Here is a 57671-nt window from a genome sequence, read left to right on the forward strand (position 1 = left end):
ACTGGCGCGGAGCTACATTTCCTGAACCCCTTTACTCGCCGTTACTTTAGAGAATACCAAGAAGAAAAACAAAAAGAACAAACAGATGTAAAGTTCAAATACAGTGCCATTGGCAGTGGTGGTGGGATTAGACGATTTCTGAATCAGTCCGTTGACTTCGGAGCGAGCAATGTGATTCCAACTCCTGTAGAGAGAAACTCCATGAAACGGGGTTTGTTGATGGTACCAACGGCTGGGGGGTCTTTGGCTGTCGTTTATAATCTTCAAGGAATAACCACCGATGTTAAGCTATCCCGAGACACTCTCGGTAAAATTTTTTCAGGTCAGATTTCTAATTGGAAGCAGGTTAACTCCCGCCTGCCAAACCGGAAAATCCAAGTAGTTGTCCACTCAGGCAGTAGCGGCACTAGCTTTATTTTTACTAAATATTTGAACGAAATTACTAATGGCAGAATCCGAGCAAGTAAAAGACCTAATTGGGGCTTTAAGGTCTTCTCTAGTGTTCCGGGAAATGCAGCAGTAGCTAGCGAAGTTAGGCGAATTGACGGTGCCATTGGCTATGTACCGGCGAGTTATGCTAAACAGCTTAACCTACCGATGGCCAGGCTGGAAAACCGAGCTGGTCGCTACGTCAAGCCTACCGTTGATCAAGCCAATAAAGCCCTAGGCAATGTGCAGTTCAATGAGGACTTCACCATCGAAAATATAGATGACCCAGAACAGGGTTATCCAATTGTAGGTATAACTTGGCTGTTTCTCTACGAAAAGTATCCTAAACCAGAACTAGCCCAAGGGGTTAAAGACCTGATAAATTGGATTCTGACTGAGGGTCAAGACTTGAACGAAGATCTACAGTACACTCGGATACCCGAAGATGTTGCTAATCGAGCCATCGAAGCTGTGAATAACAACATCAGGGTTGTTCCATAGAAGGACAAAAGTCAAAAGTACTTTGGTATCGGTGTATCGCTGTTATCGGTGTGGTATAGCCTTCGAGCTTTTATAGCACTACGCATTAAGGTGTTTGACATAGATAAAAGCTGAAAAGCTCTTGTAGTTAACTTTTGCCTTTTGCCTCTTGCCAATGCCATTGCGCGTAGCGCTATACCTTTTATTTTTGTTGTGTGAGGAGAGTTGTGAAAAAATTTTGCGGTGGATTACCACTGACACCGATAGTACTTGGTGTCCATTTGGTAACCATTACCCCCGCTATGGCTGATAGCGAACCAGAAACCTTGACTGCCATAGACCCTAAACCATCACCAGATAGGTCAGATCTTAATCCCAGACCGAAATATATAGCGCGAGAGTACTTAAAAACTCCCCCAAAAACTCCTCAGTTAACCGACCAATTCCACGATGAACTGGAGTTTAAGACTACTACGTCTATTCCTAATTATGGGATATCGACAGCTAGCTTGACTAGTCTGGAGTCACCGCCAGACCTAGAGATGGCAGACACTGTGAGTAATCCGTCTATGGGTCAGGTAGCACCGATTTCTAAACTATTAGACATGCCATCTACCCAGACTAACTCCAATAGTCTAGATAATAGTCCAGATAATAGTTTAGATATATCCCAAAACTTAGGTGTGACAGACCCGTTGAGTAATGGACCAATGGAGCGGGTAACACCAGTTTATGAACTGTCTGATGTCCAACCTACGGATTGGGCTTACGAAGCACTACAGTCTTTGTTGAAGCGCTATAGATGCCTGACTGGTTACGAGGATGACACCTATCGCGGTAACCGTGCCCTGACTCGCTACGAGTTTGCTTTTGGCTTGAATTTTTGCCTAAATCGGGTGAATGCCATGATTATTGGTAAAACAGCCAACTTGGTAACCGAAGCTGATTTAGCAGCAATGCAAAGGCTACAAGAAGAGTTCAGTGGTGAATTAGCTACTGTACAGGCTCGGGTCGATAACTTGGAAGGGCGAGTGACTTTCCTAGAAGACCATCAGTTCTCGACTACTACTATATTGCGTGGGAGTGTAGATATTGCTCTAGCTACTGGCTTTGGCGGGAAAAAAGCAGTTCCTTCTGGTCAAAGCCCAACAGAAGATTTTGATGATACTAATACTCTGTTGGGAGGCCGGGCAATTCTCAACTTCGACACCAGTTTCACCGGTCGAGACCTTTTGCGCACTAGACTTCGGGCAGGGAATACCAGTAATTTTAGCACTGGTTTCACCGGTACAGCCATGACCAAGTTTGGTTTTGCCACTAATACCGGCAATGATGTTAAATTAAACCAGCTGTTCTATCGGTTTCCCCTAGGTAATAAAGGTCTGGTATCTATAGCAGCAGCAGGTCAGGGAGCAACTGCTTTGATTCCCGCCCTCAATCCAGCATTTTCCATTTCCAGTTTTGGATTCAATAATTACATCTACGACTTGGGTTTTGGTGCTGGTGCTGGAATCTACTATCAATTCAATGACCTGATTGCTACTGGAGCAGCCTATTACACTGGTTCTGCCTCTAATTCAGACTTTGGACTGTTCAATGGTGCCTTTGGTGCTTTGGCTCAGGTGACCCTTACTCCCTCTGATCGTTTTGGTATGGCCTTGACCTATGTCCGGTACTACTCTCCTCAAACAGCCAATACTGCATCGTTTCTCGGTAGCCAATTCGCTCAATCTCCCTTTGGCTCAAATACAGCAACCTCATCAAATAGCTTAGGTGTATCGACTAGCTATCGATTTAGCGATCGCTTTACCCTAGGCGGTTGGCTTGGTTATAGCAATGCGATCGCAGAATCCTCAAGCATTAACAATAACAATGGTTTCGATGTGTCAAGCGGATCAGAAGCAGATATTTGGAGCTGGGCAGTTACCGCCGCTTTCCCAGACATCGGAAAACTAGGCAGCCAGTTGAATCTCATTGTTGGCATGCCTCCAAGACTAGCTAGTAATGATGTTGCTGGTCGTCGCGATCGCGATGTATCATACCATCTTGAACTGTCTTATCGCTACCCACTGACTGATAGAATCTTTATCACTCCTGGTGTTTTGGTGATTATCGATCCAGAACACAATGATGAAAATGACACCATTGGGGTTGGACTGCTCCGAACCCAGTTTAATTTCTAGAGCATTGGTTGATTATTATTCGATGACAAAGCTTGAGGGTTAATGGTTTATGCTCAAAACCCTAGCACTGACAATGATTAGAGCATCATAGTAAATGGGATTTACCTACGGTCACGCTACGCGATGCTCGGTACGAGCCGCTACGCGAACCCATGAGCCAGCCATCAAACTATCTTGGACTATCATGGTGTTGGAGCAAGCCATAGAAGTTGACAAAATGACCAAAAATATTGGGTTTCAAGCCCCGCCCTTTTAGGGCGGCTTTAAAAAGATTTTATGTTTGAATTAAGGATGGGCGTTAATTCAAGAATGTGATATCCTTGAATTAAGGAGGCAAGTAAAGTGTTCAATCTAACCTACGAGTTCAAATTAAAACCTACCGCTAAGCAAGTATCTTTGTTTGAAAACTGGCTTGAACAGTGTCGCAAAGTCTATAACTATGCACTAGCAGAAAGGAAGGATTGGTATAAATCTCGTAGTTGTCAGGTTAATGCTTGCTCTGTTCGTAGTGAATACATCATTCCAGCAGAGCAAACCCGTCCTACTTATGCCAGTCAATGCCGTGGGTTAACCGCTGCCAGAAAAGCTATTGAAGAGCTTAGAGCTGTTCAAGTTCATGTCTTACAACAAACGCTCAAAAGGCTAGAAAAAGCTTTTGTTAGTATGTGGGAACAAGGTCATGGCTTTCCTCGCTTTAAGAAGCAGGGACAAATGCGATCTTTTGTTTTTCCACAACTAGGAGTCAAACCAGTTGAATCTGGAAAAATTAAATTGCCCAAAATTGGCTGGGTAAAGATGCGGCAATCACGGGAAATACCTTCTGATGCTGTAGTTAAACAAGCCAGAGTGGTCAGACGTGCTACTGGCTGGTATGTGATGTTGACTTTGCAATGGGATGTTGATGTTCCTCAGATTATGCCTCATGGGGAACCCTTGGGCATTGATGTGGGAATTTCACATTTTGCTGCTGTTAGTAACGGGAGGTTATTTCCTAATCCACGTCCTTTCAAGGGTCTCGAACGCAAGCTTAAATTGCTGCAAAAGAGGGTAAGCAGAAAGCGTAAAGGAAGTAGCAACCGTTGTAAGGCACAAGCAAAAGTCAGCAAGCTACACGAACGAATCGTTAACATTAGAAAAAATTATTACTGGAAATTAGCTCATAATCTTTGCGATTGGGCTGGGATGATCTTTGTTGAAGATCTAAATCTCAAAGGATTGGCTAAGGGAATGCTAGGAAAGCACTGTCTAGATGCGGGATGGGGACAGTTTTTTAAGATATTAGAGCAGTGTTGCGCCCATCGTGGTGTCTATTTTCAAAAAGTAGATTCTAAAAAGACTAGCCAAATTTGTCCCAATTGTTTAACTGAAACTGGCAAAAAGACCTTAGCTGAGCGCATACATCATTGCGAACATTGTGGCTACACAACCGACAGAGATGTGGCAGCTGCTCAAATAATCGCTATACGCGGACTTGCAGCCGTGGGGCACACGGTCAAGATGCTTTCTGAGGGCAAGTTCATTGGAATCCCTGGGAAGAAAGAATCCTCGTCCTTGTAGGACGGGGAGTGTCAACAGCATAACCAAGACCGAAGCAGTATCGCCAACTGCAACCGATAGTATGGATTGGGAGCCCCCCATGCCACCAACGGATTTAATCTTTGATGATGGAGAACCTTTGGAGAGTGACCGCCACCGCATAGCCATGAACGCCCTCATCCGTTCACTGCGCGTTGCTTTAGCTGACCGAGACGATTACTTTGTTGGGGGCAATATGTTTGTTTACTTCAGTAGTGAACAAGCACGAAACCAGGACTTTCGCGGGCCAGATTTCTTTGTAGTCTTGAATGTAGACGGTAGCCGAGAACGTCTTGGCTGGGTAGTATGGGAAGAACAGGGTCGCTACCCAGATGTGATCATCGAGCTGATGTCCCCCTCCACAAAGCAAGTTGATACAGGTAAAAAGAAGAGCATCTACTGCCAGACCTTCCGCACTCCAAATTATTTTGTCTACCAACCCTTTGACCCAGATTCATTGCAAGGATGGTATTTAGATATAGACAATGGCTACCAGGAGCTAACCCCAAATGAACAAGGGTGGCTATGGTGTCAGCCCTTAGGCTTGTGGTTGGGACAATGGTCTGGAACCATTGAGGAAACCTCAGCAGTATGGCTGCGCTTTTATGACCGGGATGGGAATCTAGTTCCCTTACCAGAAGAAGCAGCTGAGCAACGAGCTGAAGTAGCTGAACAACGAGCTGAAAAATTAGCAGAACGACTGCGACAGGCAGGGATTGACCCAGATTAAATTTAAGGTGAATGGCCATAAAAAGTGCTGAGTGCATCAGTGCAAAGCAGACTGAGTAACTGTTATAAACTAGGGGTTTTTCCGAATCACCTTTTATAATTTTATCTTTTTACCCTTTTCCAAAATAACTAATGACTACTATTAATTCAAACCCCAAAATTCGTATTGAACATCTGATTAAAATTTATGGAGAGAAACCCCAAGCTGCCCTCAAACTGTTTCGCCAAGGTGGGAGTAGGGATTCTATCTTAGAAAAAACCGGTCAAGTCTTAGGCATTGCCGATGTCTCTCTGACCGTTAATAAAGGAGAATTGTTCGTGGTAATGGGGTTATCCGGTTCCGGGAAATCCACCCTAGCTCGCTGTATTAACCGCTTAATTAATCCCACCAGCGGCAATATCTATATCGATGATGAAGACATTGCCCATGTTGATGAGAAGCGGATGCGAGAGATTCGCCAGAGCAAGGTATCAATGGTGTTTCAGCGATTTGGATTATTTCCCCACAAAACAGTTGCAGAAAATGTCGGGTATGGTCTCAAGGTTCGGGGGATAGATCAAGCCAAACGCCGCAAAAAAGCTCTGGAAACCTTAGAAGTGGTAGGTTTATCCCAATGGGCCGATTATTTACCTTCTTCTCTGAGTGGTGGGATGCGTCAACGGGTGGGTTTAGCCCGCGCCTTAGCCACAGATGCCGAGATTTTACTTATGGATGAGGCATTCAGCGCCCTCGACCCCCTGATTCGGCGGGACATGCAGGATGAATTACTGCGACTTCAGACAGAACTGCACAAAACCATTGTATTTATCAGCCATGATATTCAAGAAGCCCTCAAGATGGGCGATCACATAGCGGTGATGAAAGACGGTTATATTGTCCAAATTGGCACACCAGAAGAACTGATTAACCAACCAGCTGACGACTACATCCGTGCATTCATCCAAGATGTTAACCGCGCCCAAGTCCTAAAAACTGGGTCAATTGCTCGTCAAACCCCTGCCTTAGTTCTTAAAGAAAACTCTGCTAGAGCTGGACTGGAACAAATGATAGACCATCACCTCCAACAAATCTATGTTGTCGATGAACACAGCAAACCTGTTGGAATTGTCAAGAAACAATGGCTCGAAGCAGTCCTCCAAAAAGGAAGCGAAGACATTACTGAAGTGATGGAAACGGACTTCCCCACAGTCAACCCTTCAACCCACCTAGAAGATATATTTCACCTCTACCGAGACGGACTTCCTGTTGCTGTAGTCGATACTGACGGTACATTCAAAGGAATGGTCGAACAGTCTGATCTTATCGCTAGTATTGGCAAACCTCAAAAGCTTGTCCAAGACAACAGCTGATAGCACCTCAAGTAGCGTGGCCTTTGGCCTTTAGCTGATAGCTGATAGCTGAATGCTTAAAAACGAAATATCTAGATAAATTGACAATCTATACTAGAAGAGTGTTGCTTTGAATAGTATTGTGTTCAATTATTTAATTCTATCCCTTAATAATATCGCAACAAGCCAAGTCGGTCTAGATATTATCTTGAATCCCTTTGAGCTTTATACCTTACCCCTTGACGAGTGGATTACCGCAGTAGTTAATTTCCTAGTTGACAACTTCCGTCCCTTTTTTCAAGCAATTAGCTTGCCCATTACCTGGACTCTGGAAGGGATACAATCGCTGTTCCTATCCATTCCTCCCCTAATTTTTCTGATTATTCTGGCTTTGATAGTATGGCAAATTGCTGGGGGAAAAATTGCTATTTATAGCCTTTTTGCCTTGACCTTGATTGGTTTTTTTGGAGCTTGGGAACAAGCAATGACTACCCTGGCGCTAGTGGTAACAGCCGTAGTCTTTTGCGTGCTCATTGGCATTTCCCTTGGCATTGCCTGTGCTAGTAGCGATCGCGTCGAGAAATTCCTGCGACCCCTGCTTGATGCCATGCAAACCCTCCCGTCATTCGTCTATCTTGTCCCAGTGGTAATGCTGTTTGGCATTGGTGCAGTCCCTGGAGTAATCGCTACTTTAGTCTTTGCTGTTCCCCCCTTGATTCGCCTGACCAACCTAGGCATCCGACAAGTATCTACAGAAGTTGTCGAAGCTGCGATCGCATTTGGCTCAACCCCAAGACAAATGCTTTGGGAAGTGCAAATTCCCCTAGCAATGCCAACTATCCTAGCTGGAGTCAACCAAGCGATCCTATTAGCACTATCGATGTCGGTAGTGACTTCTATGATTGGTGTCGGGGGATTGGGACAGATGGTCTTACAAGGTCTCGGTCGGGTGAATGTCGGACTGGCTGCTGTGGGAGGATTAAGCATCGTTCTGATTGCGGTGATGCTCGACCGGATCACTCAAGTGGTGAGTCAAGGCAACAACCAAATCCCTTGGCTAGAGCGAGGACCCATTGGTTTTGTGCGTTTGAGGTTAACCAGTAAACCACGGACTGGGACTACTACTGTTGCTGCAATGGTTTTAGTGGCATTGCTTGTGGGTTTCATCAGCTCGCAACAAATTCCCCAAGCTACAACCGAATTAACCTCATCAGAAATAGCCCTACCTGGGAAAGGGGTGAAAGTACGCTCTACCTATGGTTATCTAGCCGATTCACAATTCATGACACACATCGTTAACACGGCTCTGGAAAAGCTCGGTTACGAGATTGAAAAACCCAAACAACTCCAGCCAACTACCAGCCACATCGCTTTGGGTAATAACGACCTCGATTTTACCGCTAACCACTGGGAAAAGTTGCACACAGAATTCTTTGAAAAAAATGGTGGCGACAAGAAATTAGAGCGAGTTGGGGTTATTGTTTCTGATCTGTTGCAAGGGTATCAGATTGATAAAAAAACTGCTGAAAAATACAAGATCACCAATTTAGAGCAACTCAAAGACCCTAAAATTGCCAAACTCTTTGACTCCGATGGAGATGGTAAGGCAAATTTAGCCGGTTGTATTCCCGGTTGGGGATGTGAGTTAGTTATTGAGCATCACTTAGATGCTTATGGGCTCAGGGATACTGTCGAACACGACCAAGGAGAATATAGCGTCCTAATTGCGAATAGCATTGCTCGCTACAAACAAGGAAAACCAGTCCTATACTACACTTGGACTCCTCTGTGGCTGGCTACGGTATTAAAACCAGGTGAGGATGTGGTTTGGCTAGAAGTTGCCCAAACCAATCTACCAGAAGCCCAGAAAGGGTTGACAGAAAAACATACTTCAATCGATGGTAAAAATCTCGGATTCGCGGTGGATCAGATCCGCTTTGTGGCAAACAAAAAATTCCTAGCAACTAACCCAGCAGCCAGAGACTTGTTTGAGCGATTTAAGATGCCGATTGAGGAGCTTAATGCTGAAAGCTTACGGGCCAAAAAGGGGGAAGATAGCCCAGCAGATATCCGTCGCCATAGCCAAGAATGGATTAAAAAGAATCAAAAGTTGTTTGATAGCTGGCTTGAAGAAGCTAGAAAAGTTGGAGAAACTTCTGGAATTTGAGGTTTCCTATAATTTACGAGAACATTAATATTGTCAAGGTTGAGTAATTGGTATTTGGTAAAGGGGAATTGGTATTTGTGATTAATCCCGACCTTTTACCCTTTACCCTTTACCCTTTACCTGCAAGTATCTTGGGTCAACTACCAGACACTCACCTATCGGTTACATCCCCTTGAACGATCCGTTGCCCCATCTTCCAACTATCACAACTAATAACAGATTGCTATATTCCCAAATTATCCGGATTAACCTGATCTACCCAGTAAAAAGAAAGTGGTAGATGCACCCTGGTAAAGTCCTAGAGATAAACTCTGGGGCTTTTTTTATTTAGATACCGTATCCCACTGCTGATTATCGACTGGAACAACATCTGGCAAAGACCGACCGATCCAATACAGCCACCCTAAACCAGCAACTCCCAATGCGATCGCAACTAAACTGACCACTTGAGCAATGCGTAATGGACCGAGCATCAGACTATCCATCCGCAATGCCTCAATCCAGAAGCGACCAGTACTATAGGCGACCATATAAACTAGAGCCATCGTCCCTACCTTCAGATGGGGTTTGCGGCGTAAATCCCGAAAGAACAGAGTCATCAGTAACCCAAAGACCAATAAGTTCCACACAGACTCATACAGAAAAGTCGGATGGAAATAGTCAAAATTATTAAAGCTTAGGGGACGCTGTCCTAGTGGAATATACAATTTCCAAGGCAAATCCGTGGGAGCCCCAAAGGCTTCGGAATTAAAGAAATTACCCCAACGTCCGATGGCTTGACCTAATATCAGGGAAGGAACTACTAGATCAACTAACAGCCAGACAGACAGTTTATTGAGGCGGGCAAAAATTATTGCAGCTAAGATACCACCCAAGATAGCGCCATGAATGGCAATCCCACCATTCCAAATCGCAATAATTTGGTCTGGACGCTGGGCGTATTGTTTCCACTGAAACAAGACATAGTAAAGTCTGGCTCCAGGAATCGCAGAAATCACCAGCCAGATAGCCAAGTCGCCCAACAAATCTGGGTTAACGTTACGACTCTTGGCTAGGTATTGGGAAAGGCTAACTCCAATTAACACTGCTGAGGCAATCAATAGTCCGTACCAGCGGATTGTTAGGGGTCCGAGTTCAACGATGATTGGCCCAGGAGAAGTAAATTGGAACCCTAGGGTTAGAGCAGAGATTGCTTGCAGCATTGATTTATCCATAGGCAGCAAACCACAAGTTTCATTGTAGTCCCCTAGAGCATCGGTTAAGGTAAGCATTCAGCTATCAGCGTGTCGCGTATCAGCTAATGGGCTACGGGAACGCTACTGTTCGCGCAGGGTTCCCGTAGCGCCTTCAGGGGTGATGAGATGATGAGATGATGGGGTGATCAGGTTATAGAAATATCCTGATCAAGTGCTTGGTCTAGGTCTTGGTAATTTTGTCAACTTCTATTACTTGACCAACTCTCTACCATTCCCTAATCTGGAATGCGATGGTGCCAACCAAAGGCTTGGATCAGCTTCTCCCATAACTGCTATGAGAGATTATAAATGGACTATATAGCTGTCAAAGTTTTGCGCTGTAAAGAAATTCCTGTAACAGCCTTGATTATGGCAAGTCACTTGTCCATATAAAAACCTTGACCTTCGGTCACGCTTTGCGAACAACCAAATCACCTTGGCCTTTCGGCCAGGCTACGGGAACAACCTACCCAACCAGGGACACCAAAGGCGAACAACCAAATCACCTTCAACCCAAGATGAATTCCGAACAACTAGAATTAACTATAGGCTGGCTTTACCCTACCCTAATGAGTACCTACGGTGATCGTGGTAATGTCATCTGCTTACAACAACGAACCCAGTGGCGAGGCATTAGAGTCAATCTAATCCCCCTGGATCAGCAAACCCCTGCTGAGCAATTCTATAAAGTGGATATCTTCATGGGTGGTGGTGCTCAAGATAGACAGCAAGAAATTGTTATGCGAGACTTACAAGGTAGCAAAGCCAATGCCCTACAAGAAAAAATTGAAGCAGGTGTACCGGGAGTATTTACCTGTGGCTCACCTCAATTGCTAGGTAACTACTATGAACCCGCTCTAGGTAAGCGGATTCAGGGATTAGGGTTGCTGGATTTGGTCAGCAAGCATCCTGGCGTAGATGCTCGCCGTTGCATTGGTAATGTGGTATTTGAGATTACTGCATCACCCCTAGCCCAAGACTTAAAGGCTATGCTGGGGAAAAATCCAGTAGTGATTGGCTTTGAAAATCACGGTGGTCGTACCTATTTAGGTAATGTCGAACCCCTAGCTCAAGTGGTCAAAGGATATGGTAACAATGGGGAAGATGGCACAGAAGGAGCATTTTATCGAAATGCGATCGCAACCTACTCCCACGGTCCGCTGTTACCGAAAAACCCCTTTCTTGCTGATTGGCTGATCCAAACTGCCCTCAAGCAAAAGTATGATATACCAGTGTCCTTAGAACCACTGGATGATACCTTAGCAACCAAGGCAAGGGTGGCGATGTTTAAACGTCTTGCCCTGACTAACCTGAGTTGACTAGGACTAGTAGCAAGAAGTCGTGACTCTTACGGCTAATCGGTAATCGGTAATAGTAGAAATGTTTACCAATTACTAATCATCCACAGTCCCGACTTGAGTGGATAGCCCCTCAATGCCTCGTAAACGAATAAACTATTAACTATACCCCCTCCCAAGCACTTGAGCGAGGGATGAGGTTCTTTGACGGCGGTTAAAACCGCTGGTTTCGTAGTTCCTCCGCGCTTTAAAAAGCGGTGCGACCCCGGCGAGGTTCCCTCGCCATGGGAACGCGCACCAAGACAGACGCGGTTTCCCTACCCCGTAAAGTCAGATGACTGGAAAAGTAATCGATAGCAGTGCCACTGGAATTCTCATTCTAATCATCCCCTTCGCATTGGTGATGGTTCTGTTGCTAAAGGCATGGCCGATCGTACTGGCAATGCTAATCTTGATTATCATCATCAGGCTTTGGCAGCAATATCAATGGCAGAAGTGGACTCGGAAAGTTAATCCCTTCTTCAATCAACTGATTAAAGATAACCAAGGCTGTCTGACACCCATGGATTTGTCGATCAAGGCGGATATTTCTGGAACTGCAGCCAAACAGTATTTAGACAAAAAGGCAGAGGAGTTTGGAGCTCAGAGTAAAACCTATGATGACATTGGCACTGTTTATTACTTTCTGACTGCTAGCGCTCTCGGTAGTATCTTTGATCAGAGTGAACCCTCCTTCGACCCTGAAAGTGAATCCTCCTTCGAGCCTGAGAGTGAATCCAACACCAGTCAAGCAACCCCGTCTTTGGAACTACAGCTCCAACAAGATGAGTTCTCTAGCAATGACATCCCAAAACTGCAAGAAAATCCACGATCACAAGAATCTGTTGCCTCTAAACTAGCTGCCTTGACTGCTGACGCTTCAGGTGATCAAAAAAACCGGGTCAAAAAGAAGCAGGATAAGAAAGTTTATCAACCTCTGATCCAAGCCGAATTAGCCAAGCGACTGAATGTTCATGCCAGCACAGTTGGTAAACGTAAATCTGATGCCGACTTTTCACAATGGAGTCAAAGTAAAGATCCAGACGGAATTGCCTGGGAATATTCATCACAGAGAAAGGAGTTTTTGCCAATTGTGAACAATTAGGAAAATCTCGATAATTAGTTTGTTATTTGTCATATGTACCGAATAACTAATGACTAATCAGCCAGCTGGCCACAATGATAAGTATTCAACGGTAAATTATATCATACTAGCAATGATATAATACTACCTAAGGTTATAAAAAGCTAGGAACTAGGAAATGGAATGAGCAAGTTCTGGCTGGGTTGGGTAATTAAACCTGTCCAGAGCATCCCATTTATTCAACAGTTGGGATTTTAGTTGTTCAAATTTGAGCTTTAGTATGCGTCTGCTGACTATGGGTTGAGCTATAGGTTGTGAGGTTTGACCAGTATTAGCCGACTCTTGTAACATTTGGCATTGTTGGGGTTTAAGCGTTACGGTCATTACCTGGTTACAGCGTTGTGGTTCTTCAGTGGAAAACAAAAGTAGTCGATAGAAGCCTTTATCTGCTAAGCAACGAGTAATGGTCTGAACTTTCGAGGTTTTCAAGTCTAGATAACAAGGGAGTAACCGAGAGTCCTGTGCTTTAGACTGAAGTACAGTAACCCATAGTAGCATCGGATGAGGCGAATTGATGAAGACAAATTGACTGTGGGGCTTGCTGAATAGATAATACTGAATTTCTTCTGGAGATAACATCAAGCATAAGGTGGCAAAATTTCCCAAGCTGCTTGGTAAAATTGCTGGAAATATAATTTTGCTAATTGGTTTATCCTGGGGCCAGGATTGCTGTAGACACACTTGTAACATTTTAACTCCTGATTATCTATTTATAGTCTAATAAACCTATGAATAGCATCATTGAAAACTTCCTAAGCTGAAGGCAGAATCAATGAAATATTCCCCGCTAACCGTTGATGCTGTTAATTGGTTAAACTTGACATGCCATAAGGTTTCAGGTAAACTATCTACGCTCCCTAAGAATGATAGTGATGAAATATTCAACGGGTAAGTAGATTGTTGAGCGACTACTTCCTTAACCCCATCCTTATAATTCTGGAAAAACTTATTATTTATCAGGGTTCCAGAGATAAAATTTTCAGTCATTGGGGGAATCCCATTGACAAACATCAGGCAGGTAGTGAGAGCAGCTGCTTCGATAAAGGTTCTCCAATAACGATGGTTCATAAGTATAGTTAAGTTGATTGAGATATAGAAATAAGGCTTACTAGGATCCCAATTCAGTAATCAATGGCGGTCGTTATCCTAGGGTTATTCATGGTTCACAGTCCTCTTCACCGAACGCCTAAAGTGTACGAAAAATTACTGAATTGATGCTATAGTTTAAGGATGAAGTTTGGATGTTTGCGATTGCGTTTTTGTTGTGTTTGAGTTGATGTATACCAATCACTCACCAGAAATGGAAGAGGGTGAAAAGGGAAAAGGCTTGCAGGCAAAATCGATATCTTCTTGCCTGACGTTTAACATCATCTTTTGTCCGAGAACAACCAACGGTCGGACTGGGAGAGTGGGATAGAATAAAATATATAGCAGTCGCCAGGGCAGTTAGGACATGACAAAAGTCTCACACCCTTTGTAAGCGATGCAGAGGTGCGACCCGTGGCGAATTTAATTCGCCAACGGAAAGCGCACCATTACGGTCTTGGGGGTTTCCCCCACTCGCTATTGCATCAAGAAGCGCAAGAGTTTGACTTCTGACAAATGACTTCTGACAAATGACTTCTGACTTCTGCTATAGCAATCCGATTTGAGTTGTGAAACACCAGAAGAGGGGGAGAGGGGTCTGAGACCGGAAGTGGAGGAAGAGAAGTAAGAATCTCACCATGGGTTCTTTTTCACAAATGATTGAGGATTTCTATATACTTCTGACCCCATCACCTGATCACGTCATCACCCCATCACCCCATCACCCCATCACCCCCTCTGATCAAAAATTTCCCATTGTGATCCGTTCGTTGTGGCTCTTGACCTATTTTTCGGGAAATCTATAGGTGAGTGTCGAAAGATTTTTCAGTAAATTAAGCTTGAGCTATGGCAAAGCGATCTCTCCAGGCATCTCCAGACGGCATCAGAAAAGCCAAACAGGCTTTTGAACGCAAGGGATGGACACAAGAATATTTTGCGGGTGAAATCGGCATAGAAACTCGCCAACCGATTTGGAAGTTTTTTGCCGGTAAACCCGTTGACCGCCGCGTTTTTAGCGAAATCTGCTTTCATCTGGATTTGGAGATGGAAGAGATTGTCGCTATACCAGAAGATGCTCAGATAGATGCAGAACAGAAAGCAGCTGAGGACAAAAGTAGAGTTGATGCCATCGTCACCAAAGTGCGATCGCACTACCATGACAAAATTCAAAATCAGTGTGGCACTCTGCGCCTATTAGATATTGCTCGACCGGTGAGTTTAGATCACATCTACGTAGATGTGAATATTCTCGAAGAAATCACTAGTCAACGATGGTTGGAAATTGAGGATTTGCAAGGCTTCCCACCGGAGGAATTTGACCGCTTGGGTATAGGCAAAGTGCGCCGGGAAAGCATACCAGGAGTGCAAGCGGTAGAACGCTATCCTAAAATGATGGTGCTAGGTAAACCTGGCTCTGGGAAAACCACCTTTTTGCAATATCTGGCTATTCAGTGCAATCAAGGAAATTTTCAATCGGATCGGGTTCCGATTTTGATTCGATTGAAAAACTTTGCCGAGGATGCTATGATCGAATGTAGTTTCAGCCTATTTAACTACATTAATCAAGAGTTCCAAAGTTGTGGTATTTCAGAACAAGATATTGAAACTATCCTCAGCTATGGCAGAGGCTTGATCTTAATGGATGGCTTGGATGAAGTCCCGGAAACTGCCAGTAATCAAGTTATTCAACAAATCCGCAAGATTTCAGAAAAGTATTACAAAAATCAGCTGATCATCACATGTCGTATTGCAGCTCAACAGTATCGATTTCGGGGATTTACTGAGGTTGAGATTGCTGACTTCAAACCAGCACAAATTCAACACTTTGCTAAAAAGTGGTTTGTGGCGATAGCAAGGAATGACCCAGAATCAGGTTTGGAGAAAGCATCTCTGTTTATCGAGCAGATGAAGCTGCCAGAAAATCAGCAAATTAGAGAACTAGCAACAACACCAGTCTTGCTGAATCTAGCCTGTCTGGTGTTTCAAACCAAAGCTGACTTTCCTGTTAAACGCTCTGATCTTTACCAGCAAGGACTAGACTTACTACTGATTCGCTGGGATGAAGCCCGGGGTGTTAAGCGAGATGATATTTATCGTAATTTATCCTTGCCCCACAAGCTAGAATTACTTTCTCAATTAGCAGTTATCACCTTTGAGCAAGGGGAGTATTTCTTTGAAGAAATTCGGCTGCAACAATTAATTGCTGATTATTTACGGAAATTACCAGCAACTCAAAGCAACCAGGCAGCTTTAGAATTAGATAGCTTAGCAGTACTCAAATCTATCGAGGTGCAGCATGGACTATTGGTAGAGCGGGCACGACGAATTTACTCATTCTCTCATCTGACATTTCAAGAGTATTTTACCGCCAGAGCGATTGTGATCGGCAATGGGATGTCTTTGTTACAGCTAGTCGAACACCTACAGGAGAAACGTTGGCGGGAAGTATTTTTACTCACAGCACAAATGTTGCCAGATGCTGATCAGCTATTGTTGCTGATCAAGCAACAGGTTAATCGGTTAGTCTGTGCAGAAATGGTGTTTGACTCAGTCAAACAGACACCAGGCGTTATGGCTTTAGATGATACCTTGAGCAAGTTCTTGAACTGGATCGAGATCAAATCCCTCGACATCGATACTCCCTACAAGCCAGCAGCAGTGCGTGCCTTTTACATGACCCTTGCCCTTCCTCCTAACCATCCTCTTTCCCGGAATCAAGCCTTAGCTTTGGCTATTGATCACAGACTAGGAGGGGAGTTGGGTAGTGAACTTGCCCTAGATTTAGCTTTAGATCATGCTTTAGCTGTTGCCCAAGCTATGACACCAGAACTAGTTTACGACCGACTCAGTGCTCTTTACCTTGCCCTTGACTTGAATCACCTGACTGGGATTGAGTCTATAGGAGACTATCTAGAGAAGCTTAAAAATCAGCTACCTGACCTAGATGATGACGACCGAGATAGTATTCAACAATGGTGGCAAAGTCATGGTCCGGAATGGTTATCACAATTAAGGGCTTTGATGATTGAGCATCGTAATATGGGTCACCAATGGGATTTGAGCAAGACATCCCAAGATTGGTTAGAGCAGTATAGTCGTGCTAATCACTTGCTAGTAGAGTGCCTCAATAGTAATTGTCAGCTGAGTCTGACGGTGCGCAAAGAAATAGAAGATACGTTGTTTTTGCCGCTGTGCCACTCGTAATTGATCCCTCACGGTCGATGTTGACCTGAAGGGGTGAAAAGTAGCTTCTCACCCCTTCACCCTTTAACCTACCGTAAACCGAATCGCCTTGGGCGAACAACCTTGGCCTTGGCCTTGGCCAAAAGGCCACGCTACGCGAACAAGCCCTAACCCTTAAACCGTTTTGACCCGTGCTACGGTGAGAATGTCGTAAGGCTTACTTACCTAAATGGAGCAATAAGGCTCACACCATAACGCTAGTTTGGTGTTGGGACGGGGCTTTCAAGGTGCTGAACTAAATTCCGCACACAGCCCCTCATGAATTGCGACCCACAAAAAAAAGAATCCAGAACTTTTGGTGATCCGCATTTGTTTGTTGTAAAATAGGCTGATGATAGTCAGAGAAGCCAAGCTTTTAAACGGGTCTAAGGCACAATACCAAGCAATAGACTCAGCCATAAGAACTGCTCAATTCATTAGAAACAAAGCAGTTAGATTATGGCGCGACGAGCCGGATGTAAATAAGGCTCGTCTGTCTGAGCTGTGTAAAGAACTGGCACGCGCATATCCTTTTGCCAAAAAGTTGAACTCAATGGCGCGTCAGGCATCGGCACAGAGGGCTTGGAATTCAATCTCTAGCTTCTATCGTCGCTGTAGAGAGGGATCCAAAAAGAAAGGTTATCCTCAGTTCAAAAAGCATTCTCGCAACGGCTTTGCCGACGCTGCGCGAACAGTTGAGTATAAAACTACGGGCTGGAAGCTATCAGAGGATTGTTTAACGATTAATTTCACCGATGGTTTTCAAGCAGGTACGTTCTCTCTATTCTGTAATCATGAAACCAGAGAGGACTTATTTAGGCTAAAAATTAATCGGGTGAGAGTGGTTAGACGAGCTGATGGTTATTATGCTCAATTCTGTTTTGATGTTAATCGTAAAGAAGCGGGAAACTATACAGGGAACTTTGTAGGCATTGATTTGGGATTGAAGTATTTCTACAAAGACCAAAACGACAATGGTGCAATATATCCTAAGTATTTAAGAAGAGCACAGAAGCGAATTAAGAAACTACAGCGACGGTTGTCCAGAAAGTTTGTTAAGGGTAAGAAACCTCAATCCAACAACTACCACAAAGCCAGAATTAGACTCGGTAAGGCACATTTGAAGGTTCAAAGACAGCGTAAAGACGAAGTCTTCGCAGCTCTCGGAGCTTGCATCCGAGAGAACGAAGACTGGGCGGTGAAGCTCGCTCGGTGCGTAGTCCACTCTAATGATGTGGTTGTCTACGTTGGCGCTAGCCTGCCGACGCTAGGAGGCATAGACCTAAAGATACAAAACATGGTCAAGAATCATCATCTGGCTCAGTCTATTTCTGATGCTTCGTGGTATCAATTCACTCAATGGTTAGATTATTTTGGCAAGGTTTGGGACAAGACAGTGATTGCTGTTGCCCCTAACTATACCTCCCAAGATTGTTCAAATTGTGGTCATCGAGTGAAGAAATCACTCAGCACTCGAACTCATCAATGCCCTAAATGCAGGGAGCATCCCATTTTTGCCCATAACACTTTCAATTATGTTTTTAAACCCTAGTACTCTCGTTAGTTTGAGCCATGGATTTGCCAAATTGGGATGCTCCCTAAATGCAAGACAGAAATATGTCGGGATACGAATGCGGCATTAAATATTTTAAACAAAGGTATGAACATTCTAGGTGTTGAGTGCAATAACAACAGTACCCTAGGGCATAGGGGATCTGCCGGGGAACCGGGAACGCTTGAGGAGAGTTCGACCGCTGTTGATGAAGAGAAATCTAATTCAATAAGTTGTCTCGATGAATCAAGAATCACTGTCTGTGAGAATCCCGCCCTGTAATCTTTGATTCAGCGCCGGGAGTATGTCAATATTGTTGATCGCTTTTTTATGCCTTTTCCCAGATCTAGTGGTCTTTTGCTCCATCCGACATCCCTACCCAGTCCCTTTGGTATTGGTGACTTAGGTTTACAGGCTTATCAATTCATTGACTTTTTGGCACAAAGCGCCCAGCAATACTGGCAAATCTTGCCCCTTGGTCCGATTGGGTATGGTAACTCTCCCTATGGCTCTTACTCAGCCATGGCAGGCAATCCCCTGCTCATTAGCCCAGAACAATTGCAAAAGCAGGGACTGCTCAAGGATGAAGACTTTGCCAATCTACCAGAGTTTCCCCTCGACTCAGTGGATTATAATCAGGTAATTCAAACCAAGATGCCCCTGTTATACCAAGCTTGCGATCGCTTCCGTGCCAACGCCTCACCCCAACAGCACCATAAATTTACAGAATTTTGTCAAGCAAAAGCCAGCTGGTTGGAAGACTATGCTTTATTTATGGCTGTTCGTGATGTGTTTGACCAGAGTAGCTGGCATACTTGGGAACGAGACATTGCTATGGCTCAACCCAAAGCAGTTGAGTATTGGCGGCAGAAATTGCAAGATGAAATTTATTTCTACAAATACCTACAGTTTGAGTTTTTCTGCCAGTGGTCAGCTCTCACACAGTACGCCAACCATCACCAGATCCAGATTATTGGTGATATTCCAATTTATGTGGCTCACGATAGTGCTGATGTCTGGGCTCATCGGGAAATCTTTGCCATTGATCACGAAACTGGCGAACCCACACTCATGGCTGGGGTGCCTCCGGACTATTTCAGTGCCACAGGTCAGTTGTGGGGTAATCCAGTTTATAACTGGGAACAGTTACAGGCAGATAACTTCCGATGGTGGATACAACGCTTCCAAACCATCTTGGAGTATGTAGACATTGTGCGGATTGACCATTTCCGGGGATTTGAGGCCTACTGGCAAGTCAAGCAAGGAGAAACAACTGCCATCACTGGAGAATGGGTTAAGGCACCAGGAAAAGAATTTTTTGAAGTACTCCAAGACAAGTTGGGCAATTTGCCAATTATTGCGGAAGATTTAGGGATCATCACTTCAGAAGTAGAAGCATTACGCTCACGCTTCCAGTTTCCTGGTATGAAAATTTTACAGTTTGCCTTTAGTGGGGGATCAAGTAACCCTTACTTACCCTTTAACTATATCCAAAACTGTGTGGTTTACACCGGCACCCATGATAATGACACAACAGTGGGTTGGTTTAAAAAACTCTCTGCTGAAGATAAGCAGATTATAATTAATTACTCCGGACCAGTCAGCCAAGAAGGCATCCATTGGGATTTAATCCGATTAGCGCTCAGTAGTATTGCCAACCAAGCAATTATTCCTGTGCAAGATATTTTAGGTCTGGACACAGATGCTCGAATGAATTTTCCGAGTACCGTGGAAGGTAACTGGCAATGGCGCTATCAACCGAATGCGTTGAGTGAAGAATTGGCTAATCGCCTCAAAATCCTCACTCACACTTACGGTCGCGCTCCCAGTTCTGACTAGCAAGCCTAGTTATATTGTATTGGAATAGTTTGAACAATTAATCCTATTAAGTTCATTATTGGTTGTTTATTTTTTGACAAAAATGTTAATTATTAGTTGACAATCTTCAACTCACAATCCTACACAATTCTAGTCTATACAAGGGATTAACTGGACTTTATATAAGTTAAGTGCTATAGCATTTGAATTTGATATGTTCAAATTTAATTGATTAACAAAGGTAACAGGTAACATTAGGAAAGAGAGCCGACAATTGTTTCGTGTTATGGTAAATCAGCATTGGTTTTCATGAATCTATTTTTAATTTTAAATGCTATAGGTTGCGATTTTTTTATTAAAATCTATAGGTTTTTGCCCCCAATTATATGCTTTTTTAATGTTTAAGATTGATGAATTTAATGCTTTTCCCCTAGAAAGCTTGACTACTGGAGAGAGGGTCTAGGTTTAGCGGCAAAGGTTAATGCTTGTACTGCACCAGGAGCCCCCATCTGCTTTGCCTGTTGGTTATTGAACTCAACGATTACATTGCCAGCATCCCCAGCTTTAACAAATAGTTTTTCGTTAGCAACCCAAGTCTTCTGGGTTCCTTCTTCTAGGATGCCTTCATATTTTTTCTTGCCATCTGCCACGATCAGAAGCCAAGATCTACCTTTGAGAGTGATATCCACCTGAACTGGCTTATGTGGACTGGACGGTATCTTGGTTAAGGCTAACTGCGCTTGCGAGTTAGTTTGATCTAAATTACCGGGTGTCGGTAATGATTGAGCTGGAGACAAGTTTGGTTCCTTATCAGTTATTTGTGGCTTAGAAGGGTTGATTAGGACAGATAAGCCACTCACCGAACCAATAACCAAGCCAATGTAGAACAAATAAAGATGAAACGGTCGCAGTTGAGGAATCCAACTGTTACCCCACGAAAGTGTTGACCTTTGTACAGTTACCCCAGTGGGAAAAGCCTTGGCAAACTCGTCTCCATCTAAGCCTAGTGCATCCGCAAAGTGCTTGATAAACCCTTGAACATACACAGCTTCTGGTAATTGGTCTAGCTTGCCTTGCTCTATTGCCCTCAAAAATCGTGCATTAATTCGGGTGCAAGTGGCAATTTCCCCAATGCTTTTAGACTGTTGAGTGCGTAACTGGCACAGGTATGAACCCATTTCTGCCAGCTTCTTCTGTTGTTGTTCCTGCAACGGGACTTTGTTTTCATTCATACACGGTACTCCTCGACATCTGCTGGCATTTTTACTGAACAATGGTGGATTTACTGGTAAGAAAACTCACCTCTACATCATTCAAGGCACGGTAGTCACCACAAGGAAGAATTGGCTCTCCTGGTAGATTTAATTTAATCGGGCCAATAGCAGTACGATGTAGATGAATCACTGGATAGCTTAGCAGTTGAGCAACACGACGGATCTGTCGGTTTCTACCTTCGGTTAAGACCACCTCCAAAAGTGTGGATTGACCCTTACGCTTAAGTACACGGACTTGAGCGGGTAACGTTTTTTTACCCAGCAGATTAACACCTTCACGCCAAGTTTGCAGGACCGATTCTGGGGGATTACCCCGTACCCAAACCTGATACGTCTTAGGTATGTGATGACTAGGATGGGTCAGGCGAAATGTTAGCTCACCATCATTGGTCAGTAGTAATGCACCTGTAGAATCGGCATCCAGCCTTCCTACAGGATGAATCCCCTGACCCTTGGTTAGTTTATCCGGTAATAAGTCAATTACTGTCGGACGATTCCGGGAATCTCGGCAAGTGGAAACTACTCCAGCAGGCTTGTTCAGTAAAAGGTAGATAGATTGAGGTCGCTGATAGGGGTTTATCGGTTTGCCATCCACTTCGATTACATCTGTTTCTGGATCAGCTTTCTGCCCCAAATGTACAGTCGTACCATTTAGGCGCACTTGTCCTGCGGCTATCATCTTCTCGGCTCGACGCCGTGACGCAATACCCCACTGTGAAAGAATTTTTTGTACTCTTTCCTCCATGACCCAACATTTGGCTTGAGCTTTGTCTTCTGGACTATGGTGATGCTGAATTTAGTTTGCCTTATGCTTATAGTGTGCCCAGGAGTTGATTTCCATTAGACAACGACTTCAAAATACTATGTACAAATAGTACAAGAAGGTGTTCTTTTGGTTAAAACTCCGAAAAGCTCGAAGCAAAAGCCAAGCCAGATTATCAGCAAAGTTATTTCCCCAGCGCTACGGCTGTGGCTGCGATCGCAAGTAGAGGAAGTTGCTACATTGCAACTAAGCATTGTGGGACGCGATCGCCAAATCCTGACTGGTTACATTCCTCAGGTTGCCCTTGCTGCCAACCAAGCAGTTTATCAAGGACTGCATCTAACCCAAATTCAGCTCGAAGGCAGTAATATTAAACTTAACCTGGGTCAGATAATTAAGGGTAAACCCCTACGTCTTTTAGAACCAGTTCCCGTAGTGGGTCAGCTATTACTCCTAGAACCAGACCTGCAATCATCTCTTGAAGCACCCTTGTTATCTAACGCTTTGACGGAGTTATTATATACATTCCTTAAATCAGATGATATCATTAAACCCGGTAACGACCCAAAACAGCCACAAATACGCTGGCAAAAGATTAATATCAATATAGGACAGCTGACCTTAAGAGGCATTTCAACTAATCCTGATGTTGGTACCAAGCTGATAGTAATTCGTGCTGGTATCCAACTGGCGACCCCCAACCAACTGGAACTGAACCCCTTGCAAGTTCAGATAGACCCTGATGCCCCCCCGATTAGCTTAGATGGGTTTCTAATAAATTTAGGACCAGAGGTGGAGCTTCTTGAACTTACCCTCACAACTGGACAACTGATATGTCGTGGAGGACTGAAGGTAATGCCTTAGGTGTTAGTCCTTACTTTGTATAGCACTACCCATTCAGATGTTTGACATTCCTAAACTCCGAAACGTAAGTAATCGCTTACTTTTGACTTCTGACTTCGTTCCTTCTCACGCTAAGCGTAGCGCTATAAGACCCGTGGAGATTGTCGTTGGCCTCACCATCGCTACCTTTGAGGGCGCTCCATCCCTTGCCAACTAAATCCTATTCCATATCAATAAGATAACCATCTTCCTTCCGCCCCCTAATATTAAGTAATGTAACAATTATGCCGTCATAGCAGCTTAATGTCTTGACAGCTAGAGAGGAAGCCGATAAGGTTAAATACATACCCGGGTACAACGATATAAAAAATATATGCAAGACAAGCAAAAAGTTACTCTTTATCTTCCACCAGGATTGCACCGTCGGCTCAAAATAAAAGCGGCTGTTGATTCTGAATCAATGTCAGCTATGGTTGAGAGGGCGATTATATTCTACATAGAACACCAAGATGTGGTTGAAGAGGTAGACCAATATGGACAAACCCATCAAGTATACTCCTGTCCTGAGTGTTCTAGTGACTTGGTTCTCTCAGAGGGACAATTAGTTGCTCTGAAAAACCAACCTGGTGTGATATCGGAAGAACTCCCAGTAGAAAAGGTAACAGCGAAAGTATGCTCCATTACCGATTCTCACGGAGAAGAGGAATTGGTTCCTTGTTAAGGTAGCCAAAGTTAAGGTAGACAAATTAATCTACTCCCAGAGCAGACTTAGTTAGCTCAGTGGTTCAGTTGAAGATGTTTGGGCAGTTGTAAGCCGTCTCTAATATTAGGTAGAGTTATGCAAGAAGAGATAAACGTTCTCATTCAAGCTCAATATCCTCTAATCTACCTCGTGACTCCCGAGGAGGAGCGGGCAGAGAGGGCAATAGCAATGATTGCTCAAAGGAAGTCTCAACAGCAACGAGTCTTTGTTTGGACCGTCACTCACGGGATTGTTGAGTATGGTCAATCGCGCCACACCACTCAGCACAATACGGTCTCTCCTGAGGCAGCAGTTCAGTGGGTAATTCAACAAAAAGAACCTGGTATATACATCTTTAAGGACTTACATCCCTTTATCGATGCACCAGCAACTACCCGATGGTTGCGGGATGCGATGGCAAGCTTTAGGGAGGAAGCTAAGAAGTCTCTTAAAAAGTCTATCATCGTAATGTCCCCGGTGCAGCAGATTCCTATTGAGTTGGAAAAGGAAGTGGTCGTGCTTGACTTTCCCCTACCAAACCTTAAGGAACTTAACCAAGTCCTATCCCACCAACTGGATCAGAGCAAAACTCGTCGAACTACTACAGAAACTAGGGAAAAGCTGCTCAAAGCAGCATTAGGCTTGACCCGGGATGAAGCAGAGAAGGTTTATCGCAAAGCCTACGTTAAAGCTGGTCGTCTCACCGAAGCTGAAGTCGATATTGTTCTATCCGAGAAGAAGCAGATCATCCGCCGCAACGGTATCCTAGAGTATATCGAAGAAGATGAAACCCTCGATTCTATAGGAGGGTTAGAGGAACTGAAGCGTTGGCTAAAGCAGCGCTCTAATGCCTTTACAGAGAGGGCGAGAGAATATGGTTTGCCTCAACCGAAGGGAATGTTGATTCTAGGGGTTCCTGGCTGTGGTAAATCTCTGATTGCCAAAACTACGTCTCGTTTATGGGGTCTGCCACTATTGCGCCTGGATATGGGGCGGGTATACGATGGCTCGATGGTAGGGCGCTCGGAAGCCAACCTGCGCAATGCTTTGAAGACGGCAGAATCAATCTCTCCAGCTATTCTCTTCATAGATGAGCTTGATAAGTCGTTTGCTGGTAGCAGTGGTTCTTCTGACTCTGATGGGGGTACTTCAAGTCGAATCTTTGGTTCTTTCCTGACCTGGATGCAAGAAAAAACCTCACCAGTTTTTGTGATGGCGACAGCCAACCGAGTGGAGCGCCTACCAGGAGAATTCCTGCGCAAAGGTCGTTTTGATGAGATATTTTTTGTTGATTTACCCAACACCCAAGAACGCCAGCAAATCTTTGAAATTCACCTGAAAAAGCGGCGTGGAGATATTGACCGCTTTGACATTGAACAGTTAGCTAAGGTTTCTGAAGGTTTTTCTGGGGCTGAGATTGAACAAGCCCTGGTGGCAGCGATGTACGAGGCATTTGCTCAAGACCGGGAGTTTACTCAACTGGATATTATTGCCGCGATTAAATCAACTCAGCCTCTATCGCGCACGATGACAGAGCAGGTTGCAGCCCTGAGGGACTGGGCTAGGCAACGCGCGCGACCTGCTGCATCCTCCGTAGCTGAATATCAGCGTATGGAGTTCTAACAGGCTTTCTCCTGCTCCCAACAGGAGTAAAGGCTAGCAAAAAATTGCTAGCAGTTTGATAAGTAGCCGCTTGTAATTGTTGAGGGCGGCTAGCCATAAAAGTAAAACGCTACGTTGTCCTTTCTCTGATACCTTTTCTGGAGGAAATCCACATGTCTCACTTTAGCACTCTGCGCACTAAAATCACCGATGCCGAAATCCTGAAGACTTCCCTGTGTGACCTGGGAATCAATGTTAAGACAGAAGCTGATGTTCGCGGCTACAATGGTCAACGAGTTCGCGCTGACTTGGTTGCCGTTCTCGAAGGCGAATATGATCTAGGTTGGTCTCGCAACAGTGATGGCACCTTTGACCTGATTGGTGACCTTTGGGGTGTGGCGAAGAAGCACAACCAAACCGAGTTGATCAACTCCATCAACCAGAAGTATGCCGTTAACAAGACCTTGGCAGAAGTCAAGCAGCGTGGCCTAAACAATGCCAACGTTAAGTTGGTGCTACAAAAGTAGTCCATTTAGGCGTTCCCAAGCTCACGGGTTGACCAATTGTATAGCGGGTTAACCCGTTTTTTTGTGCAAATTTTTGTGCAATTGTATAAATTTCGATTTTATAAAAGCCGATAAAGCATAAAGGCTGACAACTCCGACGGCTTGATTAAAACTTCTTTTTCAAGGAAGTTTTAATATTATGCAAACGGTATGATGTTTTCAGTCATAGTAAAATATCCTATACTCAACCTGTCCAGATGCGGCTCTACGCCCATATCGTAACAATTGTTGATAATCCCCCATGCTTGAGCTGGGGGAAAGTTCAAGCAATTAATATATAGATTGTGTCAATGCAGTCTAATCTAGTATTTTGAGGGGATACCGTTGTGAGTAATGTGATTACAATCGAAGATCAAGAGTTTGAAGCCGAAGTTTTAAAAGCCGAGAAGCCAGTACTGGTATACTTTTGGGCAACTTGGTGTGGACCATGCCGCTTAGTATCCTCATCAATAAACTGGGTTGCGGAAAATTATAGCGATCGCTTAAAAGTCATTAAGATGGAAGTAGACCAAAATAAAGATGCCGTTGCCAAGTGCAAGGTAGAGGGTGTCCCTGCTCTAAGACTGTTTAAAAATGGTGAGCTAGCCAAATCCCATGAAGGAGCAATTAGCAAAGCTAAATTGCAGACTATGCTGGATGAGAATTTAAATTAGGGAAGTAAGGGGCAATGGGAGGAATGCCAGCGCAACCGATGGGAAAGACTCGTGCATGAATAGACAAAAGAAAAAGACTAAAGATTAAAATGCAGTTTGCCCAACGTTTACAACCCCTGCAAGCAAATGTATTTGCCGATATGGATCAGGCAAAAGCGTTGGCAGCTGCTGGGAAAGAAATCATTGACCTATCATTAGGGTCTTCCGATTTACCAGCTCCCAAGCATGTGTGTGCTGCGATTGAAGCTTCGTTGTATGATCCCAGCACTCACGGTTACTTGCTGTTTCATGGTACTAAAGCTTTTCGTCAGGCAGCAGCTAGCTGGTATACTAAAAAATTCGGTATTCCGGTTGACCCAGAAACTGAGGTGCTACAACTGATTGGTTCTCAGGAAGGCACAGCTCATTTACCTTTAGCTGTGCTTAATCCAGGGGATTTTGCTCTGCTACAAGACCCAGGCTATCCTTCCCATGCCGGTGGTGTCCACCTAGCCAGTGGTCAGATTTATCCCATGCCCCTATTGGCAGAAAATAATTTTTTGCCTGTATTTGAGGATATCCCCCAGGCAGTGCTAGCTCAAGCACGGATGATGGTGTTGAGTTATCCCCATAATCCCACTACTGCGATCGCACCCTTATCTTTTTTTCAGGAAGCAGTAGCGTTTTGTCAGTGCCATAATCTGGTATTAGTTCACGATTTTCCCTACGTTGATATCGTTTTTGAAGATACCACAGGGAATGGGGAGCAGATCGGGAAAATCCCAGAAAGCCTTAATCCCACCTCTGTTGCTCCCTCAGTTTTGCAAGCAGACCCAGATAAAACTGTATCGATTGAGTTTTTTAGCTTTTCCAAGTCTTACAATATGGGAGGCTTCCGGATTGGCTATGCTATCGGTAATGCTCAAGTGATTCGAGCTTTGCGGCAGGTGAAAGCGGCCATTGACTTTAACCAATACAGGGGGATTCTCAATGGTGCGATCGCAGCGTTGAATGGTTCTCAAGACATTGTTAAACCTGTAGTCACCACCTATCAACAGCGACGGGATACCTTTGTCGATGCTTTAAACCGGATTGGTTGGTCAGTGCCAGTGCCACTAGCCACTATGTATGTCTGGGCAAAATTGCCAGAACCTTGGGCAGGGAACTCAGTGAAATTTTGTACTAGCTTGGTAGAAGCCACTGGGGTTGCTGTTGCTCCAGGAGCTGGTTTTGGCAAGGCTGGTGAAGGCTATGTGCGTTTTGCCTTAGTACAGGAACCAGAAGTTTTGGAAAGAGCAGTGGAGAGAATTTCAGGATTTTTGCAATCTCATCAATAGGTACCTAATACCCTGTCGAATTTAATGTTAAGGGTTAGGGCAAGGTATTAGGAGCAACAGCTCAGAATGAGTTTTTAGTAGGTTAAACCCTAATCAGCTATGGGGCGGCCCTTGAAAACCATAGGTTTACCTACACCCTATGTTATTGCCCGATGTTATTTATTGTTAACGTGTTACAGCACCTGATTAGTATCCTCATTGATAGGCAGATCGAAAACTACTTCAAACTTTGCTTCTGGCATATACCGATCCAAAAATCGGAGATGGTTATCAGCATCCTGACGATTAAAGAACCTAGCAACTGTGTACCTTTGGCATTTAGGCAGTAGACGCATAAGAGCCCAAGGGCGAGTGTAGTCTTCTGTTAGTGGGATTTGTCGATTAGTCATGCTTACCCCTGATTTGACCTAATAAGATCACTGGATGATTGCTTGATGAAAGGCGATCACAGGCTGATATGCGTTCGCTGAAAGCGGGACGCGCGTCCATCGCCTAGCTTATGAAAGACCTTTGTTTTCTGTCGAATCTTTAGTCACATTAATCTAAAATCGCTGACTAAAAAACAGCCGGGTGATCTGGACATTAAGATGATTCTGTGATATCGCTACACTCCTGATCACGACAGGGAAAGATGATGAGCTGATTGCGGTGCGACCCCGGTCGGGTTTCCCGACAAGGGTGAACGCGCACCAAGAGAAAAGCTCACCTATTAACAGAGCTGTCCGCCGTAACCCACCAATATTCACCAAGTAATCGCTGTCTTAAGATTTACTTTATAAACAGTCTCTAATTTTCATCAGCTAGCCTAGCCATTAAACGTAAGTATTTAGTTAAAAAAAGCCCTTTAACATTACACTTACGACATTATAGCGTAAGACACATTTGCTATAATAATGGTATGTAAAAAGGTCGAACAATTACCAAGCTGGAAACATCAAAAGTTACCTAAAAATTGTTAACTTGAATCCTGCCAGTAATTGCAATGATTGACGCTGTAGCTAATGAAATAGTGTACATTAATGGGAATAGTGGACAAAAAATGCCCTAAGTTCCATCAATAAACTTAACCCTTAATCATAACATCCAATGACTACTGCTGCACCAGCTAAAACTCAATACGAAGCAATCATTGGTTTAGAAACCCATTGTCAGCTTAGTACCGAAACCAAGATTTTTTCTAACTCTTCCACAAAATTTGGTGCTACCCCTAATACCAATATTGACCCAATTTGTATGGGGATGCCAGGGGTGTTACCGGTTCTGAATCAAAAGGTACTAGAGTATGCTGTCAAAGCGGGTTTAGCACTCAATTGCCAGATTGCTCCCTACAGCAAATTTGACCGGAAACAGTATTTTTATCCTGACCTACCCAAAAACTACCAGATTTCCCAATACGACTTGCCCATTGCTGAGCATGGCTCACTGGAAATTGAAGTGTCCGATGATGACGGTAATCCTATCCGTAAAACGATTGGCATCACTCGCCTACACATGGAGGAAGATGCAGGGAAACTGGTTCATGCTGGTAGTGACCGACTGGCTGGTTCTACCTACTCCCTAGTAGATTTCAACCGTGCTGGGGTACCCCTGATTGAAATAGTATCAGAACCGGATCTGCGCTCTGGTCAAGAGGCAGCAGAATACGCTCAAGAGCTGCGTCGGATTGTACGCTACATCGGTGTCAGTGATGGCAACATGCAAGAAGGGTCCCTGCGTTGTGATGTCAATATCTCTGTACGTCCTGTGGGTCAAAAGGAGTTTGGCACCAAAGTTGAAATCAAAAATATGAACTCCTTCAATGCTATCCAGAAGGCGATTGAGTACGAAATTGACCGGCAAATCGCAGCTGTGGAAGCTGGAAAATCGATTATTCAAGAAACTCGCCTTTGGGAAGAGGGTAGTCAACGCACCATTAGTATGCGGACTAAGGAAGGATCTAGCGATTACCGCTATTTTCCTGAACCTGACTTACCACCGATTGAAGTGTCAACGGAACAATTAGAGCAATGGCGCAGTGAGCTAGCAGAACTTCCTGCCCAGAAGCGGCATCGTTATGAAAGTGAACTGGGACTTTCTGCCTATGATGCCCGGGTGTTGACGGATGATCGTCAAGTGGCAGAGTATTTTGAAACAAGTGTTGCTGCTAATGCTAATCCCAAACAAGCCGCAAATTGGGTAATGGGAGATATTGCTGCTTATCTTAAGACTGAGAAACTGGCTATTACAGAGATTGCTCTGAAACCCAATACTCTGGCAGAACTGATTAACTTGATTGATGATGACACCATTAGTGGTAAGATTGCCAAGGAGATTTTGCCAGAATTACTGTCTCAAGGTGGTTCTGCTAGGGAACTGGTGGAACGTAAGGGTTTGATTAAGATCTCTGACCCGGATCAACTCTCAACCATTATTGATGAGGTACTGGCTGCCAATCCTAAGAAACTCGAACAGTATCGCAATGGTAAGACCAAGCTGCAAGGTTTCTTTGTGGGACAGGTGATGAAGAAAACTAGCGGACGAGCTGATCCTAAGCTGACTAACCAAATTTTGGGCAAGAAGCTCAAGGGTGATTGAGGTAACGGGCTTGCCAGCTGTTGCTGATCACCAATCACTAATGACCAATCACAAATAACAAATAACAAAGAAAAGGAGAGTCACTGTCGTGACCCTCCCGATCATCAGGGTGCATCTACATATCAAAATATACACTATTTTGTATGAGGGGTGTAACCCCTTTTTTTGTTTTTTTGTAAAGTTTTGAGATTTTATAGCAATTCTGGAAATTACGGCTACACATCAAGCTACAGATCAATACCCTTGGTGCGTAAGTCCAGAAGACTTGGTATAATCCCGGATTGGGCATGAATTATGGTTTAAATGGAGGAATCATGTCGGACTGGCAAGAGATTAGTGGTGGGATAACAGCTCCCAGGGGCTATCAGGCAGCAGGCATTACCGCAGGTTTAAAACCTTCGGGTCAGCCAGACTTAGGGTTGATATTATCAGAGGTGGATGCGATCGCAGCTGGGGTGTTCACCACCAGTCATGTCCGGGCTGCTTGTGTAGATTATTGCCGTCAACGCTTACAAGCTAAAGCTAGTGCTCGTGCTATTTTGTGTAATGCTGGACAAGCCAATGCAGCAACGGGTGAGCAGGGTTGGCAGGATGCTCTAGCTAGTGCTAAAGCTTTGGGTGAAGCACTCAATGTTTCTCCTAATTCGATTTTGTTGGCATCGACAGGGGTGATTGGTCAACGTATCAAGATGGATGCTCTATTGTCAGGAATTCCCCAATTGGTAGCACAAGCATCCGAAACTGGTTCCGATGCAGCAGCTCAAGCGATTATTACCACGGATTTAGTCACTAAATCCATTGCTATGGAAACCATGATTGATGACCGTCCGGTCAGGATTGGTGGTATGGCTAAGGGATCTGGTATGATTCATCCCAACATGGCGACTATGCTAGCATTTGTAACTTGTGATGCTGCAGTTTCTACTTCCCTGTGGCAAGAGATGTTACAGCGGGCAGCGGATAAAAGTTTTAATCAAATTACGGTAGATGGGGATACCAGCACCAATGACACTCTAATTGCCTTGGCTAATGGTCAGTCCCGAACATCAGCAATTACAGAAATGGGACCAGCAGCTCAGAAGTTGGAGGGGATGCTGACAGCAGTATGTCAGCATTTGGCAAAAGCGATCGCACGGGATGGAGAAGGGGCAACCTGTTTGATTGAAGTCCAAGTCACTGGCGCACCGGATGATAAAGGGGCTCGTCAAATTGCTAAGACGATTGTTGGGTCATCCTTGGTCAAGTCTGCCATCTTTGGACGAGACCCAAACTGGGGCAGAATTGCCGCAGCCGCTGGCCGTGCAGGAGTACCCTTTGAGCAAGAAAACCTGCGGATTCAGTTAGGGGATGTGTTGCTGATGGAAAATGGTCAACCCTTAGGGTTTGACCGTCAACAGGCTAGTGATTATCTCAAGCAGGCTGCTGCTGGTGCTTATCTTAAAGAAGATACGGTTTTAATTCAGATTAATGTGGGCAATGGTCATGGTGTTGGTCAGGCTTGGGGTTGTGATTTGAGTTATGACTATGTCCGGATTAATGCGGAATATACCACTTGATTAGCCTTGTTACCAAAGACGTCTTAAAAAATAACAAACCATAACAAATCCTGATAGCAAAGGGAACAGGGAACAAAAATTATCACAATTCCTACACGGATACCGATAATGATTAATCAATAAACCGGTTAATTGGTTATTGTTTATTGGTTAAGCTGTCCCGCATTTAAACTGCCTTTTATTAAATCAGGAAACCACCCCTGAAACTCTTGTCAATTCTGCATTCTGCATTCTGCATTCTGCATTCTGCATTCTGCATTCTGCATTCTACCTTGCTGTTAGGCATAAAAATTCCTAACAGCTTATTGTTTATTCAAAGACCAATCATAGTTCAGATATTTTATCTTGTAATTCCCCCGCTCAAGATACTCCTGATCCTCTGGACTAAGGTAGTTACTGATAAAGTTTAACACCGCCCGTTGATTGGCGTTACCAGTAAATTTGTCATCGACACCATAGGTTTTTTTCCAATCTTCCCCAAACCACTTAAAGATGGAAGAAAGATATACGCTACCTTCTTGACGGTCAATACGAAAGCCATGGGGACTAACTAGAAAATTCTGTGTCTGGTCATCCAGTTGCTGATCGATTTTTTCCCCAGTATAAGGTTCGTTTCTTAAGGGAGGACAACTGATAGCGGCGCAAACTAAAGCCATATGAATTCGGGGTTCGTTGAATTCCGCACGCAGTGTCTTGTGTTCAATATTATCTAAGGTTTTAGATTCTCCAGTAATGTTGAATTCGCGTCCTTTCCAGACTCCTTTAATATCCCGAATACTCTTTTTGAGCGGGTTTTGGTCAATAATGGATTCTAGAGTAAAGGAGTTGTAAGCATTTATCAGAAAAGCAATTTTTTCTGCTTCATCCCAAGACTGATAGGTGCTAGGCTCAACAGCACCTAAGGAGGCATTAAATGTCTCCAGCTGCTCTGGATTTTGCTGCAATTTTTGGTAATTAACTAGCGCTTTATTGTTGACATGGGTTTTTAGGACAGTAGCATAGTCGTCATAATTCAATAGAGTTGTGTCAGAGCCTCTATTTACTTGTACTTGGGACTCTTTTGCTGGTGCTTTATTTATCGGTACGGAAAGTGTACAACTTGTCAGGATAATCAGGGTTGGAACTAGGGTTAGTAATCTCTTGGATGTATTCATAGTAATTCAGATGACTTAGCTGATAAGATGCTTGACCTGTAAGCATTCAGCCGTCAGCCGTCAGCCGTCAGCCGTCAGCCGTCAGCCGTCAGCCGTCAGCTAATGTAACTCAGATTAAAGCAATGCTTACCTGTTTTATTCAAAAGATGTAACTCAGATTAAAGCAATGCTTACCTGTTTTATTCAAAAGCTGATAGCACCTCAAGAAGCGTGCGCGTAGCGCTAATCGCTGATAGCTGATAGCTGATAGCTGATAGCTGATAGCTGATAGCTGATAGCTGATAGCTGATAGCTGATAGCTGATAGCTGATAGCTGATAGCTTACCTTGACCTAGGCAATTTTGATTAAAGCTAATCAATCTGAGTTTTGGTTGAGAGCAACATTAGGATTGCGGTAATGGGTCCACAACCAACCCAAAACAAAGGGTAACCATAAACACCATCGCTCCTGAGGAGTTAGATACCAGCTGTAGTTACCTAAAGCCATGCGATGCTGAAGTACAAAGTAAATAAAAGCAGAGATACTGACTAAACGTACTCCCAGATTCCGATAAGGAACAGCAAAAGGAATTATCCAAGTGAAGTACCAAGCATGGATAATCGGAGATAGGATTAGCAGGGAAAAAAAGTACCATTCGGTGAATTGTTGAAAATTGCGCGATCGCAAAATTAGCCAACTTACCGTTAAGCCTAGGGGAAAAGCATAAATCCAATTAACCCAGCGAGAGGGTTCCCAATATTCGCTAACAATATAAGGAATCAATTCCGCACTGCGACCATGGGACACAAACACTGATCCAGTAGGAATCAAAGGACATTCTCCACTAGAGCAAAATTGGAGAGCAGTGATGCCAAAAGGTAAGAAACCGCACAATAGCACTACTATTGCTAGTTTTACCCCTACTTTTCGGAAAGCTTGCCAGGTCAGAAACCCTAAAATTGGCAAAGACATCCACTTCACTGCCATACTAATTCCTACCAGCAAAGCCGAAGCAATCCAGTGCCACCAGGTCAGGGAGTGATCCGATGAAGACATCAATGGGTTAGGAAATGAGGATTTTTCTGCTACTGTTCCAATCTCCAACTTTTCCTCTATTTCTGTTATTTCTGTCTGCCTTAAACTCTCTGTTTTTCGGTCAAAGACTAACCAAGCTGCAACTAGGGGGAAAACAAACCAACTGTCGTAATGAGCACCACCAGCAAAGGAGTAAATTATTAAAGGATTCCAGGCATAGAAAATTGCCTGGTGATAACCAAATCGACGACTGAGTAACCAACAGATTAATAAGTCAGCTAAGATAAATGCAATTTTGAATAACCAAACCTTAAGGTCAATCAGCGCTAACATCCGAAAACCTAATTGCGCTACTGGTGGATAGATAGCAGAAACAGTAGGATGATTGATTAGTGACCACCATTCCGTATGGTAGGGAATCAGTTCAGTAGCATTAGGTGGCAAATGGTATGGACTAAACCCTAATGTTTGAATATACCCTTCCCATAGATAGCGCCATACATCATCTCCAGGATACATTGGTAGCAGTAGCAGCCTGCTGAGGATAGTAGTACTCCAAAAATTTAGTCCTGAGTGCTGAGTTTTGAGTTTTCGTAAGTACTTTATACTAAGAGATTTAGAGGTTGTCTGAGAAGTATCATTTGCTACATTAAAGCCCCCTAAATCCCCCAATTTTGGGGGACTTTTGCCATCAAATTGGATTCTAGTCCCCCCCAAATTTGGGGGGCTAGGGGGGCGAAATTCAGTATCAAAAAACTTTTCAGATATCCTCTTAGTAAATCCTTTGTAGACTCCTTGCCAAAGTCTGGTCTTGATACTGTTGTTGTTAATTCTGTTGTTAATTCTTTTTGCTTGTTGGGAAATCCCAAGTTTACTGTTGCTAACTTCCGCAGGATATCTAGTATAGACGCTTAATCCCCAAGACAACAGAAAACCTAAGCTAATCACACTGATACCTAACCAAAATCGAGGCACAGCTCCCACCTCTCGGAAATCTCCATGAGGTACAATCAAGATACAACCTAACAACAGGAGTAGAGAACTAAGCCATATATATAGCGTTTTCATTTGAGATGTGAAACTAGGATTGATGGAAATTCCCTATTCCCTTTTCAACACTTCTAGCAATTGTCCCATCTGCGTGGCTAAGCTTAAGGCGACGTAGATATAGACGACCTAAAGTCATCAAAATTATTGTTCCTGCTTGGACACTACCAGAAAGGGTACCAGATATTTTCGAGCGTCCCCCTTGTCGGCGACGGTAACCAACAGGAATTTCACAGATTCGCAAACTACATTCAATCGCACGGGCTTGCATTTCTACTGTCCAGCCAAACCCTCTATCTTGCATTTGGATTTCATCCAAAGCTGAACGGCGAATTAGCCGCAATGGTCCTAAATCCTGATACCAGTGTCCCCAACCCCAACCGATCAGGAAGGTAGCTAGCCAGTTGCCAAAATTTTGCACTGGGGTCATCGCGTTACGTCCATCTACTGTGGCGCGGCGGTTACCTAAAATTAGGTCATACTTATTCCTAGCAGCTAGAAACTGGGGTAAATAACTTAAGTCATCACTGCCATCGCCATCACAGAATAATATCCAATTAATATCTCGGTCTAGTTGCTGCAATCCCCGCCAACAGGCTCGACCGTAACCAGGAATAGGCTCACAGATTACCTCGGCACCGGCTTCTTTTGCTTTAATAATACTGTTGTCGGTGCTGCCATTATCGACTACCCGAATATTGTTCAAATTATAGGATTGAAGAGACTTAATTACCCCAGTGATAGTGGTTTCTTCATTGAGAACAGGGATAATTACTAAGATATTGTGGTTATTAGTCATGGTTATAGCGGTTTTTAATTGGGTGAGGTACAAATATTTTGGTTTTAGGGAGTAGGGAGTAGGGAGCAGGTAACAGGTAACAGGTAACAGGTAACAGGGAAAAAATTCTGTTTAACTAATGAGGATATAAACCGCTATATTAGTCATGAGTTATTGCAGTTTTCAATTGGGTTAAGTCCTTTGTCTATAACGTTATTTACCAAAGTAAGCTGCATACACAAAGGCAAAAGCAGTAGAACTGGGGATGGGAGTGCCGTCGAATTCTTCTACTAATACAGTTTGGAGTTGGCTATCCCAACGTGCTCTAATGGGACGACCATTGAATTCTACAACTTTTTCGCCGACTTTTTTTAATTGGTCATGGACAAATTGATAGCTAGCCCCAGAAAATAGGTTTTTAGGGGTTTGTTGATCCGCTTCCCACACATAGCTAACAATAGCTTTGGGATGAAGGGTAAGTCGTTGTTGATTCCTGACTGGGAAAATAATTTGCTTATCGGTATAGTAGCTACCATAGGGATAGCTGAAGTAAGCCCGGTTATGACCTGTGTTAGTGGATAGAATTTTACTGTTGGGATACTTGTTTAACCAAGAACCAAGAGTAGTTTTGATAGCGGGAATTGTTTTAAGATTACGATTGACTTTAGCACCAATAATACCCATCCCCCAAGGTTGAGAGTAAAGGGTATCATCGGCACGGTCATACATTACTAGGCAACTTTGATAAAGTTTGCCTGTAACACCGTAGGTTGTATTGCTGCGATTAAAGGCAACTATAGTATCACAAAGGGGACAATAGGATACACTAACATTAAGGCCACCTACTGTGTCATTCACCAATTCATGCCAATTCATGACCCCAAAAGGATAGGCTTTGGCTTCTCCATTAATTACCACACCAATCACAGTTTCTGTTTTAGAAAATGGTGTGGTTTGAGACGTATCAAACTTGGGATTATCGATACTAGGAATACCGTCTTTTGGGGGACCACCATTGAGGAGTTCCGTTAAATTAATGCGAGTGGATTTGGCTAGATTAAGGTTTTGTTTTTGGAGGTCAGTGATTTCTTGGTCTTGGTTGTGGAGATAGGCAGTGAGATGGAAGTAACGGAGTTTGAAATTATCCCAGCTCCCGGCTTGTACGACTAGTGCCATCAAACACAGCCCGACTAAGGAAGTAGTGCTGAGGGCTATTTTAAGTAATTTATTCATAATCGTGCTTTCCCTGCCTAGATGTCACTGCAAACCTAATGAGTGCGAGCCTGTGGGTGGTGCGTTACGGGACGGACTATCCCAAGGCTGGCTAGGATAGGAAAAATCAGAATTAGTCCGCCCCTAACGCACCCTACGCACCTGGCACCCTACGCAACTGCCCAACCCCAGCATCAGAAGCTGTGCCTGGAATCCCTAACCTTAGGGTGAGGGGGTAACATGAAACCAAGGTGAGTGATATCTGAGAATTGGATTAAGGATTGATAGCTAGACCATTTTCAAATCGATCATCAAACTCAATGGTGATTAAAGTCCCAAACCGCTACATGAGATTTACCCCCTAAGATTCCTCATCGATCCGATTATTACCAACATCAAAAACAATTATAAATTCTGCATCCGGCATCAATCGTTTCAGGGCCCATAAATGTCCTTCGGCATCCGATCGATTGCGGAAGCGAGCAACAACAACTCGTTGCATTTGTGGTAACAGCCGAATGACCACCCACGGATGAAGGCGTTCAGAATAGGTCATCATTAAAGTATCTCCTTTTTATAGGGGAGCCAGAGCTAGCCCGTAGAGATTGGACTGTTCCCGGGCTAGCTCTTGACTCTGGGCGTCTCAGCGCCCACTCTTATACTATAGCACAAAAATATTTTATTATAACATATTTTGAAAATTTTTGTAACAAATTGTTTGAGGGAGTCGGGAGCAGGGACTTTTGAGCAGGTAAAAGAAATATGTCCTAAGCTTTGCTTAGACTGCTATAACAAAAACATCCTTGTCTCTGTTTGATAATCTTCTCTGTTTCCTATTCCCTCTTCTCTGTGGTCTAGGAATTTTTTCAAATAATGCTATACTTGAATTAGGCAAGAAAGGTTAATATATAGCATTTCTCTTTTTTAATTAGAAATTAAAGAATCTCCAGAAAAACTTAAAGCACTTAGGATGCCACCGCACCAAGGTATCAGAGTGGTTTAGTCTATATCGTCGGGGTAGAATGTAAGCGTTTTTAGAGCATAAAAAAAAGCCAGGTAGACCAATAAATATCCCCCTAGACGTAGAGGAAAAATTACGAGTTAAATTACAACAATCGGAAGGATTTAGTAGTTATGGGGAAGTGCAACTTTGGTTAAAGGGATTGTGTGGCATGGATATACCCTATGCCACAGTATATAAATATGTGCGCACTCGTCTGAAAACTAAATTAAATAAGTTAGATTAAATTTGTTAGAGTCAGTTAGTAGTAACAAAGCTGAGGGAATTTAAAACAGTTGTAAACTACCAGACGCCAAGCTTAAGCTATGGCGCTGGGTAAGGTTGGTTTAAATGTAAAGGTGCGATAGCTGTCGATAGCTTGGGATTGGCTTTTAGGACAAACAGCTCAGTTTTTAATTAGTAAAATTAGGATAATAATCGATAAACTTTAGTTAACTGAAATGCTACCTTCTCTTACCAATTCACTAACTTTCCCTGGCATTCTGCAACGAAGATAGCGTGGTTGTGCCCCGATAGAGCATGACGTTTCAAAGTCCTCACTTTTGTTTATCCAGCCGCCAACGCATTTCTTTAAGGCAAAAGTAGTGCTCCAACATAATCGAACAGACCATCTAGCGGTGATTGGTACACTTCCATTACTAATAGAACCTCTGGTCATAGAAAAGACTTTGATGTTACTAACCCACTTCTCTTTTGACTCAACATTGAAACTAGGATTAGCAGATATAAAATTATCAAGCTCTTGTCCCAGAGTTCCTGTTTCCGGAAGGCGTACAGAAAATATTCCATCCTCAAAGTTTGCACTACGTCCAGATGCAATCAAAAAATCATTGCTTTGTCCTATCCCTTCACTGGTTGACTGATTAGGAGATGTATAGGCAAAGGTTTCCAGTGGTTTGGCAATATCTACTATGGCTAAAGTGGTGATAATGGATGCTACACCGAGGGTGGTTAATAAGTTCGGTAGTTTCATTAATTTTTCGGTCTTTTTAGGATTTTAGTGTTTTGGTAATAGCACCCTATTTACTTTGATAAAAAATTGATATAGCTCTGGATTTATAGGTAAAAATTGTTGGCTATATAATATATTTTATTCACGGAGTAGCCTTGCTATTATTGAAACTAATAATTACTTACTAGTCTTAAAGCTAGTCAACTGGGGTTGCTGAATTAAAGTATGAAGCGCGATCGTTTGGTTTTGCTAAAGCCCCCTAAATCCCCCAATTTTGGGGGACTTTGAAACTCTTGTTCCCCCCAGAATTGGGGGGCTAGGGGGGCGAAACCATACCCAAAATCAGCAACGCCAGTCAACTAGCCCTAGGGCTTGAAATTGGCAATTATCCTAGGTAATGATGCACAATAGTTGCCTATTTCACTTTCCAATAGATAAATAGATTAATCTCAAAGTTTATATAACTCTTACCATCACCCTGATCAGTGGCGGTAATTTAGTGAGATACTATCAAACTATTACCAATAAATACTAATTTATATATTGATTTTTCTAATCAAAGATAGCATACCTATTATTTCTAGAATGTCAGCCAAGTCATTGATATTACTAAGCAAAATGTATTATTAGTGATTAATTATTGGTGACTAGTTATTCGTTAATTACTCTGGTCAATGTTTAATTTTTACAAAACTAAGGTCAATATCCTTGACTTTAGTACAGCCACTCAACACCATCGCTATGTGCAATTCATCCCTTAACAATTGCAAGACATGGCGTACTCCTGCAACTCCTGCTACAGCTAATCCCCATAACACCGGATGACCTACCAACACCGCTGATGCACCTAAGGCTAGGGCTTTGAGCACATCAGTGCCTCTACGGATACCCCCATCGATTAATACCGGTAGATAATTTCCCACGGCTGCGACCACTTCGGGTAAGGCATCGATAGATGCGATCGCACTATCCAATTGCCGACCCCCATGATTCAATTACAGCCAGTCAGTATAGGTAGCTCACCTACTCGATTGGTAGAGATTTAATTCTCTGTTTGTAAGCATCACTGTCTAAGCCATCACCATCATTGGGATCCCAACCTTTATTGTTGATTCTTTCCTTGAGAGTATCAAGGCGTTTTGCTGGTTCTGGGTGGGTTCTTAGCATTGCCGGTGTATTGCCTTTGGTTAATTTTTGGAGAAATCCAGTCATGCCTGAGGGAGCGTAGCCAGCACGGTGCAACATTTCTAATCCCTTGCGGTCTGCTTCATATTCCTGCTGCCGTCCTCGGGGAAGAGAGAAGGCGATATCCTCAAGAAGATTTATAATGGTTTTGTACTCGACTTCACTATTTTCCTCAAGGTTCTTGTCTTTGATAATCTGGCGCAGCCTCTCGATACTGTGTTTGCTGGTAATGTGAGCAATTTCGTGAGCTATCACTGCAGCTAACTCAGCTTCATTTTCTACCCCTTTGAGCAAGCCCGTATGAACATAAACAAAGCCACCCACCAAGGCAAAGGCATTTATATCGTTGTTCCTGACTACTTGAAAGGTATAGGGAAAATTGGGGCGATCGCTATAGGGGATTAATCTCTGACCAATGTCTTGGACGTATTCAGTGATTTCGCGTCCGCTATAAATCTCCAGCCCGTGATCAACTTCTTGTTGATTCAAACACTTACCCAGCTCTAATTCTGTTGATCAGAAATGGTGATTAACTGAATTATCTCAATTCCTGCATCACCATCTAACCCACAGGAGTCAAATGCTGATGAGGTATTGGGTAACCCTACCCCTAGACCCAGTGCCACAACTACCACAATCAGCAGGTAAAACCATCGACGATGGGAAGCACGTTTAATCCAAAAGAATGGGTTTAACATTGTCGTCTATTTAAGCGTCTATTTGAATAATCAAAAATAGGGTTGTAAGTATTCATTATTCAGCTTTCAGCAGTCAGCTTTCAGCAGTCAGCTTTCAGCAGTCAGCTTTCAGTGATTTAGTTAGCACATTTTTCATAAGCAGCTTGTCGTATACCTTGGTAATAAATCGAGTCAACACCCAAGGATTTTTCCAAAATTATATTCCACCTTAAGTTAGTAATAAATTTATCAATTTTTGTCTTCCATTCTATATCATTATCAGGTAAAATTATTCCGTAAAAATCACAAGTCAACGGTCGGTCAGGAGTTAAGGTAAAATCCTGGAATGTCAGCCCTTGTCTTAAGGCTTCTGCCATTAAGAGCATGCCATCACTGGCAAAAGCATCAATTCTCCTTTCGACGACATCTCTTAGAGCCAATTCTCGACCGTTAGAGCTTCTGTAACGAGTGTCTACTATTTCAGCTAATGGGTAGGTACTGGAGATTAAGGGATGTGTATTTGAACCAGGAAGGACACCAATTTTTTTACCAGCTAGGGAAGTTTCAGGATTAAATATACCCTTCATTTCGGGTCTGATTAGAAAATGTGTCCCGGAAAAATAAAAAGCAGTGGAGTAAGTAACTCCTGATAGTGGTGGAGCACTTTTGATCGTATTGGGACCACAATCTAGATGTACCTTGCCATTGGCTACCATCCCATAACGATTGTTAGGGGAGTCTTCGTCTAGAACAGATGGAATTGCCTCGAACCGAACAGGTCTATTGAGTACTTCACCAAGATGGTTGGCTAGAACATACATTTTAGTCACGCAGTAGCCTTGCCATTGATCTTGCTCTAGAAAACCAAAGGGAGGGGCATCTCTCCTAATTCCTACTTTCAAAACACCAGTGCGCTTAATTTCTGACAAGACTGTTTCAGCTAAACTGGCTGAGGTAAAGGTTAAGGATAAGATAATACTAAGGGTGATAGTGGCTAGCTTATTACTCATTTCTTTTTCGGATTTCAGGCTAATAATTACTTACTGATATCACTTTCCAATAGATAAATCGCTCAAAGCTTATCTAAGAGGATATCTCCCAAGTTTTTTGATACTGAATTTTGCCCCCCTAGCCCCCCAAGCGAGGGATTGCTCGCTTGGGGGGAACAAGAATCAATTTGCTGGTAAAAGTCCCCCAAACTTGGGGGATTTAGGGGGCTTTTATGTAGCAAATGATACTTCTCAGACAACCTCTAACCCTTACCCTAACCCTGATAAGTGCCAGGAAGTTATGGCAATAGTATCAAAGTATTACCAATAACTAATAATTTTTTTCATAAAATTTAACATAAGCAGTCTTGCTATAACTTCAGCCAATTCATTGATATTACTAAGCTATTTGGCTTAATATTTAGGTATGAAAAGCTATTATTAATTTATTAATAATTTAGTCAATAGACATCTCCGACAAAGAATCTGAAACCCCGATCCTATCTAGGTGAAAACCTAATTTCTGGAGATGTCTAATCTTTAATTTTAACCAAACTAGAGTCAATATCCTTGACCTTAGTACAGCCACTTAAGGCCATCGCTATATCCAATTCATCTCGTAACAATTGCAAGACATGGCGTACTCCAGCAACTCCTGCTACAGCTAATCCCCATAACACCGGACGACCTACCAACACCGCTGATGCACCCAAGGCTAGGGCTTTGAGCACATCAGTACCTCGGCGGATACCCCCATCGATTAATACCGGTAGATGATTTCCCACGGCTGCGACCACTTCGGGTAAGGCATCGATAGACGCGATCGCACTATCCAATTGCCTACCCCCATGATTCGATACAATGATTCCTTTCGCTCCATGGTCCAATGCCTTGAGAGCATCATCTCCTCGCAAAATGCCTTTGACTAACACCGGTAGAGTAGTGATCGATTGTAACCATTCCAGATCCCGCCAGGTCAGTGCTGGATCAATTTGCTGGGCAAAATAGCTCAATAAACCCGATTCTCCTGCGGTTTTGGGAATTTCCAGACCAGTCATTGTCGCTAAATTAGCCAGTTCCATCCCTACCGGTAGAGTAAATTGATTGCGTCGATCCCTTTCCCGACACCCCAACACTGGTGCATCTACGGTCAGACAAAGGGCACTAAAACCAGCTGCCTCCGCCCGTTCCACAAGTCTACGGGTGAGAGTGCGATCGCGATGGACATAAAGCTGAAACCATGAGGGATTTTTGATCTCGGATGTTGCCTCCTGCTTCTGTTGGCTCTGTTTGCCAGCTAGGGCTACAGCTTCTAACGGTTTGGTGGACATCGTACTCAACACCATGATTGCCCCTACCTCAGCTGCAGCCCTTGCTGTGGCCAATTCACCTTCTGGATTGGCCAGACATTGGAATGCCATGGGAGCAACCAGAATCGGTATGGGCAGAGACTGATCTAGGATTTGCGTGCTTAAATCTCGTTGACTAACATCCACCAACATCCGAGGACGAAGTTTTATCTGTTCAAACCCTGCACGATTCTCTCGCAGTGTTACTTCATCCCAAGCACCACTGGCGTAATAATCCAGTGCCATGGGAGATAGATACTGCGGCGCTAGGGATTCGTACTCGAATAGATTAATTGGTTGATTCAAGGTAGGTGTTTGGTTGAAGGTTGTTTGGTTGAAGGTTGAAGGTTATGAAGGTTTAAGGTTGAAGGTTGAAGGTTCAAGGTTGTTTGGTTGAAGGTTGTTTGGTTGAAGGTTCAAGGTTTAAGGTTTAAGGTTGAAGGTTCAAGGTTTAAGGTTGAATGGTGAATTCCAAATTCTAAATTCTAAATTCTACATTCTTAATTCAAAAATGTTGTTCGCCTTTGGCGTTCGGTGTAGGTTAAATGGACATCTGGCACCATTCTGAGTAAGGCACCTGAACGGCTGCGGGACTAATTATACAGGCTTTTAGATCCAGTCCACAGGAGAATGGCAAAGAGACTATAAATAGCCCAGAAGCCAGAAGGGGTCGGATTTCTGCTTTATTTATCTAAATTTGTTTTAGTCTTGACAATCAAAAAAAGAAAGATAATATGAAGACTAAGGATAAATAGATATAAGACGAAAGAAAGCCTGAAATTGTTTCTTAAACAAGGATTAACCTAAATTTAACTAAACCTTACGCGATTACTTACCATTACTTAGTAATCGCTCTATAGTCTTGACCAAGTGTGGATTGCGACACCCTAACATTGCTGGGAGTTTTTTACAGTGGTCAAGGCGATGAATTTCAAGAAAAATAGCTGGAAGCTAGCTGGCTTGTTTGCCCTAGTAGCCTCAACTGTTGCGTTAGTGGCACCAACAGTTAACTCTCAAGGTAGACCCACTGTCAGAATTGATGGGTCTAGCACCGTTTACCCAATTACTGAAGCAGTAGCGGAAGAGTTTCAGGATCTCAAGAAAAATGGGGTACGAGTAACCGTTGGTATTTCTGGAACTGGTGGCGGTTTTAAGAAATTCTGCAAAGGTGAAACCGACATCTCTGACGCTTCTCGACCAATTAAGGACAAAGAGAAGGCACTGTGTGCTGAAAATGGCATTGAGTATATGGCCATTCCAGTGGCATACGATGCCATTACCGTCGTAGTCAATAAAGGCAATACTGCGGTTACAGACATTAAAGTTGAAGAACTCAATAAAATCTGGAAGCCTGAATCTGAGGGGACTGTAACCAAATGGAGTCAAGTAAATTCCGCTTGGCCAGACCTGCCCCTAGTTCTGTACGGTCCTGGTGCAGACTCCGGAACCTTTGACTACTTCACCAAAAAGGTTAACGGCAAGTCTGGTGCTAGCCGCACCGATTACACCCCTAGTGAAGATGACAACGTTTTGGTTCAAGGTGTAGAAACGGATCGAAGAGCCCTGGCATACTTCGGTCTTTCCTACTACCTAGAAAACCAAGACAAGCTGAAGGCTGTTGCTATCAATGGGGTGACGCCTTCTCTGACAACGGTACGTAACGGGACTTACACGCCCCTATCCCGACCAATCTTCATCTATGTCAACAAAAACGCTGTTAAGCGTACGGAGGTAAGTGAGTTTGTGACCTATTACCTCCAAAATGCTGAGCGATTAGTCACTGAGGTTAAGTCGGTGCCTCTATCTTCTGCAGACTATGCCAAATCCCTCGCAGAGTTAGAGGTTCTAGTCGGTAGCGGTAACTAAGCCTAGAACTGAATCTAACCTAGAGGACTTAATTGGTTTAATCTCGTCAAGAGCGATTAGTAGTAGAATTATCAATCATCGCTCTTGACTTATGTTGAAAAGAGTCCTAAGTTCTCAGTTAAGAGTTCTCAGGTAAGCATTCAGGCGTCAGCTGTCAGCGGTCAGCTGAAAATAAACTTTGTTACCGTAGTGTGCGCATCGCGCAAACAGAAAAATATAATAGTTCGAGATTAATCAGAATTAAAAGTCTGGGGATTTGCCCATCTAACGCATATGCTGATAGCTGATAGCTGTTCGCGTAGCGTGCGCGTAGCGCTTAAGCTGTTCGCTGATAGCTGTTCGCGTAGCGTGCGCGTAGCGCTTAAGCTGTTCGCTGATAACTGATAGCTGATAGCTGCCTTAAAACAATACTTTTATGACCGATTTTATGACCGAAAAACTGATCCGACTTAACCAGACCAAACGCCTCTCACCAACATTAATTCGCAATTTGCGAGAACGGGGGATTGAAATACTATTGTTTTTGGCGGCATTGTCTTCCGTCGCCACTATGGCAGCAATAATCTTTTTCCTGCTTAGGGAATCTCTGGCATTTTTCAAGGAAGTTTCATTAATTGATTTCCTTACTGATACCAAATGGACACCGATGTTTCTGGAGAAACACTACGGAATTTTGCCATTGATATCAGGAACCCTAGTAACCGCTACGACTGCTCTCCTACTTGCTATCCCGACCGGAACTATTGCTGCGATTTACCTAAGTGAATTTGCTCCTCCTACATTACGAGAAATAATTAAACCAGGTTTGGAACTTTTAGCAGCAATTCCTACAGTAGTTTATGGTTATTTTGCCCTGCTGGTAGTTAGCCCTCTTCTGCGCAATATTTTTACTGAATTGCCAGTTTTTAATATGCTAAGTGCCGGTCTAGTCATGGGTTTGATGATTATTCCCTTTATTAGTTCCATTAGTGAAGATGCCATGCGAGCGGTTCCGGTAGAGTTACGGGAAGGGTCTTATGCTATGGGAGCAACTCGGTTACAGACAGCATGGAACGTGGTGTTTCCTGCTGCTATTTCCGGCATTGCCTCATCCTACATCCTAGGAACATCAAGGGCTGTAGGGGAAACGATGATTGTTGCGATCGCAGCGGGCTTACAACCCAAGATCGCTTGGAATCCCCTGGACCAAGCCGCTACAATCACTGCTTACATCGTCCAGGTAAGTCTTGGGGATTTGCCTCATGGTACTCTAGAATACCAGACCATTTTTGCGGCTGGACTAACCTTAGTCTTAATGACTCTAGTCCTAAACATCATTGGACATTTCTTAGCTAAGCGTTATCGAGAAATTTATTAGTATAGCGATTTTAAATTGGGTGAAGTACATAATGTTTTGATTTTAGTGATTATCCATCAATCCTAGTTTCACATCTAATAGTAAAACGCTATATAAATGTCACAAGAAAATTTACTTACAATTCGAGAAGATATAAATCGCCGTAAGCTTATTAATCAGATTTTTGCCATCGTTGGTTTGGTAGTTATTCTGGTCGCTATATTTATCTTGCTGGGGTTAATCATCTATATGGTAAAATCAGGGATATCCCGGATTTCACCAGAGTTTTTTACATCGTTTCCTAGTCGTAGAGCAGAAAAAGCGGGGATTATGTCGGCCTGGGTAGGCACTAGTCTGGTGATGTTAGTGACCGCCTTAGCTGCAGTGCCCATTGGTGTAGCTTCAGGAATTTATTTAGAAGAATATTCCCGAAAAAACTTGCTAGCGGATTTCATTGAAATTAATGTCACGAATTTGGCAGGAGTTCCCTCCATTGTCTATGGTTTATTAGCCTTGGGCTTATTCGTCTATGAGTTAAATTTAGGTCGAAGCATTCTCTCAGCAGGTTTGACCTTAGCGTTGTTAATTCTGCCAGTGGTGATTGTCACCACAAGAGAGGCACTGCGGGCAATTCCTAATCATCTCCGGGAGGCTGCTTATGCCCTGGGAGCCAGTAAGTGGCAAATGATTTGGGATCATGTTTTGCCCTATTCCTTTGGTAGTATTCTTACAGGCGTAATCATTGGTTTATCTCGGGCAATTGGAGAAACTGCTCCTGTGGTTACCATTGGTGCTCTAGTATTTATTCGCTTTTTGCCAGATTCTCCATTAAACAGCGCATTTCCTTATATTCCCTTTCAGGGTGAATTTCCCTATCTAAACTTACAGCAGCTATTTGCATGGGTTCAAGCTGAATTCACAGTTATGCCGATTCAGATGTTTACCTGGGTATCTAGACCTGAACGGGCATTTGAGGCAAATGCTGCTGCAGCCGGTACAGTCTTGATTGCTATGACCCTGGCTATGAATGGTATTGCTATTTATCTACGCTATCGCTTCCGTAAAGGTCTAAAATGGTAGAGAAACTATCTGATAAATTATCCGACTCAACCATTAGTAACGCCAAAGCTGAGGTGGATAACCTCAGTTTTTACTATGGTTCATTTAAAGCTCTCAAAAGTATTAGTTTAGTGGTGCCAGAAAAACAAGTAACCGCCCTAATTGGACCATCAGGGTGTGGCAAAACCACTTTACTGCGATGCTTCAATCGTATGCATGACCTTTATCCTGGTAATCGCTACGAAGGAGCAATCTGGCTCGACTCCGATGTCAACATTTTAGGTAAGAAAATTGACCCGATAGAAGTGCGGATGCGGATTAGCATGGTATTCCAAAAGCCTAATCCTTTTCCTAAATCAATTTATGATAATGTTGCCTATGGGTTGCGAGTGCGCGGTGAAAATAGGCGTCGTGTGATTGAAGACAAAATGGAGAAAGCCTTGCGGGGAGCGGCTTTGTGGGATGAAGTAAAAGACCGCCTCTATGACTCAGCCTATAACCTATCTGGAGGTCAACAACAACGTCTTTGTATTGCCCGGGCTTTAGTGGCTGACCCAGAGATTATTTTATTCGATGAACCCACCTCTGCCCTTGACCCTATTGCTACTTCCAGCATTGAAGAATTAATCGCTGAGCTGAAGAAACAGGTCACAATTTTGATTGTGACTCACAGCATGCAACAGGCAGCAAGGATATCGGATTATACCGCGTTTATGTACTTAGGGGCAATGATGGAGTTTGGGGAGACTAGGCAAATCTTTGAACGACCCGCGAACTCACAGACAGAAGCTTATATTAGCGGACGCATTGGTTAGAACCTCAGCGTTGCTTAATAATGGAGTTTTGTGGAATAGGCATCTTGCCTGTTCCTTGATATTTTGGGGCGGGCAGGATGCCCACTCTACTCCTATTCATTCTTTGACTGACGCAACGCCAAAAACTCAGCAGGCTCCGGTGAGGGGATTAGCGATTAGCCCGAAGGGCTACGCTACGCGATCGCATATCGTAAACCCTTGTCAAACATCCTGCTTCCTTAAAAAATTGCTATAATTTTCGGTTGATTCCCAGTTTGAGGTCAACCTTGAAAACTGTTGCTGTCTTTTTTGAGGAAGCAGGCACCTTTTCCTACCCATTTAATAAAAAAAGTACATACGACACATTGCCCAACTTGGTGAAGCAATAGAAGCCTTTGGTGCCAATTTTCGTGTTGTTCGTCACCAATCTTCTTATCTAGGGTCAGGACAATTTTCCCAGAGTTGGGAATTACGAGATGGACAAGTTATAGAAACCGGTCCTATCAAAGCTGATGTCATTTTCGATAAAGGATTGTTTAGCTCTGATGGAACTATCCCAGTTCTTAACTGTCAGGAAATTAACGAAATTTGCACCAACAAATATAAAACCTTTCAGCTGTTCAGTGACTATTCTCCCCAAACCTATCTTGTTAACACCAAAGAAGAGTTTATTGAGGCACTCAAAACTATACCAGGACAATATAAAGTTGTCAAGCCAGTAGATGGTCTTGAAGCCAGAAATGTCCACATTGGAGACGATGAGTTCTTAAAGAAGCAACATTGCCCCTATCCCTTCTTAGTCCAAGAGTTTCTCGATTCACGCTCAGGTATACCCGGTATTGTTGATGGTGTCCATGACTTTCGTGTAGCACTCCTCAACGGGGAAATTCTTCACTCTATAGTACGTACTCCAGCTTCAGGAAAATTAGTAGCATCCGTGACTGAAGGAGGCGAGATGCGTGTTGTAGAAATAGAACTCATCCCTAGCACTGTCTTAGAGCTAGTTGAACAAATTGAAAAACATATGGTACAGTACGGTAACCGATTTTATGGCATTGATATTGCCCTAGTTAACGGTCAACCGAAAATCATCGAGCTTAATTCTCGTGTTAGCATTTGGGACAATCAACAACATGAAGTATTCGCTAGCACGAAGAGAAAACTTGCCGAGGTTTTAGTAGCACTCTGATAGTTGGGTAGGGTGCTTGATAAGACGGGCGATCCCTCATTTTATGCGTAGTCGTCACCGTTGGGACAGAACGCCCGAAAATTGTAACGGGCAAGATGCCCATTCCACCCACCGGGTCAAACTGCTTTTAGGATATGCACCCTTATCAATTCCACCAAATATCTAATTATACCAAATAATAAATTATGATCGAGTTTGAAAAAATAATCAACTTAACTGTTGATAAACTCCTTAAGTATTTGCAGGAAAATAAAAATACCGATACCAAGGTAATAGATTACAAAAGCCCTCAAACCCTTAAGGAAAAACTCGATTTAAGCTTACCGGAAAACGGAGTTCCCTTAGCCGATTTAATTCCGATTATTGAATCATACCTCGATCACAGCGTGCGGACTAGTAGCCACAAGTTTTTTAACCAGCTTTGGGGTGGATTTGAGATAACTGGATTATTAGCAGAAATGGTAACTAGTACTGCTAATACTTCTATGTATACCTATGAAGTTGCTCCAGTCGCCACGCTGATAGAGATTAAATTGATTGAGGCTCTCAACGACTTGATCGGTTTTCCTCAAGGTGAGGGGTTGATGGTGACAGGAGGGAGTAATGCTAATCTGATCGCCATGCTTTGTGGGCGACACAAACTCCTACCCGAAGCCAAAAACAAGGGATTGGGAAATCACCAGCTCGTAGCATTCATCTCAGATCAGGCCCACTATTCCTTTTTCAAAGCAGCAAATTTGTTGGGCATGGGCATAGACAATGTAGTTAAAGTCAAATCCGATCACGATCAGCGCATGTGCCCGCAACAATTAGAAGCTGCTATTCAACAAAGCCTAAGGGAAGGAAAAACACCTTTCTTTGTTACAGCGACTGCGGGCACTACCGTTGCCGGTGCATTCGATCCGTTGCTCTCAATTTCAGAAATTACCAGCAAATATGGACTCTGGCTACATGTGGATGGGTCTTGGGGTGCTCCGGTTTTATTCAGCAACCAGCACAAGCACCTGTTACAAGGTAGCTCCTTAGCAGATTCGTTTACTTGGGATGCTCACAAACTTATGGGGGTGCCGTTGATTTGTTCAGCTATTCTGGTTAAACAACCAGGGACTTTATTGGAGGCTTGTTCTAGTCAAGGTACTCACTATATCTTCCACGATGATGAAGATAGTGCCTATAATCTCGGAGCTATGTCCTTGCAGTGTGGGCGGAAAGTAGATGCCCTTAAGCTGTGGCTAGCCTGGAAATACTACGGCAAAAGTGGTTATGAAGCACGGGTTGACCGCTTGTTTGAACTCGCTAGCTACGCGGCGGATTATATTCGCAGTTGTGAGAAATTACAATTGATAGTTCAACCAACATTTTTGAATATCTGTTTTCGCTATAATCCCAGAGATAACAGTCTGTCTAATCATGGTTTAGATCAGCTTAATCTGGAAATACGTGATCAATTAATGCGCTCCGGTCAAGCATTAGTCAATTACTCTCACTATCAAGAACAGATTCTAATTCGCTTCATTCTCAGCAACCCAAATATTAACGAAGCTGATCTAGATAGCTTTTTTGCTAACTTTATCAAAATTGGCGATAGTTTATCCTAGCAGTAGTCGTTTTAGGCGATTGAAATGTAAGCATTCAGCCGTCAGCTGTCAGCCGTTGGCCTTGGCCTTTGGGCCACCCTACGCGAATGGCCACGCTACTTGAGGTGCCTAATGCTTAAAATAAACATCAAAAAATAAACATCAAACGGGAGAATTGAATAGTTCGAGATTTTACAACATTGAAAGTCTGGGGATTTGCCCATCTAAGCATATGTCCTAGGCGCAAGCTACTCGAACAGCAGTCAGCCATTGGACTTTGGCCTTTGGCCAAGCCTGCCCATAAGCTGATAGCTGATACGCGACACGCTGAATGCTTACATAAAAACAAAAAAAAGCTGACGAATCTATAAACGAACGCCAGCATCTAAATTGTAAAGGTGTAAAAATCAGGTAGAGAATGGGAAAGATAAAATGTCTTATCTCATTCTGCTGTCTTGTCTAAACAAACATAGTCGTAAGCATTCAGCCGTCAGCTATCAGTTATCAGCTATCAGCTAACAACCTACGCCCACGCTACTTGAAGTGCTCAAGGTCTGAGGCCATGCTAAGCGAATAGTTTATGCCCATAGCTTAGGCTACTCATGGTGCTTGTGAATAAAATAAGCTGACGGCTGACGGCTGATAGCTGAATGCTTACCATTAGTCTAAACCAACATTAGTCTAAACAAGCCTTTCACCAGACTTGCGACGAATACCAACTACAGAAGGACGGGGTGGTCCAGAGGGATTGCCATCACCACCATCAGCCTTAGGTAAGCTACTAGGCCAGTTACTACCAAGAGGTACAGTCCGGCTCTGAGTAAACAGACTTCCATCCAAGTTCAGGATTTCAATATCTCGTTGCAGAGGCGGCTGACCTGCACCAATGGGTACACTTTCCCCAGGATGCTGTACTGCAACAATTAGAGTATCACCAATAAAGGTTGGACCAGTTATCTCGCAACGCACTGGACCATAAGCAAAGGGGATGACTTCCCCAGCATTAGGCCCACTAGTGGGAACATAGAACACCCAGTTGTTACCATAAACCCCAACCAAAGAACTAGTAGCACCAGTGTCGGTGTGGTCAATGGTGCGTTCTGTTGGCTCAGCACCAGTTCTAAAACCGTTGTGCTGACTAGTAGACATATCGGTGACACCCCAGATATTACCTTTAGTATCGAAGGCTAAGTTATCTACATTAGCAAAACCAGCACCATCGTCTGCTCCAGCTTCTCCAGATTCCACGAATCGAGTCCAGCGGAAGCTAGTACCTGTACCATCAGCGCTGTTTTCAATAATCTTGTAAATCCCACCAGAAGGCTGCTTAGCATCAACATCAGCGTTGAGTTTAGCAGTTTGGAAGATCCGGGAATCTGGATAGCCATCTCCACCAGCAATATGGTCGGTATAGGCAATGAATACCGCTTTAGTCCGGGGATGGACTTCTAGATCCTCAGGGCGGGATGAGGGAGTACCACCAACTAGATTAGCTGCCAGGAAAGAATCAACGACAATAGCACCTTGGCTAGTGTAGAAATCTGCCAGGGTTTTCTTCTTATAACCAGGGAGGGCAGTTGCTTCATTAGTGAGATCTACCACCAACGAGCCACCATCCTCAGTAGCACCAGCAATACCAGCACGCTTTGGTAAGCGCACCCGACCATCTCGTTGTGCCTCACCTAAAGCAGCTAGCTCAACAGAAGCCAGTTCAGAGGGAGCATTGGGATTGGTGGGAGTACTCAAGACCAATGGTATCCACTCACCTGTGCCATTGGAATTGAATTTAGCAACGTAGAGAGTACCTTCTTCAAATAACTTACTGTTATCTTTATCACTGAGGCCCCGCAGTTTGCCCTTACTAACATACTTCCAGGTGTGACCACCCCGGCGGTCATCTCCCATGTAAGCAACTAACTTATTACCAGCCTCAGTACGGAAAGTAATATTTTCGTGACGGAAGCGTCCCAACGCAGTGTGCTTCTTAGCACGAACACTAGGGTTAACTGGATCAATCTCTACCATCCAGCCATACTTTTCACCGACCAGACCGAATACAGACCCAGTGGTACCTTCGGTGTAGCCAGTCTGAGTGCCATTAGGTAGCACAGCTTCAGTAACACCATTGAAGAATCTGGCACTACCCTGGAAATTTTCTTCAGTAGTCAAAATGGTACCCCAAGGGGTAGTTCCACCGGAACAGTTGTAAGCAGTACCGATAATCTTGTTCCCTAAGCCATCGGAACTCAGAGAAAACACTTCAGTTGCTGCTGGTCCTGTTCCCACCAGGTAGTTTTGATCCCCTTGCTGATGGCTTCTGGAGCCCCAAGAGGTAACACTCTTAAACTCATCACTCCGCTGAGCATTGATTCCTAAACCAGAAAGACCGTGAATGCGACGGTTCTTGGAGTCATCCTTAACAACTTGGTAACGTTCACCGGAACCATTGCGACGGATGCGAACAATAGAACCTCCTTGGTTGTAGAAAAATTCTCCAAGCAGTTCTATATCATTCACATTAGACGGTAGAGGATAGCCAATCACCGTCTCAAAGCTAGTGGGGAATCCAGCTAAGCTGCTGGAAGTACCGGGAGCTAGGTCAGAAAATGGAAAAGAAACGTATTCGTGATTGACCCAGAGATAGCCATCATTAGAGCTTCTACCTACAGGAACAAAGCCAGTGTAGTCGTTGTTATAGCCAAAATAATCGTCTGGATTAGGGAAAACGCGATCGCCCCATTTGACAATTACATACCGTTCGTACTCCGGCGGTACTACTACATCATCAATGACCGTGTAGGTAGCCAGACTGATGTCAGAACTTGGTTCAAGCAGTTGGCTTTGATTAATGCCAGTGGGTAAGGCACTTTTTTTAGTTTGATAAATCGGCAAGGGATGGGGTAAACGCACCGGGGTAATACCCATAGTACTGGTAGCTGCATTGGCAACACTATAGTCACCACCTAACAGTTTTTGGCCTATCTGAGGAGCCAACACAGTAGCTGCAGTACTCGCCCCAAAGAAAACTAGCAGTTTTCTGCGAGTTAGCTTAGACATTCTAGTATCTCTTTATCTCTCTACAAGAATCAGCGGAATCACAAAGTTTGAGCACCATTACCACCAGAGCTAGCTGAAAAACAATCGTCAAAAGGCTATAACAAATTCAGCCCTGTTGCTAATAATTTTATAGCTATGCTGCAGTAGAAAACCAGTCCAAGCGTGAGAACACCCCTGTTTGAAAGCATAAGTAGTGAGCCAAGGTTATTAAACCCTGATATTTGTCTACTTTTTGATACCCTGGTGTCGCTCATATGGCTAGCATTGATTACTAAAAAAAATTGCGTTGGTAAACGCTTGTACTAGTTTTTAGCTACTGATTAGATATATCTTTTTAAGGTTAAGAGCGGTTAACTGGATGGTTAAGCATGTCTTAACTTTATAGTGTTTTTTCGTTGATATTAAGATTTACCATACCTTAACTATTTATTAGTTAAGTCTTAACCTGTGAAACTAAATTGTGAAAATAATTACCTAAAAAGGATTAACACTGCTACAGTTAAGGTTAACCGTTGCCAAGTTTTTATTTAAACTAGTTAATTCAACTAGTTAATCATCTCGAAAACCTGGATCATCCTCCAATGAAGCTTCAAGTAATACTGAAGATTTAGGTGGATTTGAAGGAGCTGGAGATGAATCAGAAGCTCTGAACCCCAATAGCATTTCAGAATTGCTAAAATAACTCGCCCATCGCTGGATTATGGGGAATTGTTTCCACTGAGAGCGAGAAACTGTTGCAATCATTAAAGGGACTACTTGACCATTGCGTTCACCTAAAATCATCATAGAAATGCTGGTAATATCAGGATTTCCGGTAAATTCCTGATTTAGTTTAGTTTGAGCCAAATTCTCTGTCTGCTGAATTAGGCGTTCAAATGATTGACTGCTATCAGAGTTAAGGATGACGTGGTATTCCTTAATTTCAGCTGAGGCTGTTGGAATCTGTGTAACTAAACTACTGAATACCAAAATAGTACTCCAGAGAAGGCGGCGATAAAGATCCATCAGCTTAGCTATCCTGACGACCTGGTGACTAACTAGTTAATAGTAATAGATAATAATAGATGAATATTAAGGTGACAGTAACTTTTGGTTAAGAATGAATTATCAAGTAAGCAGTCAGCAGTCAGCAGTCAGCAGTCAGCTGTTGGGCATAGGCTGATAGCTGATACGCGACACGCTGATAGCACCTCAAGTAGCACTATCTTTAGCGCATAGGCTAATAGCTGATATAGCACTACGCGCTACTGTTAGGACATTGTCTTGATGCAGTCGCTCATGGGGGAAACCCCCAAGACCGTAATGGTGCGTTTTCCGTTGGCGAATTAAATTCGCCACGGGTCGCACCTCTGCATCGCTCCTAAACTCCGAAACTTAGTCATAGCTTACTTTTGACTTCTGACTTCTAACTTCTTACTTGCGCGTAGCGCTATAAGTGAATGCTTACATTATCAAGGATGTTCGCCCTTAGCAATTCGGTGTAGGGTAAGATTAACGATTAAGGATCTTCGCCTGATAGCTTTACCGTCGGGTAGGATGAATTATTAATTATCAAGTCAAGGATGAAGGGTGAAGGGTTCATCCTTCATCCTTCAGATTAGCGATTGTCAATGTTAAGGACTAAATCAGACTTCAAGGTTACATCTAAATCTGTGTCAGGGTCGATGACAACTACTTCTACGTCTTCCTGACCTCCTGCAAGGAGAAGTTCTGTAACCAAACCGAGTCCAGCACCAGCTAAAACTTCCCAAAACTCAAGCTTACCAAAGATTTCAGAAAGTACAGCCCCGGCAGCTGCACCAATAGCAGCACCTTTGAGCAAATCCGGATCAGTGTTTTTGGTAATAGTTTCAGTTTTGGTGACAACCTCGGAGGTGGCATCAATAGATAAGGATTGATCACTATCCCTGAGAATCAACTCTTCGGCGACAAACTGAGAACCTCTGTTAACTGGACGCACTTCACCTTCAATCTCACTACCGGCTGGAATTAGGAGGGTTCCTGAAAAGGAGACTACATCTCTAGCTACTATCACCGTTATCGGTAGAGTTTCATTACGAGTGACAATGATTCTCTTGGCGTCGTCGGATTCAACTGGTATCAAAGTCCCAGCAGGAATGATGACTTGGGTAAATTGAGCCAACTGTGGCTCGATGTAGAATCTAGACTGGGCAGTAGCTTGAGTAGCCATCAACATTGGTAACGCCACAGTTGAAGTGATCCCCAATGCTGTGAGTAGAGCGATTCTGGACTGCCAACGATGGGAAATAAACATTAAATATATCTTCCTTGAGGATGAGTATAAGCGATTAATTAGACTCAAAAGAGCATAGTTATGTTTCCCGAGGGGCAGGATACCCTACCTAAACCCGGTCACCCTCCCTTTCAAGCTGCTTGTCACCCCATCACCCCATCACCCCCATCTTCTGCTCCCGGAGCGTTCGCGTAGCGTAGCCCTTCGGGCTAATCGCATCCTGTCTCTTTTAAAACCTAAAATTTGAAAACCTAAAATCTGTAGAATTGAGGTAAGATCAGGTTTTTGAGCCCCATACAACTAAAATTAGGTCTGGGACTGCATAGAGCCACTGCGAGGTTTTACCATGAGTCTAGGCACATGGATTGGTCTACTTGCCTTTATCCTTTCGTTATACATCCTGTGGCAAATCCGTAAAGTACTGCTGCTGATATTTACTGCTGTGGTACTTGCCAATGCCTTAAATATCTTGGTGGAAAAATTCCGCCGGGTTGGCATCAAACGGCTTTTTGCTGTGCTGCTGTCAATTCTTCTGATGGTTGCTCTAACCGTAGGGTTTTACTGGCTAATTGTGCCACCCTTTGCCGACCAAGTCCTAGAGTTAACTGATCAAGTTCCTAGGGGTATAGAAAAATTAGGTCAGTGGTTGGAGGTGTTGTCAGCGCGTCTTCCCCCAGATCTGATTACTTTCCCCGAGCTCCAAATAGATCAGCTAATTCAACAGCTACAACCGTTACTTAATCAGTTATTGGGTGGTGGATTCTCCATTGCCTTTAACTCTTTGGCTGTAGTAGCCCAAGTTTTGCTGGTATTAGTTTTGACCATAATGCTACTGGCTGACCCCAACGCTTATCGTCAAAGCTTTATACGACTTTTCCCGTCTTTCTATCGCCGTCGAGTTGATGAAATTTTGACTCTATGTGATCACTCTTTACGGGGGTGGTTAGTAGGCATTCTCGTTAACATTGCTGCCATTTCTGGCTTA

The 57671-nt window shown here is 43.6% G+C and carries 48 protein-coding genes and 1 pseudogene (1 of these 49 running past the window's edge); 28 read left to right on the forward strand and 21 right to left on the reverse strand.

Annotated elements, in window-relative coordinates:
- The 7 genes from pstS to proX all read left to right on the forward strand — a co-directional run.
- On the forward strand, window positions 1–930 hold a 930-nt coding region (gene pstS / locus LYNGBM3L_RS00340; RefSeq protein ID WP_008177653.1), incomplete at its 5' end, for a phosphate ABC transporter substrate-binding protein PstS.
- A 206-nt stretch (window positions 931–1136) separates the two neighbouring features.
- Window positions 1137–3092, forward strand: a complete 1956-nt coding sequence (locus LYNGBM3L_RS00345; protein WP_044491786.1) for an iron uptake porin — start codon at window positions 1137–1139, stop codon at window positions 3090–3092.
- 94 nt (window positions 3093–3186) lie between these two features.
- Window positions 3187–3348, forward strand: coding sequence for a hypothetical protein (locus tag LYNGBM3L_RS42530; RefSeq protein ID WP_008177656.1), 162 nt, complete (start codon window positions 3187–3189; stop codon window positions 3346–3348).
- Window positions 3349–3434: 86 nt separating this feature from the next.
- The gene (locus tag LYNGBM3L_RS00350) at window positions 3435–4649 is read left to right on the forward strand and encodes an RNA-guided endonuclease InsQ/TnpB family protein (protein ID WP_008177657.1); all 1215 of its coding nucleotides are present in this window, start codon (window positions 3435–3437) and stop codon (window positions 4647–4649) included.
- A 61-nt stretch (window positions 4650–4710) separates the two neighbouring features.
- Window positions 4711–5397, forward strand: a complete 687-nt coding sequence (locus LYNGBM3L_RS00355; protein WP_008177658.1) for a Uma2 family endonuclease — start codon at window positions 4711–4713, stop codon at window positions 5395–5397.
- A 131-nt stretch (window positions 5398–5528) separates the two neighbouring features.
- Complete coding sequence (locus LYNGBM3L_RS00360) at window positions 5529–6746, forward strand: quaternary amine ABC transporter ATP-binding protein (RefSeq protein ID WP_008177659.1); 1218 nt, start codon at window positions 5529–5531, stop codon at window positions 6744–6746.
- Window positions 6747–6855: 109 nt separating this feature from the next.
- Window positions 6856–8892 (forward strand): glycine betaine/L-proline ABC transporter substrate-binding protein ProX, encoded by a 2037-nt coding sequence (gene proX / locus LYNGBM3L_RS00365; protein WP_008177660.1) that lies wholly within the window; start codon window positions 6856–6858, stop codon window positions 8890–8892.
- Between the two features lie 323 nt (window positions 8893–9215).
- On the opposite strand, the gene lgt is transcribed toward proX, so the two are convergent.
- Window positions 9216–10094 carry a prolipoprotein diacylglyceryl transferase gene (gene lgt, locus LYNGBM3L_RS00370; protein ID WP_044491795.1) on the reverse strand — a complete coding sequence of 293 codons (879 nt, stop codon included), beginning with the start codon at window positions 10092–10094 and terminating at the stop codon, window positions 9216–9218.
- Window positions 10095–10645: 551 nt separating this feature from the next.
- Here lgt and LYNGBM3L_RS00375 point away from each other — a divergent pair.
- Entirely contained in the window at window positions 10646–11446 is an 801-nt protein-coding gene (locus LYNGBM3L_RS00375; RefSeq protein WP_044491798.1) for a type 1 glutamine amidotransferase, read from the forward strand.
- 313 nt (window positions 11447–11759) lie between these two features.
- Window positions 11760–12569, forward strand: a complete 810-nt coding sequence (locus LYNGBM3L_RS00380; protein WP_008177664.1) for a hypothetical protein — start codon at window positions 11760–11762, stop codon at window positions 12567–12569.
- A 150-nt stretch (window positions 12570–12719) separates the two neighbouring features.
- Here the strand turns inward: LYNGBM3L_RS00380 and LYNGBM3L_RS00385 are convergent, their stop codons facing one another.
- Both LYNGBM3L_RS00385 and LYNGBM3L_RS00390 read right to left on the reverse strand, forming a co-directional pair.
- Window positions 12720–13298: a hypothetical protein gene (locus LYNGBM3L_RS00385; protein ID WP_008177665.1), complete on the reverse strand. Its 579-nt coding sequence runs from the start codon at window positions 13296–13298 to the stop codon at window positions 12720–12722.
- 48 nt (window positions 13299–13346) lie between these two features.
- Window positions 13347–13676 carry a hypothetical protein gene (locus tag LYNGBM3L_RS00390; RefSeq protein WP_008177667.1) on the reverse strand — a complete coding sequence of 110 codons (330 nt, stop codon included), beginning with the start codon at window positions 13674–13676 and terminating at the stop codon, window positions 13347–13349.
- A 656-nt stretch (window positions 13677–14332) separates the two neighbouring features.
- On the opposite strand from LYNGBM3L_RS00390, the gene LYNGBM3L_RS42535 reads away from it, so the two are divergent.
- From LYNGBM3L_RS42535 to malQ, 4 genes are all read left to right on the forward strand, one after another.
- Window positions 14333–14500 (forward strand): hypothetical protein, encoded by a 168-nt coding sequence (locus tag LYNGBM3L_RS42535; RefSeq protein WP_154659631.1) that lies wholly within the window; start codon window positions 14333–14335, stop codon window positions 14498–14500.
- Window positions 14501–14540: 40 nt separating this feature from the next.
- Window positions 14541–16898 (forward strand): NACHT domain-containing protein, encoded by a 2358-nt coding sequence (locus LYNGBM3L_RS00395; protein WP_008177669.1) that lies wholly within the window; start codon window positions 14541–14543, stop codon window positions 16896–16898.
- A 370-nt stretch (window positions 16899–17268) separates the two neighbouring features.
- Entirely contained in the window at window positions 17269–18468 is a 1200-nt protein-coding gene (locus tag LYNGBM3L_RS00400; protein WP_008177671.1) for an RNA-guided endonuclease InsQ/TnpB family protein, read from the forward strand.
- Between the two features lie 330 nt (window positions 18469–18798).
- Window positions 18799–20307, forward strand: coding sequence for a 4-alpha-glucanotransferase (malQ, locus tag LYNGBM3L_RS00405; RefSeq protein ID WP_044491801.1), 1509 nt, complete (start codon window positions 18799–18801; stop codon window positions 20305–20307).
- A gap of 422 nt (window positions 20308–20729) precedes the next feature.
- On the opposite strand, the gene LYNGBM3L_RS00410 is transcribed toward malQ, so the two are convergent.
- Window positions 20730–21518, reverse strand: a complete 789-nt coding sequence (locus LYNGBM3L_RS00410; protein ID WP_008177680.1) for a helix-turn-helix domain-containing protein — start codon at window positions 21516–21518, stop codon at window positions 20730–20732.
- 31 nt (window positions 21519–21549) lie between these two features.
- Complete coding sequence (locus LYNGBM3L_RS00415) at window positions 21550–22305, reverse strand: pseudouridine synthase (protein ID WP_008177683.1); 756 nt, start codon at window positions 22303–22305, stop codon at window positions 21550–21552.
- 147 nt (window positions 22306–22452) lie between these two features.
- Between LYNGBM3L_RS00415 and LYNGBM3L_RS00420 the strand changes: the two genes are divergently transcribed.
- The 6 genes from LYNGBM3L_RS00420 to LYNGBM3L_RS00445 all read left to right on the forward strand — a co-directional run bounded on the left by LYNGBM3L_RS00420 (window position 22453) and on the right by LYNGBM3L_RS00445 (window position 28045).
- Window positions 22453–23187, forward strand: a complete 735-nt coding sequence (locus tag LYNGBM3L_RS00420; RefSeq protein ID WP_008177685.1) for an LmeA family phospholipid-binding protein — start codon at window positions 22453–22455, stop codon at window positions 23185–23187.
- 352 nt (window positions 23188–23539) lie between these two features.
- Complete coding sequence (locus LYNGBM3L_RS00425) at window positions 23540–23887, forward strand: slr0373 family blue light stress response protein (RefSeq protein WP_008177686.1); 348 nt, start codon at window positions 23540–23542, stop codon at window positions 23885–23887.
- Window positions 23888–24004: 117 nt separating this feature from the next.
- On the forward strand, window positions 24005–25531 hold the full coding sequence (ycf46, locus tag LYNGBM3L_RS00430) for a stress-responsive protein Ycf46 (protein WP_008177688.1): 1527 nt from the start codon (window positions 24005–24007) through the stop codon (window positions 25529–25531).
- Window positions 25532–25683: 152 nt separating this feature from the next.
- On the forward strand, window positions 25684–26037 hold the full coding sequence (locus LYNGBM3L_RS00435; RefSeq protein WP_008177691.1) for a DUF1257 domain-containing protein: 354 nt from the start codon (window positions 25684–25686) through the stop codon (window positions 26035–26037).
- 365 nt (window positions 26038–26402) lie between these two features.
- On the forward strand, window positions 26403–26729 hold the full coding sequence (locus LYNGBM3L_RS00440; protein WP_008177692.1) for a thioredoxin family protein: 327 nt from the start codon (window positions 26403–26405) through the stop codon (window positions 26727–26729).
- Between the two features lie 89 nt (window positions 26730–26818).
- Entirely contained in the window at window positions 26819–28045 is a 1227-nt protein-coding gene (locus LYNGBM3L_RS00445; protein ID WP_008177694.1) for an LL-diaminopimelate aminotransferase, read from the forward strand.
- Window positions 28046–28218: 173 nt separating this feature from the next.
- On the opposite strand, the gene LYNGBM3L_RS00450 is transcribed toward LYNGBM3L_RS00445, so the two are convergent.
- On the reverse strand, window positions 28219–28434 hold the full coding sequence (locus LYNGBM3L_RS00450) for a hypothetical protein (RefSeq protein ID WP_008177697.1): 216 nt from the start codon (window positions 28432–28434) through the stop codon (window positions 28219–28221).
- Window positions 28435–29131: 697 nt separating this feature from the next.
- On the opposite strand from LYNGBM3L_RS00450, the gene gatB reads away from it, so the two are divergent.
- Window positions 29132–30619: an Asp-tRNA(Asn)/Glu-tRNA(Gln) amidotransferase subunit GatB gene (gene gatB / locus LYNGBM3L_RS00455; RefSeq protein WP_008177699.1), complete on the forward strand. Its 1488-nt coding sequence runs from the start codon at window positions 29132–29134 to the stop codon at window positions 30617–30619.
- Window positions 30620–30933: 314 nt separating this feature from the next.
- Window positions 30934–32175 (forward strand): bifunctional ornithine acetyltransferase/N-acetylglutamate synthase, encoded by a 1242-nt coding sequence (gene argJ / locus LYNGBM3L_RS00460; protein WP_044491804.1) that lies wholly within the window; start codon window positions 30934–30936, stop codon window positions 32173–32175.
- A 302-nt stretch (window positions 32176–32477) separates the two neighbouring features.
- Here argJ and LYNGBM3L_RS00465 read toward each other — a convergent pair whose 3' ends face one another.
- The 11 genes and pseudogenes from LYNGBM3L_RS00465 to LYNGBM3L_RS00520 form a co-directional block, all read right to left on the reverse strand.
- A complete protein-coding gene (locus LYNGBM3L_RS00465) occupies window positions 32478–33329 on the reverse strand; it encodes a DUF547 domain-containing protein (RefSeq protein ID WP_008177703.1) in 852 nt (283 codons plus the stop codon).
- A 355-nt stretch (window positions 33330–33684) separates the two neighbouring features.
- Entirely contained in the window at window positions 33685–35412 is a 1728-nt protein-coding gene (locus tag LYNGBM3L_RS45330) for an MptA/MptB family glycosyltransferase (protein ID WP_193374683.1), read from the reverse strand.
- A gap of 13 nt (window positions 35413–35425) precedes the next feature.
- On the reverse strand, window positions 35426–36190 hold the full coding sequence (locus tag LYNGBM3L_RS00480; RefSeq protein ID WP_008177709.1) for a glycosyltransferase family 2 protein: 765 nt from the start codon (window positions 36188–36190) through the stop codon (window positions 35426–35428).
- A gap of 192 nt (window positions 36191–36382) precedes the next feature.
- Window positions 36383–37402 carry a DUF3179 domain-containing protein gene (locus LYNGBM3L_RS00485; protein WP_008177711.1) on the reverse strand — a complete coding sequence of 340 codons (1020 nt, stop codon included), beginning with the start codon at window positions 37400–37402 and terminating at the stop codon, window positions 36383–36385.
- 340 nt (window positions 37403–37742) lie between these two features.
- Complete coding sequence (locus LYNGBM3L_RS00490; RefSeq protein WP_008177713.1) at window positions 37743–37937, reverse strand: hypothetical protein; 195 nt, start codon at window positions 37935–37937, stop codon at window positions 37743–37745.
- An 892-nt stretch (window positions 37938–38829) separates the two neighbouring features.
- Window positions 38830–39375, reverse strand: a complete 546-nt coding sequence (locus LYNGBM3L_RS00495; RefSeq protein WP_008177716.1) for a hypothetical protein — start codon at window positions 39373–39375, stop codon at window positions 38830–38832.
- A 650-nt stretch (window positions 39376–40025) separates the two neighbouring features.
- A pseudogene (locus LYNGBM3L_RS00500) lies at window positions 40026–40346 on the reverse strand (alpha-hydroxy acid oxidase); the annotation flags it as partial.
- A 31-nt stretch (window positions 40347–40377) separates the two neighbouring features.
- Entirely contained in the window at window positions 40378–41028 is a 651-nt protein-coding gene (locus LYNGBM3L_RS00505) for a M48 family metallopeptidase (RefSeq protein ID WP_008177722.1), read from the reverse strand.
- Between the two features lie 14 nt (window positions 41029–41042).
- On the reverse strand, window positions 41043–41237 hold the full coding sequence (locus LYNGBM3L_RS33495) for a hypothetical protein (protein ID WP_008177724.1): 195 nt from the start codon (window positions 41235–41237) through the stop codon (window positions 41043–41045).
- A 116-nt stretch (window positions 41238–41353) separates the two neighbouring features.
- On the reverse strand, window positions 41354–42226 hold the full coding sequence (locus tag LYNGBM3L_RS00510; RefSeq protein ID WP_008177726.1) for a transporter substrate-binding domain-containing protein: 873 nt from the start codon (window positions 42224–42226) through the stop codon (window positions 41354–41356).
- 512 nt (window positions 42227–42738) lie between these two features.
- A complete protein-coding gene (locus LYNGBM3L_RS00520) occupies window positions 42739–43860 on the reverse strand; it encodes an alpha-hydroxy acid oxidase (protein ID WP_044491789.1) in 1122 nt (373 codons plus the stop codon).
- A gap of 618 nt (window positions 43861–44478) precedes the next feature.
- On the opposite strand from LYNGBM3L_RS00520, the gene LYNGBM3L_RS00525 reads away from it, so the two are divergent.
- The 6 genes from LYNGBM3L_RS00525 (at window position 44479) to LYNGBM3L_RS00550 (ending at window position 51396) form a co-directional block, all read left to right on the forward strand.
- Window positions 44479–45420: a PstS family phosphate ABC transporter substrate-binding protein gene (locus LYNGBM3L_RS00525; RefSeq protein WP_008177732.1), complete on the forward strand. Its 942-nt coding sequence runs from the start codon at window positions 44479–44481 to the stop codon at window positions 45418–45420.
- 427 nt (window positions 45421–45847) lie between these two features.
- Complete coding sequence (gene pstC / locus LYNGBM3L_RS00530; protein WP_044491810.1) at window positions 45848–46777, forward strand: phosphate ABC transporter permease subunit PstC; 930 nt, start codon at window positions 45848–45850, stop codon at window positions 46775–46777.
- A 96-nt stretch (window positions 46778–46873) separates the two neighbouring features.
- Window positions 46874–47836, forward strand: a complete 963-nt coding sequence (gene pstA / locus LYNGBM3L_RS00535; protein ID WP_008177735.1) for a phosphate ABC transporter permease PstA — start codon at window positions 46874–46876, stop codon at window positions 47834–47836.
- Window positions 47830–48630, forward strand: coding sequence for a phosphate ABC transporter ATP-binding protein PstB (gene pstB, locus LYNGBM3L_RS00540; protein WP_008177738.1), 801 nt, complete (start codon window positions 47830–47832; stop codon window positions 48628–48630). Before pstA ends, pstB begins: the two co-directional genes overlap by 7 nt.
- A gap of 511 nt (window positions 48631–49141) precedes the next feature.
- The gene (locus tag LYNGBM3L_RS00545) at window positions 49142–49798 is read left to right on the forward strand and encodes an ATP-grasp domain-containing protein (RefSeq protein WP_008177742.1); all 657 of its coding nucleotides are present in this window, start codon (window positions 49142–49144) and stop codon (window positions 49796–49798) included.
- 185 nt (window positions 49799–49983) lie between these two features.
- Window positions 49984–51396, forward strand: coding sequence for a pyridoxal phosphate-dependent decarboxylase family protein (locus tag LYNGBM3L_RS00550; protein WP_008177744.1), 1413 nt, complete (start codon window positions 49984–49986; stop codon window positions 51394–51396).
- A 660-nt stretch (window positions 51397–52056) separates the two neighbouring features.
- On the opposite strand, the gene LYNGBM3L_RS00555 is transcribed toward LYNGBM3L_RS00550, so the two are convergent.
- The 4 genes from LYNGBM3L_RS00555 to LYNGBM3L_RS00565 all read right to left on the reverse strand — a co-directional run bounded on the left by LYNGBM3L_RS00555 (window position 52057) and on the right by LYNGBM3L_RS00565 (window position 56707).
- A complete protein-coding gene (locus tag LYNGBM3L_RS00555) occupies window positions 52057–54432 on the reverse strand; it encodes a PhoX family protein (RefSeq protein ID WP_008177746.1) in 2376 nt (791 codons plus the stop codon).
- 549 nt (window positions 54433–54981) lie between these two features.
- A complete protein-coding gene (locus LYNGBM3L_RS00560; protein ID WP_008177747.1) occupies window positions 54982–55437 on the reverse strand; it encodes a hypothetical protein in 456 nt (151 codons plus the stop codon).
- A gap of 186 nt (window positions 55438–55623) precedes the next feature.
- Entirely contained in the window at window positions 55624–55770 is a 147-nt protein-coding gene (locus LYNGBM3L_RS42540; RefSeq protein ID WP_154659632.1) for a hypothetical protein, read from the reverse strand.
- A 259-nt stretch (window positions 55771–56029) separates the two neighbouring features.
- Window positions 56030–56707 (reverse strand): TraB/TrbI/VirB10 family type IV secretion system protein, encoded by a 678-nt coding sequence (locus LYNGBM3L_RS00565; RefSeq protein ID WP_008177749.1) that lies wholly within the window; start codon window positions 56705–56707, stop codon window positions 56030–56032.
- Between the two features lie 325 nt (window positions 56708–57032).
- Between LYNGBM3L_RS00565 and LYNGBM3L_RS00570 the strand changes: the two genes are divergently transcribed.
- Window positions 57033–57671 carry the 5' portion of an AI-2E family transporter gene (locus tag LYNGBM3L_RS00570; RefSeq protein WP_008177751.1) on the forward strand. Its footprint extends 555 nt past the window's final position, so 639 of the gene's 1194 nt are visible here — the first part of the coding sequence; its start codon is at window positions 57033–57035; the stop codon falls past the right edge of the window.

It is taken from the genome of Moorena producens 3L, from assembly GCF_000211815.1.
Classification (GTDB): Bacteria; Cyanobacteriota; Cyanobacteriia; order Cyanobacteriales; family Coleofasciculaceae; genus Moorena; species Moorena producens.

Bases quoted from the DNA above. Each gene is read 5' to 3' on its own strand.
- LYNGBM3L_RS42530 (WP_008177656.1), top strand. From the start codon at position 3,187: ATGGGATTTACCTACGGTCACGCTACGCGATGCTCGGTACGAGCCGCT.
- LYNGBM3L_RS00355 (WP_008177658.1), top strand. From the start codon at position 4,711: ATGGATTGGGAGCCCCCCATGCCACCAACGGATTTAATCTTTGATGAT.
- LYNGBM3L_RS00360 (WP_008177659.1), top strand. From the start codon at position 5,529: ATGACTACTATTAATTCAAACCCCAAAATTCGTATTGAACATCTGATT.
- lgt (WP_044491795.1), bottom strand. From the start codon at position 10,094: ATGCTGCAAGCAATCTCTGCTCTAACCCTAGGGTTCCAATTTACTTCT.
- LYNGBM3L_RS00375 (WP_044491798.1), top strand. From the start codon at position 10,646: ATGAATTCCGAACAACTAGAATTAACTATAGGCTGGCTTTACCCTACC.
- LYNGBM3L_RS00380 (WP_008177664.1), top strand. From the start codon at position 11,760: ATGACTGGAAAAGTAATCGATAGCAGTGCCACTGGAATTCTCATTCTA.
- LYNGBM3L_RS00385 (WP_008177665.1), bottom strand. From the start codon at position 13,298: ATGTTACAAGTGTGTCTACAGCAATCCTGGCCCCAGGATAAACCAATT.
- LYNGBM3L_RS00390 (WP_008177667.1), bottom strand. From the start codon at position 13,676: ATGAACCATCGTTATTGGAGAACCTTTATCGAAGCAGCTGCTCTCACT.
- LYNGBM3L_RS42535 (WP_154659631.1), top strand. From the start codon at position 14,333: ATGGGTTCTTTTTCACAAATGATTGAGGATTTCTATATACTTCTGACC.
- LYNGBM3L_RS00395 (WP_008177669.1), top strand. From the start codon at position 14,541: ATGGCAAAGCGATCTCTCCAGGCATCTCCAGACGGCATCAGAAAAGCC.
- LYNGBM3L_RS00400 (WP_008177671.1), top strand. From the start codon at position 17,269: ATGATAGTCAGAGAAGCCAAGCTTTTAAACGGGTCTAAGGCACAATAC.
- malQ (WP_044491801.1), top strand. From the start codon at position 18,799: ATGCCTTTTCCCAGATCTAGTGGTCTTTTGCTCCATCCGACATCCCTA.
- LYNGBM3L_RS00410 (WP_008177680.1), bottom strand. From the start codon at position 21,518: ATGAATGAAAACAAAGTCCCGTTGCAGGAACAACAACAGAAGAAGCTG.
- LYNGBM3L_RS00415 (WP_008177683.1), bottom strand. From the start codon at position 22,305: ATGGAGGAAAGAGTACAAAAAATTCTTTCACAGTGGGGTATTGCGTCA.
- LYNGBM3L_RS00425 (WP_008177686.1), top strand. From the start codon at position 23,540: ATGCAAGACAAGCAAAAAGTTACTCTTTATCTTCCACCAGGATTGCAC.
- ycf46 (WP_008177688.1), top strand. From the start codon at position 24,005: ATGCAAGAAGAGATAAACGTTCTCATTCAAGCTCAATATCCTCTAATC.
- LYNGBM3L_RS00435 (WP_008177691.1), top strand. From the start codon at position 25,684: ATGTCTCACTTTAGCACTCTGCGCACTAAAATCACCGATGCCGAAATC.
- LYNGBM3L_RS00445 (WP_008177694.1), top strand. From the start codon at position 26,819: ATGCAGTTTGCCCAACGTTTACAACCCCTGCAAGCAAATGTATTTGCC.
- LYNGBM3L_RS00450 (WP_008177697.1), bottom strand. From the start codon at position 28,434: ATGACTAATCGACAAATCCCACTAACAGAAGACTACACTCGCCCTTGG.
- gatB (WP_008177699.1), top strand. From the start codon at position 29,132: ATGACTACTGCTGCACCAGCTAAAACTCAATACGAAGCAATCATTGGT.
- argJ (WP_044491804.1), top strand. From the start codon at position 30,934: ATGTCGGACTGGCAAGAGATTAGTGGTGGGATAACAGCTCCCAGGGGC.
- LYNGBM3L_RS00465 (WP_008177703.1), bottom strand. From the start codon at position 33,329: ATGAATACATCCAAGAGATTACTAACCCTAGTTCCAACCCTGATTATC.
- LYNGBM3L_RS45330 (WP_193374683.1), bottom strand. From the start codon at position 35,412: ATGAAAACGCTATATATATGGCTTAGTTCTCTACTCCTGTTGTTAGGT.
- LYNGBM3L_RS00480 (WP_008177709.1), bottom strand. From the start codon at position 36,190: ATGACTAATAACCACAATATCTTAGTAATTATCCCTGTTCTCAATGAA.
- LYNGBM3L_RS00485 (WP_008177711.1), bottom strand. From the start codon at position 37,402: ATGAATAAATTACTTAAAATAGCCCTCAGCACTACTTCCTTAGTCGGG.
- LYNGBM3L_RS00490 (WP_008177713.1), bottom strand. From the start codon at position 37,937: ATGACCTATTCTGAACGCCTTCATCCGTGGGTGGTCATTCGGCTGTTA.
- LYNGBM3L_RS00495 (WP_008177716.1), bottom strand. From the start codon at position 39,375: ATGAAACTACCGAACTTATTAACCACCCTCGGTGTAGCATCCATTATC.
- LYNGBM3L_RS33495 (WP_008177724.1), bottom strand. From the start codon at position 41,237: ATGTTAAACCCATTCTTTTGGATTAAACGTGCTTCCCATCGTCGATGG.
- LYNGBM3L_RS00510 (WP_008177726.1), bottom strand. From the start codon at position 42,226: ATGAGTAATAAGCTAGCCACTATCACCCTTAGTATTATCTTATCCTTA.
- LYNGBM3L_RS00525 (WP_008177732.1), top strand. From the start codon at position 44,479: ATGAATTTCAAGAAAAATAGCTGGAAGCTAGCTGGCTTGTTTGCCCTA.
- pstC (WP_044491810.1), top strand. From the start codon at position 45,848: ATGACCGAAAAACTGATCCGACTTAACCAGACCAAACGCCTCTCACCA.
- pstA (WP_008177735.1), top strand. From the start codon at position 46,874: ATGTCACAAGAAAATTTACTTACAATTCGAGAAGATATAAATCGCCGT.
- pstB (WP_008177738.1), top strand. From the start codon at position 47,830: ATGGTAGAGAAACTATCTGATAAATTATCCGACTCAACCATTAGTAAC.
- LYNGBM3L_RS00550 (WP_008177744.1), top strand. From the start codon at position 49,984: ATGATCGAGTTTGAAAAAATAATCAACTTAACTGTTGATAAACTCCTT.
- LYNGBM3L_RS00555 (WP_008177746.1), bottom strand. From the start codon at position 54,432: ATGTCTAAGCTAACTCGCAGAAAACTGCTAGTTTTCTTTGGGGCGAGT.
- LYNGBM3L_RS00560 (WP_008177747.1), bottom strand. From the start codon at position 55,437: ATGGATCTTTATCGCCGCCTTCTCTGGAGTACTATTTTGGTATTCAGT.
- LYNGBM3L_RS00565 (WP_008177749.1), bottom strand. From the start codon at position 56,707: ATGTTTATTTCCCATCGTTGGCAGTCCAGAATCGCTCTACTCACAGCA.